Annotated in this window: 53 protein-coding genes (2 of these 53 cut by a window edge); 14 read left to right on the forward strand and 39 right to left on the reverse strand. The window is 59.2% G+C overall.

Features of this window, described 5'->3' with window-relative positions:
* Together V6S97_RS22055 and V6S97_RS22060 are read right to left on the reverse strand one after the other, a co-directional pair.
* On the reverse strand, positions 1–578 hold the 5' portion of the coding sequence (locus V6S97_RS22055) for an SDR family oxidoreductase (protein ID WP_003504903.1). It extends 205 nt beyond the left edge of the window; only the first 578 of its 783 coding nucleotides appear in the window; it begins with the start codon at positions 576–578; its stop codon lies off the left edge, out of view.
* Positions 579–662: 84 nt separating this feature from the next.
* Positions 663–1,526 (reverse strand): MurR/RpiR family transcriptional regulator, encoded by an 864-nt coding sequence (locus tag V6S97_RS22060; RefSeq protein WP_003504906.1) that lies wholly within the window; start codon positions 1,524–1,526, stop codon positions 663–665.
* Between the two features lie 243 nt (positions 1,527–1,769).
* Between V6S97_RS22060 and V6S97_RS22065 the strand changes: the two genes are divergently transcribed.
* A complete protein-coding gene (locus V6S97_RS22065) occupies positions 1,770–2,255 on the forward strand; it encodes a hypothetical protein (RefSeq protein WP_003504908.1) in 486 nt (161 codons plus the stop codon).
* A gap of 152 nt (positions 2,256–2,407) precedes the next feature.
* Here the strand turns inward: V6S97_RS22065 and V6S97_RS22070 are convergent, their stop codons facing one another.
* The 6 genes from V6S97_RS22070 to V6S97_RS22095 all read right to left on the reverse strand — a co-directional run bounded on the left by V6S97_RS22070 (position 2,408) and on the right by V6S97_RS22095 (position 8,209).
* A complete protein-coding gene (locus tag V6S97_RS22070) occupies positions 2,408–3,520 on the reverse strand; it encodes an ABC transporter ATP-binding protein (protein WP_003504910.1) in 1,113 nt (370 codons plus the stop codon).
* A gap of 186 nt (positions 3,521–3,706) precedes the next feature.
* On the reverse strand, positions 3,707–4,939 hold the full coding sequence (locus tag V6S97_RS22075; protein WP_003504912.1) for an ABC transporter substrate-binding protein: 1,233 nt from the start codon (positions 4,937–4,939) through the stop codon (positions 3,707–3,709).
* Between the two features lie 40 nt (positions 4,940–4,979).
* The gene (locus tag V6S97_RS22080; RefSeq protein ID WP_334427751.1) at positions 4,980–5,837 is read right to left on the reverse strand and encodes a carbohydrate ABC transporter permease; all 858 of its coding nucleotides are present in this window, start codon (positions 5,835–5,837) and stop codon (positions 4,980–4,982) included.
* Entirely contained in the window at positions 5,834–6,718 is an 885-nt protein-coding gene (locus V6S97_RS22085; protein ID WP_020812890.1) for a carbohydrate ABC transporter permease, read from the reverse strand. Before V6S97_RS22085 ends, V6S97_RS22080 begins: the two co-directional genes overlap by 4 nt.
* A gap of 11 nt (positions 6,719–6,729) precedes the next feature.
* Positions 6,730–7,911, reverse strand: coding sequence for a Gfo/Idh/MocA family protein (locus tag V6S97_RS22090; protein WP_080866458.1), 1,182 nt, complete (start codon positions 7,909–7,911; stop codon positions 6,730–6,732).
* Between the two features lie 115 nt (positions 7,912–8,026).
* Positions 8,027–8,209: a hypothetical protein gene (locus tag V6S97_RS22095; RefSeq protein WP_035212808.1), complete on the reverse strand. Its 183-nt coding sequence runs from the start codon at positions 8,207–8,209 to the stop codon at positions 8,027–8,029.
* A gap of 153 nt (positions 8,210–8,362) precedes the next feature.
* Between V6S97_RS22095 and V6S97_RS22100 the strand changes: the two genes are divergently transcribed.
* From V6S97_RS22100 to V6S97_RS22115, 4 genes are read left to right on the forward strand one after another with little or no spacing between them, the layout of a single operon-like run.
* Positions 8,363–9,115 carry a GntR family transcriptional regulator gene (locus V6S97_RS22100; protein WP_003504923.1) on the forward strand — a complete coding sequence of 251 codons (753 nt, stop codon included), beginning with the start codon at positions 8,363–8,365 and terminating at the stop codon, positions 9,113–9,115.
* A gap of 26 nt (positions 9,116–9,141) precedes the next feature.
* Complete coding sequence (locus V6S97_RS22105) at positions 9,142–10,164, forward strand: SIS domain-containing protein (RefSeq protein WP_080866459.1); 1,023 nt, start codon at positions 9,142–9,144, stop codon at positions 10,162–10,164.
* A complete protein-coding gene (gene nagA / locus V6S97_RS22110; protein WP_080866460.1) occupies positions 10,161–11,330 on the forward strand; it encodes an N-acetylglucosamine-6-phosphate deacetylase in 1,170 nt (389 codons plus the stop codon). Before V6S97_RS22105 ends, nagA begins: the two co-directional genes overlap by 4 nt.
* Before the next feature lie 3 nt (positions 11,331–11,333).
* On the forward strand, positions 11,334–12,260 hold the full coding sequence (locus V6S97_RS22115) for an ROK family protein (RefSeq protein ID WP_003504929.1): 927 nt from the start codon (positions 11,334–11,336) through the stop codon (positions 12,258–12,260).
* 6 nt (positions 12,261–12,266) lie between these two features.
* On the opposite strand, the gene V6S97_RS22120 is transcribed toward V6S97_RS22115, so the two are convergent.
* Together V6S97_RS22120 and V6S97_RS22125 are read right to left on the reverse strand one after the other, a co-directional pair.
* Positions 12,267–13,520 (reverse strand): FAD-dependent oxidoreductase, encoded by a 1,254-nt coding sequence (locus V6S97_RS22120; RefSeq protein WP_334427753.1) that lies wholly within the window; start codon positions 13,518–13,520, stop codon positions 12,267–12,269.
* A gap of 30 nt (positions 13,521–13,550) precedes the next feature.
* Entirely contained in the window at positions 13,551–14,252 is a 702-nt protein-coding gene (locus V6S97_RS22125; protein ID WP_112293774.1) for a phosphatase PAP2 family protein, read from the reverse strand.
* A gap of 188 nt (positions 14,253–14,440) precedes the next feature.
* Here V6S97_RS22125 and dxr point away from each other — a divergent pair, with 188 nt between their 5' ends.
* Complete coding sequence (gene dxr / locus V6S97_RS22130) at positions 14,441–15,634, forward strand: 1-deoxy-D-xylulose-5-phosphate reductoisomerase (protein WP_334427772.1); 1,194 nt, start codon at positions 14,441–14,443, stop codon at positions 15,632–15,634.
* 35 nt (positions 15,635–15,669) lie between these two features.
* Here the strand turns inward: dxr and hemA are convergent, their stop codons facing one another.
* Entirely contained in the window at positions 15,670–16,887 is a 1,218-nt protein-coding gene (gene hemA / locus V6S97_RS22135) for a 5-aminolevulinate synthase (protein WP_003504938.1), read from the reverse strand.
* A gap of 372 nt (positions 16,888–17,259) precedes the next feature.
* Here hemA and V6S97_RS22140 point away from each other — a divergent pair, with 372 nt between their 5' ends.
* The 5 genes from V6S97_RS22140 (at position 17,260) to V6S97_RS22160 (ending at position 26,665) form a co-directional block, all read left to right on the forward strand.
* Entirely contained in the window at positions 17,260–17,511 is a 252-nt protein-coding gene (locus tag V6S97_RS22140; RefSeq protein WP_003504940.1) for a YMGG-like glycine zipper-containing protein, read from the forward strand.
* Between the two features lie 175 nt (positions 17,512–17,686).
* Positions 17,687–19,612 (forward strand): autotransporter assembly complex protein TamA, encoded by a 1,926-nt coding sequence (locus tag V6S97_RS22145; RefSeq protein WP_334427754.1) that lies wholly within the window; start codon positions 17,687–17,689, stop codon positions 19,610–19,612.
* 45 nt (positions 19,613–19,657) lie between these two features.
* Positions 19,658–23,818, forward strand: a complete 4,161-nt coding sequence (locus V6S97_RS22150) for a translocation/assembly module TamB domain-containing protein (RefSeq protein ID WP_334427756.1) — start codon at positions 19,658–19,660, stop codon at positions 23,816–23,818.
* A gap of 266 nt (positions 23,819–24,084) precedes the next feature.
* Entirely contained in the window at positions 24,085–24,561 is a 477-nt protein-coding gene (locus V6S97_RS22155; RefSeq protein ID WP_003504949.1) for a chemotaxis protein CheW, read from the forward strand.
* Positions 24,562–24,889: 328 nt separating this feature from the next.
* Positions 24,890–26,665 (forward strand): methyl-accepting chemotaxis protein, encoded by a 1,776-nt coding sequence (locus V6S97_RS22160; RefSeq protein ID WP_111784992.1) that lies wholly within the window; start codon positions 24,890–24,892, stop codon positions 26,663–26,665.
* 46 nt (positions 26,666–26,711) lie between these two features.
* On the opposite strand, the gene fdhD is transcribed toward V6S97_RS22160, so the two are convergent.
* The 8 genes from fdhD to V6S97_RS22200 form a co-directional block, all read right to left on the reverse strand.
* A complete protein-coding gene (gene fdhD, locus V6S97_RS22165) occupies positions 26,712–27,527 on the reverse strand; it encodes a formate dehydrogenase accessory sulfurtransferase FdhD (RefSeq protein WP_334427759.1) in 816 nt (271 codons plus the stop codon).
* Positions 27,528–27,881: 354 nt separating this feature from the next.
* On the reverse strand, positions 27,882–28,292 hold the full coding sequence (locus V6S97_RS22170) for a F0F1 ATP synthase subunit epsilon (RefSeq protein WP_003492358.1): 411 nt from the start codon (positions 28,290–28,292) through the stop codon (positions 27,882–27,884).
* A 129-nt stretch (positions 28,293–28,421) separates the two neighbouring features.
* A complete protein-coding gene (gene atpD / locus V6S97_RS22175) occupies positions 28,422–29,876 on the reverse strand; it encodes a F0F1 ATP synthase subunit beta (protein ID WP_113076764.1) in 1,455 nt (484 codons plus the stop codon).
* A 23-nt stretch (positions 29,877–29,899) separates the two neighbouring features.
* Complete coding sequence (locus V6S97_RS22180) at positions 29,900–30,778, reverse strand: F0F1 ATP synthase subunit gamma (RefSeq protein WP_003504958.1); 879 nt, start codon at positions 30,776–30,778, stop codon at positions 29,900–29,902.
* A 30-nt stretch (positions 30,779–30,808) separates the two neighbouring features.
* A complete protein-coding gene (gene atpA, locus V6S97_RS22185) occupies positions 30,809–32,338 on the reverse strand; it encodes a F0F1 ATP synthase subunit alpha (protein ID WP_003516747.1) in 1,530 nt (509 codons plus the stop codon).
* Positions 32,338–32,904 carry a F0F1 ATP synthase subunit delta gene (locus tag V6S97_RS22190; protein ID WP_173739219.1) on the reverse strand — a complete coding sequence of 189 codons (567 nt, stop codon included), beginning with the start codon at positions 32,902–32,904 and terminating at the stop codon, positions 32,338–32,340. The genes atpA and V6S97_RS22190 overlap by 1 nt, the downstream gene beginning before the upstream one ends.
* 261 nt (positions 32,905–33,165) lie before the next feature.
* Positions 33,166–33,552 (reverse strand): AGROH133_08824 family phage infection protein, encoded by a 387-nt coding sequence (locus tag V6S97_RS22195; RefSeq protein WP_080866463.1) that lies wholly within the window; start codon positions 33,550–33,552, stop codon positions 33,166–33,168.
* A 79-nt stretch (positions 33,553–33,631) separates the two neighbouring features.
* On the reverse strand, positions 33,632–35,848 hold the full coding sequence (locus V6S97_RS22200; protein ID WP_099085838.1) for a primosomal protein N': 2,217 nt from the start codon (positions 35,846–35,848) through the stop codon (positions 33,632–33,634).
* A gap of 121 nt (positions 35,849–35,969) precedes the next feature.
* Here V6S97_RS22200 and V6S97_RS22205 point away from each other — a divergent pair, with 121 nt between their 5' ends.
* Positions 35,970–36,917, forward strand: coding sequence for a tyrosine recombinase XerC (locus V6S97_RS22205; RefSeq protein ID WP_080866465.1), 948 nt, complete (start codon positions 35,970–35,972; stop codon positions 36,915–36,917).
* Between the two features lie 80 nt (positions 36,918–36,997).
* Complete coding sequence (locus tag V6S97_RS22210; protein WP_334427760.1) at positions 36,998–38,095, forward strand: TraB/GumN family protein; 1,098 nt, start codon at positions 36,998–37,000, stop codon at positions 38,093–38,095.
* Here the strand turns inward: V6S97_RS22210 and V6S97_RS22215 are convergent.
* From V6S97_RS22215 to sdhC, 16 genes are all read right to left on the reverse strand, one after another.
* Positions 38,079–38,567: a DUF2867 domain-containing protein gene (locus tag V6S97_RS22215; RefSeq protein ID WP_334427761.1), complete on the reverse strand. Its 489-nt coding sequence runs from the start codon at positions 38,565–38,567 to the stop codon at positions 38,079–38,081. The two genes, V6S97_RS22210 and V6S97_RS22215, sit on opposite strands and share 17 nt — an antisense overlap.
* 79 nt (positions 38,568–38,646) lie before the next feature.
* Positions 38,647–39,147 (reverse strand): cytochrome b, encoded by a 501-nt coding sequence (locus V6S97_RS22220; protein ID WP_113083164.1) that lies wholly within the window; start codon positions 39,145–39,147, stop codon positions 38,647–38,649.
* 127 nt (positions 39,148–39,274) lie between these two features.
* Positions 39,275–40,681 (reverse strand): dihydrolipoyl dehydrogenase, encoded by a 1,407-nt coding sequence (gene lpdA, locus V6S97_RS22225; protein WP_003504975.1) that lies wholly within the window; start codon positions 40,679–40,681, stop codon positions 39,275–39,277.
* A 66-nt stretch (positions 40,682–40,747) separates the two neighbouring features.
* Positions 40,748–41,389, reverse strand: coding sequence for a LysE family translocator (locus V6S97_RS22230; protein ID WP_003504977.1), 642 nt, complete (start codon positions 41,387–41,389; stop codon positions 40,748–40,750).
* 10 nt (positions 41,390–41,399) lie between these two features.
* Complete coding sequence (locus V6S97_RS22235) at positions 41,400–41,810, reverse strand: MAPEG family protein (protein ID WP_334427762.1); 411 nt, start codon at positions 41,808–41,810, stop codon at positions 41,400–41,402.
* A 22-nt stretch (positions 41,811–41,832) separates the two neighbouring features.
* Positions 41,833–43,056: a 2-oxoglutarate dehydrogenase complex dihydrolipoyllysine-residue succinyltransferase gene (gene odhB / locus V6S97_RS22240; RefSeq protein WP_060725403.1), complete on the reverse strand. Its 1,224-nt coding sequence runs from the start codon at positions 43,054–43,056 to the stop codon at positions 41,833–41,835.
* A 53-nt stretch (positions 43,057–43,109) separates the two neighbouring features.
* On the reverse strand, positions 43,110–46,106 hold the full coding sequence (locus V6S97_RS22245; RefSeq protein ID WP_003504981.1) for a 2-oxoglutarate dehydrogenase E1 component: 2,997 nt from the start codon (positions 46,104–46,106) through the stop codon (positions 43,110–43,112).
* Between the two features lie 174 nt (positions 46,107–46,280).
* A complete protein-coding gene (gene sucD, locus V6S97_RS22250) occupies positions 46,281–47,183 on the reverse strand; it encodes a succinate--CoA ligase subunit alpha (protein ID WP_003504982.1) in 903 nt (300 codons plus the stop codon).
* Positions 47,184–47,201: 18 nt separating this feature from the next.
* Entirely contained in the window at positions 47,202–48,395 is a 1,194-nt protein-coding gene (gene sucC / locus V6S97_RS22255; protein ID WP_003504983.1) for an ADP-forming succinate--CoA ligase subunit beta, read from the reverse strand.
* A 31-nt stretch (positions 48,396–48,426) separates the two neighbouring features.
* On the reverse strand, positions 48,427–49,389 hold the full coding sequence (gene mdh / locus V6S97_RS22260; protein WP_003504984.1) for a malate dehydrogenase: 963 nt from the start codon (positions 49,387–49,389) through the stop codon (positions 48,427–48,429).
* Between the two features lie 178 nt (positions 49,390–49,567).
* Positions 49,568–50,731: a cell division protein ZapE gene (gene zapE, locus V6S97_RS22265; RefSeq protein ID WP_003504985.1), complete on the reverse strand. Its 1,164-nt coding sequence runs from the start codon at positions 50,729–50,731 to the stop codon at positions 49,568–49,570.
* 92 nt (positions 50,732–50,823) lie between these two features.
* Positions 50,824–51,366, reverse strand: coding sequence for a protease inhibitor Inh/omp19 family protein (locus V6S97_RS22270; protein WP_003504986.1), 543 nt, complete (start codon positions 51,364–51,366; stop codon positions 50,824–50,826).
* A gap of 205 nt (positions 51,367–51,571) precedes the next feature.
* The gene (locus V6S97_RS22275; protein ID WP_003504987.1) at positions 51,572–52,351 is read right to left on the reverse strand and encodes a succinate dehydrogenase iron-sulfur subunit; all 780 of its coding nucleotides are present in this window, start codon (positions 52,349–52,351) and stop codon (positions 51,572–51,574) included.
* Positions 52,352–52,366: 15 nt separating this feature from the next.
* A complete protein-coding gene (gene sdhA, locus V6S97_RS22280; RefSeq protein WP_334427763.1) occupies positions 52,367–54,208 on the reverse strand; it encodes a succinate dehydrogenase flavoprotein subunit in 1,842 nt (613 codons plus the stop codon).
* A 7-nt stretch (positions 54,209–54,215) separates the two neighbouring features.
* Positions 54,216–54,596 (reverse strand): succinate dehydrogenase, hydrophobic membrane anchor protein, encoded by a 381-nt coding sequence (gene sdhD / locus V6S97_RS22285; RefSeq protein WP_003504989.1) that lies wholly within the window; start codon positions 54,594–54,596, stop codon positions 54,216–54,218.
* Positions 54,597–54,607: 11 nt separating this feature from the next.
* Complete coding sequence (sdhC, locus tag V6S97_RS22290; protein WP_003504990.1) at positions 54,608–55,000, reverse strand: succinate dehydrogenase, cytochrome b556 subunit; 393 nt, start codon at positions 54,998–55,000, stop codon at positions 54,608–54,610.
* A 306-nt stretch (positions 55,001–55,306) separates the two neighbouring features.
* Between sdhC and V6S97_RS22295 the strand changes: the two genes are divergently transcribed.
* Positions 55,307–55,687, forward strand: a complete 381-nt coding sequence (locus tag V6S97_RS22295) for a hypothetical protein (protein ID WP_060725400.1) — start codon at positions 55,307–55,309, stop codon at positions 55,685–55,687.
* A 54-nt stretch (positions 55,688–55,741) separates the two neighbouring features.
* On the opposite strand, the gene V6S97_RS22300 is transcribed toward V6S97_RS22295, so the two are convergent.
* The 4 genes from V6S97_RS22300 to V6S97_RS22315 form a co-directional block, all read right to left on the reverse strand.
* Positions 55,742–56,386: a class I SAM-dependent methyltransferase gene (locus tag V6S97_RS22300; protein ID WP_112278019.1), complete on the reverse strand. Its 645-nt coding sequence runs from the start codon at positions 56,384–56,386 to the stop codon at positions 55,742–55,744.
* 7 nt (positions 56,387–56,393) lie between these two features.
* Entirely contained in the window at positions 56,394–56,837 is a 444-nt protein-coding gene (locus V6S97_RS22305) for an EVE domain-containing protein (protein WP_003504993.1), read from the reverse strand.
* Between the two features lie 6 nt (positions 56,838–56,843).
* Complete coding sequence (locus tag V6S97_RS22310) at positions 56,844–57,137, reverse strand: YciI-like protein (RefSeq protein WP_334427764.1); 294 nt, start codon at positions 57,135–57,137, stop codon at positions 56,844–56,846.
* 90 nt (positions 57,138–57,227) lie between these two features.
* Positions 57,228–57,671, reverse strand: partial view of an NAD(P)H-dependent glycerol-3-phosphate dehydrogenase gene (locus V6S97_RS22315; RefSeq protein ID WP_003504996.1) — the 3' portion only. It continues 540 nt past the right edge of the window; only the last 444 of its 984 coding nucleotides appear in the window; the start codon falls outside the window, past its right edge; the stop codon is at positions 57,228–57,230.

The following is a 57,671-nucleotide window of genomic DNA, read 5'->3' on the forward strand; positions in this document are numbered from 1 at the left end:
GCGGCCCGCGCCTCCCATGCCTGCGTGCGCACGGTGCCCGGCGCAACGGCGTTGGAGCGGATGCCGAATTTTCCGTATTCGACGGCGATCAGCTTGGTCAGATGGATCAGCCCGGCCTTTGCCGCGCTATAGGCAGGGTGGCCGAATACCGCCATGCCGTTGACGGAGGTGATGTTGACCACCGACCCCTGGGTACGCTTCAACGCCTCCTCGAAAGCCCTGAAGCAGAGAAACGGGGCTTCCAGATTGAGGATATTGTCCTTGCGCCATATGTCGGCGGTCGTGTCATGCAGGCTGACCGCCCTTGCGGCACCCGCATTGTTGACGAGGGTCGCGACATCACCCAGTTCCGCAACCTCGGCGGCCAGCCTCTCAAGGTCCTGCGGATCGGTGACATCGCAGGTTTTCGCAACGAAGCGGGGACCGGAAAGCAGGGATAGCGCGCCCGAAAGAGCGTCGGGATCGATATCGACCAACACTACCTTTGCATGGCTTTCAGCGAGCGCCGCAGCAATTGCCCGACCAATATCACCTGCCGCGCCGGTAACGACGGCGAGCTGGTCTTTCCTGTCCTTCATCTCCTACAACTCCCTTGAAGCTTTACGACCCGCCACAAAGCGAGGTCTCCGGCAAAGCAGCCTGTGTTTTTCGGCATACCGCCCTCAATCACCGAGCAATTGCTTGTCATCCGGGTCACGATGTTCCACGAGCTGCTGCTTGATATGACGCAACGTCACCATCGACCGCTGCCGTTGGTGATAGGCAGCAAGCGTCGCCAGAACATCGACGGCGGCCAGATAGGCGTAGCGCGATGAGGTGGGGCGGAAGATATTGTTTCCCTCGGGTACATTAACGGCCACCACCATATCCGCAGCCGCGGCAACAGGCGTGTCGCTCTGGGTGAGCGCAATGGTGGTGACCCCCATTTCCCGCGCCAGCCTGAAACATTTCACCAGTTCCATGTTTCGGCCGGAAAAGGACGAACCGATGATGACGTCTTCCTTGCGCGCAGCGGCGGTCATCATCAGCTGCATGCTGTGATCGGCGCTGGTCGAAACGCGCAGACCCAGGCGGAACAGCCGGTTCTGGATTTCCGAAGCTATCATCGAGGAATTGCCGCCCGCGCCGAAGGCGTAGATCATGCCGCTATTGGCGATCCTGATCGCGGCCTCATCGGCCAGAGCGGGATCGAGCGTCCTGTGCAGCAGGAAAAGCGCTTCCTGCGCCTTGGCAAGCACCTCCTCCGCGACATCGGAAGGGCCGGTGCTGGAGGGCTCGGAGGTAAGATATCGGATACCCACATAGGCCGTCTTGGCGAGGCTGACCTTGAAATCCGAAAAGCTCTGGCAGCCGAGACGCCGGCAGAACCGCGTCACCGTCGGCGGAGATACTTCGGCGCGGGCCGCAAGCTCGATGATCGAGGCATTGACGGCGAATTCGAAGTCCGAAACCAGAATATCGGCGATCCGCCGTTCCGATTGCGAGAACTGCCCCCTGTCTTCCTGTATCCTTGCGAAAATATCCATGTTCACCGGTCTCCGTTCCGCCAAAACTTAAGCCTTGGCTCCGTTACCGATGCACCCTAATAAAGCGCGCCCGTCAACCGCATAGCCCCCTGAATCGATCCTGTTTCGTCCCATTGACGACACGACGGACACCTCTGATTTGAAAATTATTTTCTCTGTTGATTGATAGATGAGCATATGCCAACAATCTTCACCAGAGAAAACTCCAAATCTTGAAAATAATTTCAAAAACGGACCCAAACCATGCGTGACCCCTTCAAAAACCCCTTTCCCGCAACGGACGTCGCCCGCCATTCTATCTGGGAGATGCTGGTAACGCGGGACATCGACGCATTCCTCGCTGCCGACTGGTCGAAGGTCGCGGATGATTTCGTTGAGGACGGCTTTCTCGGCATCAACGCCAACCGCGATGCGAACCCGGACAACTGGCGCCTGTCCTTCCCCTCGCTTACCGCCTATCGCGACGAATGGCTGCGGCAGGCGCAGGATTTTCAAACCCAGCAATTCGCAGAGAATCCGCGCGATGCGATCTTCACGACCACCACGCTGGAAGAAATCGAAGTGGAAGGCGAGACCGCGCTGGTCCGCAAGAAGTTCGACGGCGGGCTTCGCAAGGCCGATGGCAGCTTCGACGTCATGAAATGGCAGACGCTCTATTATTGCCGGCTGCATCAAGGCCGCTGGAAGATCAGCGGTTTCACCGGCTACATGCCCAATCCTATGCCCTGATCCAACGGACTTGGCAGACAGTTTCGAACGCCGGGCCGAAAGCCCGGCGTTATTTTTTCGTCTGGAAGACGAAGAAGAAAACCGACGAAAATGGATCTCGTCAGAGAAAACCGGGCATGGGGAGACAGATTTCATGGCCCGGTTCCTGCCCTTTATTGTATCAGCTTGAGGACGGAGAGATCGACGCGCCGTTCCAGCGCTGTGCCGCTTTCATCGAACAGATGGCAGTCCGACGCCTTAATGCCGGTGACGATGAGTTCGTCGACAACAACCGGCGCGGAACCGGAAAGAAGCGCGCAATAATTTTCACCCGTGGGCGCGACGCCATAAGCGATCGTATTTACACCCAGCCGCTCGATAACGCTGGGCGCGACCTTGATATTCAGGTCGGCCGTTTCGAGACCGGTATGTTCCGGGCGAATGCCGAGCGTCAGCTGCGTGCCTTCAAGACCGGCGCGCGGCTCCACCGGCACGGTGATCGTCTGGCCCTCATATTCCACCGTCACACCTTCGGCGCTGACGGATTTGCAGGTGACCTTGAGGAAGTTCATTTTCGGATTGCCGATGAAACCTGCGACAAACACGTTCGCCGGCTTGTGGTAAAGCTCGAGCGGCGCGCCAACCTGGGCGATTTCACCACCATTCAGCACCACGATGCGGTCAGCCATGGTCATGGCTTCCACCTGGTCGTGCGTCACATAGATCATCGTCGCCTGCAGCGTCCGGTGAAGATTGGTGAGTTCGATGCGCATGTCGGCGCGAAGTGCCGCATCAAGGTTGGAAAGCGGCTCGTCGAACAGGAATATCTTCGGCTCGCGAACGATGGCGCGGCCGATCGCCACGCGCTGACGCTGGCCGCCGGACAACATGCCGGGACGCTGCTGCAGGCGCTGGTCAAGTTGCAGGATCTTGGCGACGCCCTCAACCTTTTCCTTGATCTTGGCCTCTTCCATTTTTTCGACGCGGAGGGGAAAAGCGATGTTTTCGAAAACCGTCATATGCGGGTAGAGCGCATAGGACTGGAAGACCATGGCGATGCCGCGTTTCACCGGCGGCAAGTCATTGACCTTCACGCCGTTGATGACGATATCGCCAGCGGAAATATCCTCAAGGCCGGCGATCATGCGCAGCAATGTGGACTTGCCACATCCCGAGGGGCCGACAAAAACGACGAACTCGCCATCCCTGATGTCGAGCTGAACGCCCTTGATGACTTCGAAATGTCCATAGTTCTTGCGGACGTTGTTGAGATAAAGCTGACCCAAAACTTGCCTCTCCCGTCACCAGCCGACATCAGGCTGCGTTCAGAGACGTTCCGCAACACGGGGAAAATCGCGTCGAACCGGAACCGTTGAAAAACACGAGACGACCCTTCCGTCATAACGGCAGGCATTCTCGCGGCGGATTATGGGGTTGCGGGCGACCTGCGCCCGCAACCGTATCAATGTGGATTACTTGTACTGCTCGAGAGCTGCAGAGGCCTTCTTTGCGGCATCTTCCGGTGTTGCCTTGCCGGTAACGACAGACTGCACCATCTCGATCATCGTGTCCTGGAAGCCCTTGTAGTCAGTGAAAAGCGGCTCGGGACCGCCATAGGCGATACCGTCGATGAGCGGCTTCCAGAAGGGGTCCTTGGCGATGAATTCATCAACCTTCGGCGACGGACGAAGCGGGGTGAGGCCAGCGCCGCCCTGCAGTTCGTATTCACCCTGCGGGCCGGGCGAGGTGATGAATTTGGCGAATTCGGTCGCCTTTTCTTCGACACCGGTTCCCTTGAAGATCGCGAGGCTGTCGGTGATGAGCAGCGTGCCGGGGCCCTTGGCTTCAGGGCCGAGCGGCAGGGTTGCGATACCCCAGTTGATCTTGGTTTCCTGCAGACGGGTTGCGGCACCCGATCCTGCCTGGATCATGCCGACCTTGCCATCGAGGAAGATGGCGCGGATTTCGTTCTGCTCATAGGCCGTCGGACCTTCGACGGAATAAGGCGTGATATCCTTGTAGGCCTTAAGCGCTGCGAGAACCTGCGGGCTGTCGACGGTGATCTTGTCGCCATCGATGACCTTGCCGTTGTTGGTGTAAACCCAGTGCATGAACTGGTGCATGGTATTGTCGAAGGTCTTGGCGGGCAGGCCGTAACCGGCAACGCCGGTCTTTTCCTTGATCTGCTTCGCAAAGGCGATCTCTTCAGCCCAGGTCTTCGGCGGCACTTCCGGATCGAGACCGGCCTGCTTGAACAGGTCCTTGTTCCAGTAGAGCGCCTTGGTCGAGAAAGCGACCGGCACGCCCCACTGTGTATCCTCGAAGGTGACCGTGTCGACGATATTAGGGTAATAGGTCTTCTTTTCGTCTTCCGTCATCGGCACCGGAACGATGAGGTCGTTCTGAGCGAACTGCTTCAGCGTGCGCGAACCGACATAGGCCATGGCGACCGGGGTACCGGCGGCAGCGAGCGTGGTTGCCTTGTCCTGGCACTGAGCCCAGCCAACGACTTCCGGAACGACCTTGTATCCGGCATTCTTGCCTTCCCATTCCTTGATGTATTTTTCATGGATGGGGTCCATCTTGTCGCCGCAATAGATCCAGCTGATCTCCTTGTCGGCGGCGTGTGCCGCCACCGTGCCAAGGGCAGTGGAACCGGCAAATGCGAAAGCGCAAAGCGCCAATCCGTAATGTTTCAGTGCCATAATTAGTCTCCCGTTTTCTGGTGGTCGTTCCTATTGTTGATTATTTCACCGCGCCGGCGGTAAGCCCGCTGACGAGATAGCGTTGCATGAAGAAGATGACGACCATGGCCGGCGCAATGCCGACGAAACTGGCCGCCATCAACTCATTCCAGACGACTTCCTGACGACCGAAATAGGCGAACAGGCCGATGGGCAGCGGCATATATTCGGTCTTGGAATTGAAGGTGAGAGCGAAGATGAACTGCTGGGCATAAGCGCCGATGAAGGTGGTGATGGACACAACCGCGATACCAGGCATCGCAAGCGGCAGGATCACCCGGCGGAAGGTATAGAAATAGCTCGCGCCATCCACATAGGCCGCCTCCTCCAGTTCACGCGGGATACGCAGCATGTAGGTCCGCAAAAGCCAGATGGCGGTGGGGATCAAAAAGGCGGCACCGGGAATGATCATCGCCAGATAGGTGTTCAGCACGCCCATATTGCGCATCAGCCGGTAAAGCGGGATCAAAAGCACCGCACCGGAGAACATGTTGATCGCCAGAAACGCGCCGAGCAATTGCCCGCGACCGCGAAACTGGAACCGCGCGAAAGCATGGGACGCCGGCACCACCAGAAGCAGAACGATGATCGTCGATATCGTCGAGATGAAGAAGGAGTTGAAGACGTAGCGGGCAAAGCCGGGAACGCTGACCCACATGGTCCGATAAGCTTCGAAGGAGCCGTTTTCCGGCCAAAACTTATACGGTGACGAAAAAAGCAGGCTGAGCGGTTTCAGCGAAACCAGAAACCCTTCGACAAAAGGCGCCAGCACGAAGGTCAGGAATACGGCGATGCCGCAATAAATCCCGACAATCTCATACCATCTGTAACGGTTGATCATCGCATTTTTGTCGGTCATCGGCTGGTCTCCTGCGAGATACGGCTGGTGATGCGGAAGTAGAAGTAGGTGAATATGGACAGGAAGATGCAGATCAGCACTGCACGCGCTGCGCCCTCACCGTATTTGTAGGAACCGATTGCCGTCTTGTAGGTGTCGATGATCATGGTCGTCGTCTGGCCCGTCGGTCCGCCCTGTGTCAGGATCCAGATGATGTCGAAGGAATTGAAGGTCGAAATCAGCGAGATCATCGACATGGTAATCATGGCCGGCAGCATCAGCGGCAACGTGATGCGGCGGAAGCGGTAGGTGCGGCTGGCGCCGTCGGTCCAGGCTGCCTCGTAAAGATCCTGCGGAATGGCCTGAATTGCCGCCAGCAGATAAAGCGTCACCATCGGCACGCCGATCCATACGTCGGTGATGATGGTCGCCCAGAAAGCCGTGCTGCCATAGGCGAGGAAGGCGACTGGACCGTCCACCAGGCCAAGATTCTGGAGAACACCGGAAATCATGCCGAACTGGCCGTTATACATCCAGCCCCACATGAAGATGCCGATAGCCATAGGCACGATCCATGGCGGCATGGTCAAAAGGCGAAACAGCGCCCGACCAGGAACGGCCGAATTCAGAAGGACTGCACCAAATGTGCCGATGATCATCTTTATCGAGACGGAAAAGAACGTCCAGATAAAGGTCCGCGTGATGACCTCGGCAAAAGTCGCGTTGAAAATCTTCTCGTAGTTGATGAATCCCACCCAGTTCGTCGTTTTTCTAAGCGACGCATCGGTGAAGGACAGGATGAAGGTATCGACGAGCGGATAAGCAACGATAACCGTGATGTATAAAAGCGCCGGCAGAAGAAGAAGCCAGGCGAAGACGACCGCGCTGCGTTTCGCATCCATCGCCGCGCCCCTCAAGCCGATTTCACGGCGGGGGATTTAGGCTGGCCGTGTAGCGCCAGATCATACTCCTCCCACACCGGCTTGAGATCGATCACTTTACGGCCATGGCGCGCTTCATCCATGGCAAGCGCCAGAATTCCGGCCTCTATCGCATCGAGTGCGGAAACCGGCAGCGGCGTACCCTTGACAATATGGGCGATGACGTCCTCCGCCATTTGCTCATCCGCACCATAATGCTGCGAGAGCGTGGTCGCCGCCGAATAGGTCTTGGCAACGGTCTTTTCATTGGTCCGGGCATTGTGCACGCTCAGGAAGCCGCGAACAAAATCACCCTCGGCCATGCCCTTGGCGCCGATCACGCAGAAGCGGCGGAAATCGTCGGGAACGTTGAGATTGGTATGGAAGGCAAGTGATGCGCCGTTCTCGTATTCGACGATCGCCGTCTGGTAGTCGATGATATCACCGTCGCTGTCGAAGACCTTGTCGGAACCCATCCATCCGCTCGGCTTGCGATGGTAAACCTCCATGTCGTTGATGCCGTCATTCTGCGGCGCGTTCGCCGGCGTGAAGCTCTTGCGCCCGCCGAAACTCGATACGAAACGCGGCCGCGCGCCGACCACGCCATTATAGAGATCGAGGTCGTGGCAGCATTTTTCCAGCATGAAGGAACCGGAATAATTCTCGTAACGCCGCCAGTCGCGCATGAAGAATGCGCCGTGATAGGGCGGGATATGCTCCGAGGCCTCGATGGAAACGACATCACCCAGCCTGCCTTCGGCCTGCGCGGCGCGCAGATCGCGGTAAAGCGGGGAGTAACGCAGGACCAGACCAACGAGCAGCCGCTCGTGGCCGTGCTTGTTGAGCAGCCGGGCGAGTTCGAGGCTTTCCTCGATGCTGACGACGATGGGTTTTTCGGAGAAGATGGTGCAACCGGCCTCAAGCCCGATGCGGATATGCTCAAGATGCATATGGTTCGGCGAGCCGATCATCAGCAGATCGAATTTTTCGTTCGCGATCAGCGCCTCGGGGCTATCGTAAGCCTTGCCGGCCGAAATGCCCTTCTCCTGCAGGCCCGGCAGGCCCGCCGGCGCGGGATCGACATAACCGACGATCTCGAAATCCCTGTCGATCTCATGAAAAACGTAGCCCAGATAACCGAGACGGAATCCGAGTCCGATAATTCCCACCTTCATGAACTTTGTTCCCTGTTCATTCGTAATTCATTTTCGCAGAAGCGACCATTTCTGTGCTGGCCATCCAGTTATCTGCGATAATTTTCCGTCACGATGAAATTAATTTTCACGACGGTCAAGTTAAATTCGATTTCACTAACGCTGCCGCCAGCTGGAAACCGATTTTTTCGTCGAGACAGGTGCGAAACAGATCGCCGCCGGCCACCAACGCACAAAACAATACCAAAAAAATGCCAATCGTCCAGAGCATTTCCGTTATCGGGAAATTTTTTTTGGTTAATGCGAAAATATCAAGCACATAGCCTTATTATCAGGCAAAACATCGAAAAAATAACCGATTAATCGTACAAATCCGACAATGGTTTTATTTTGGTATTGCTGATTACGCGGCATATGATATAGCCAGAGCCGGCCATATCGCCGACCACATGGATCGTGACAGAGGTTATGGATGAACGGGGCAGCGCTTAATCTGGATGACCTGCAATCAGGCGGCGGCCCGCTTTACCTGAAACTGCGCCAGACGATTGAAGACGCCATCAATGGCGGCCGCCTGAAGCATGGCGACGCCTTGCCGCCGGAGCGCGATATTGCCGAAAGCGCCTGCGTCAGTCGCGTCACAGTGCGCAAGGCGGTGGATGATCTCGTCCGCGATGGTCTTCTGGTCCGCCGGCACGGTTCGGGCACTTTTGTCGTCAAGCCCATCACCCGCATGCAGCAGCCCCTGACCAAGCTCACCTCGTTTACCGAGGACATGCGCCGGCGCGGGATGACGGCGAGCACACGCTGGCTGGACAGAGGCCTGTTCCACCCGACTGGCGACGAGATGATGGCGCTCGGCCTTTCCCAATCCGCCATGGTGGCGCGGCTCACACGTCTGCGTCTCGCCAACGACCAGCCGATCGCACTCGAAGTCACGAGCCTGCCGGGCGATATTCTGCCCGACCCGCAACTGGTTGAAAACTCGCTTTATCTGGAGCTCGAGAAAAGCGGTATCCGCCCCGTGCGCGCCATTCAGCGCATCTCCGCCCGCAATCTCACGGATGAGGAAACATTGCTGCTTGGGGTTCCGCCAGGCTCGGCAGCCCTTTCCGTTCAGCGAATGGCCTATCTGGAAAGCGGACGCCTCATGGAAATATCCCGCGCACTGTACCGCAGTGACGCCTATGACCTCGTCGCCGAACTGACGATGGGTCCCGAGTGACAAACCTTGATCAAGGACATGAAACGATGACAACCCTGATGCGCCAGGAAATCGATGAGATTCCCGATGCAGTCGCCCGCCTGCTGGACAATGCCAACGCCGACTTCCGGGAAGCCGGCGCTCACCTGAGGGCCCGTGACCCGGCCGTTATCGTCACCATTGCACGCGGTTCCTCCGACCACGCCGCGCATTTCCTGAAATATGCGATCGAATTGCAGACCGGGCTGCCGGTCGCTTCGCTCGGCCCCTCGCTCGCCTCGATCTACCAGACGAAACTGCGGCTGGACCGGGCGGCGGCCTTCGCCGTCTCGCAATCCGGTAAAAGCCCAGATATCGTCGCTCTGGCGGAAAGCGCCCGTAGGGGTGGCGCGCTTACCTTCTCGCTCGTCAACACCCTGCCCTCCGCGCTCGGCGAAGCGGCAAATCACGCCATCAACATCCAGGCCGGTCCTGAAAAAGCGGTGGCGGCAACCAAATCTTTCGTCAACTCCATCGTCGCCGGCCTCGCGATCCTTGCCGAATGGACGGAAGACAGCCTGCTTGCCAAGGCCGTCAGCGCCCTGCCGCAGAATTTCGCCAAGGCCATCGCGCTCGACTGGAGCCAGATCGGCGAAGCAGTCAAGGGCGAGGAATCGCTTTATATGCTAGGCCGCGGTCCGGCTCTCGCCATTGCCGCGGAAGCCGCCCTGAAATGCAAGGAAACCTGCGAACTCCACGCGGAGGCCTATTCTTCGGCGGAAGTCATGCACGGCCCCGTTTCGCTGGTCGCGCCGAAATTTCCCATCATCGCCTTTGCCGCGCGTGACCGCGCGGAAACCTCCGTGACGGACATAGCGGCCGGTCTCGCCGGCAAGGGCGCAAGCGTTTTCGTCACCTCCGCAAAAGGCAGCCCGGCCAAGCCCTTGCCCTTCGTGGAAACCAATCACCCGCTGACCGACGCCCTGTTGCTGATCGCACCGTTTTACGGCTTCATCGAGCAATTGTCGCGCGCACGCGGCTTCAATCCGGATGCGCCCGTGGCGTTGAAGAAGGTGACGGAAACCCAATGAGCAGCAAGGCATTTGTCGGCGCCCGCATTTTCGATGGCGCCGGGTGGCACGATGGCAAGGTGCTGATGACCGGTGACGGCCGTGTTGGCGACATAGCCGACCGCATGTCCGTACCCCCAGACGCCGACATTATCGATGCGGAAGGACTGCTCATTGCGCCGGGCTTCATCGACCTCCAGGTCAATGGCGGCGGCGGCGTGATGTTCAACAATGAGCCGGATGTGGAAGGCATTGCCCGCATCTGCTCGGCCCATGCGCAATTCGGCACCACGGCGCTGATGGTCACTCTCATCACCGACCGGCCGGACATTACCTCCAGAGCCGCCGAAGCCGGCATCGTCGCCCACAAGGCTGGGGTGCCCGGCTTTCTCGGCCTGCATTTCGAAGGGCCGCATCTTTCCGTCGCACGCAAGGGCACCCATGATCCGGCGCTGATCCGAAAGATGGAAACGGCCGATCTTGCGATTCTGACCGGCTGCAAGGCGAAGCTTCCATTCGTGCTGACAACCATCGCCCCGGAAAACGTAACCGAGGAGCAGGTTACGGCGCTGCGCAAGGCCGGCATCGTCGTCAGTCTCGGCCATACCGATGCGGGCCTCAGCGTGGCGACGGCCTATGCCGAGGCCGGTGCATCCATGGTGACACATCTCTTCAACGCCATGAGCCCGCTCGGCCACCGCGAGCCGGGGCTGGTGGGAGCGGCACTTTCTAACGGGAAGCTGGATTGCGGGCTGATCGCCGACGGTTTCCATGTCGATCCCGCCGCGATCGGCATAGCGCTTCGCGCCAAGAATAGTCCTGGCCGCATTTTCCTCGTTACCGACGCCATGTCCACCATCGGCACGGACGATGACGGTTTTGAACTGAATGGCAGGCGCGTCTATCGCAACGGCGGCCGGCTGACGCTTGAAGACGGCACGCTGGCGGGGGCGGATATCGATATGCTCTCCTGCGTCCGCTTCATGCATGAAAAGCTGGACACACCGCTGGAAGAGGCCTTGAGAATGGCCTCGGCCTATCCCGCCGAGGCGGTGGGCGCTTCCCGCAAAGGTAAACTCCTGCCCGGTTTCGATGCGGATTTCGTCATGCTGACACCCGACCTTCAGATGCATTCGACATGGATATCAGGAGAAAAAATCCACGATGCCGCACGTTCCGGAGCCTGAATCATGATCGTTTGTTTCGATATAGGCGGAACGACCATCAAGGGCGCGATTGCCTACGCTCCCGACGATATTCGCCCCGTGCCGCGCATCCCGACGCCCAAGACCAGTTTTGAAGACTTCGCCGCCGGCCTGAAATCCATCATCGATAATAGCGGCGGCACACCCGCCTGCGTGTCGCTGTCGATTGCCGGCGTCATCGACGCCGACACCGGCAAGGCCACTGTCGCCAATATTCAGAGCATCCACGGCAGGGTATTGAAGGACGAGCTGGAAAAGGCGCTGCACCTTCCCGTCATCGTGTCGAACGATGCGGATTGTTTCGTGATCGCCGAATCGGAAATCGGTTCCGGGCGAGGCCATCGCGTGGTCTTCGGCGTCATCCTCGGAACGGGTGTCGGCGGCGGCCTTGTCATCGACGGCAAGCTCATCAACAGCGACGGCGGTTTCGCCGGCGAATGGGGACACGGGCCGGTGGCCGCGACATTGGCCGGAAACCCGCCGGTTTCACTGCCGCGTTTCGAATGCGGTTGCGGCCTTTCCGGCTGCGTCGACGCAATCGGCAGTGCCCGTGGCATGGAAAAACTGCATTCGCATCTTCACCGGCAGGAGATGACCAGCGAGGACATTATTGCGGCCTGGCAGGCGGGCGATGCGAAGGCCGCGAGAACCATCGATGTCCTCATCGATATTCTCGCCTCGCCTCTGGCGATGGTGATCAACGTTACCGGCGCAACCATCGTGCCGGTCGGCGGTGGACTTTCCAATTCGAAGGCGCTTCTCGCGGCTCTGGACGAGGTGGTCAGGAGCCGCATTCTTAGACGCTTCGATCGCCCTCTGGTCGTGCCCGCCATCTGCCGCATTGAGCCGGGGCTGATCGGTTCCGCCGTTATCGGGCTGAAATATGAGAAAGAAGCCGCCGGCACTGCCTGAGCGGCGTCACACCGTCTCGATCTTTTCCCGGCGGAAACCCAGCCCCACCAGCCGGCCGGGGAGATGGGAAAGAAGCGGAAACCGCATGATGGCCAGCACAAAGGCTGGCGGTCCTTTCGGTTTTTCCGCATCGGCCCGGCCCTTCTTGCCGCCGATACGCATCATCCGCTGCAGAAATTGCGTGGCCTTGGTCGGGAAGGATCGCCGCTTTTCAATTGCGGCAAGATCGTCGTCGGTAACGGCGCGACCGGATACGAGCACCGGCACCAATATATTCGCCGCCGCAACCGCATCCTGAATGGCCAGATTAATGCCAACGCCACCGACAGGCGACATGGCATGAGCCGCGTCACCAATGCAGATCAGGCCCGGTTTCCACCAGCGCTTCAGCCGGTCGATACGGACGGTCAGGAGATGCACGTCGTCCCAGTTCTTGAGCTCATCCAGCCTTTCGCGTGGGAAAGGGCAGATTTCCGCAACCCTGTCCCTGAAGGCTTCAATTCCCTGCAGCTTTATGTCCGCGAAAAATCCCTTTCGCACCACGTAACCGCATTGCCAGTAATCGCCCCGGTTGATCATGACGAAACCCTGCCGCGAGCCGGCATGCCCCATGGTTTCCGTTGGATCACCAGGCTGTTTCGAAAGACGCAACCACAGTACTTCGGTCGGAATGCCGAAACGCTGCACCTCCAGCCCCGCCGCCTCGCGAACGGTGGAGTTACGGCCATCCGCTCCCACCACCAGATCGGCTTCGATCTCGATGATGCCTTCCGGTGTGCTGACCGTGAGACCACCAACATGCCCGCCGCGCTCAATCAGGCCGGTCACCGGCGCATTCATCAGCAATCGGAAATTTTCGTATTGCCCCGCCTTGCCGACAATGAAATTGAGAAAATCCCATTGCGGCATAAAGGCGATGAAGCGGTGACGGACCGGCAGGCGGGAAAAATCCGCTATCGTGACACGCTCGCCGCCGATGACCGCATTCAGCCTTGGCGCACGCGTATGCGGCAGGCTCAGGAACTCATCGACAAAACCGAGTTGCTCCATCAATTCAAGCGTTGAGGGATGGATGGTGTCGCCACGAAAATCGCGGAGAAAATCCCCGTGTTTTTCGACGACGACGACATCGATACCGCTGCGCGCAAGCAGCAGGCCAAGCATCATGCCCGCCGGCCCGCCGCCGGCCACGGCGACGGATGTACGGATATGCTGAACGGACTTGCCGTCATTTTCCGGAGCGTTTGTCGCTTCCTCCATCACCTTCCCCCTATGGCCCGCTGAAAGTCTCTATCGTGTATCCGCCGCCGGAAGATTTGCATTTTTCGGTTGCGGCCAGCCCTGCGCATCGAACCGGAACAGCATTTCGGACCGGGCAAAGATAAAGGCGAAGGCCATGGCCGTCCACATGCCGAGCAACAGTCCGGCGGCGACATCGCTTGGATAATGTGCGCCGACGATGACACGCGAAACACCGATGACGAGGGCAAACAGGAGAAACACCCAGCGGAAGCGCGGCATCAACATGGCGAAAACACCGAAAAACGCCCCGGCAGCTGTCGAATGGCCGGAGGGAAAACTTTCATAGAGATTGTCGCCGGTGAAAGGAGTGAGGCTGTAGGCGCCCATTTCAAGGAGAAGCTCCGGCCTTGCCCGACCGATCAGGAATTTCAGCGTATGGACGAGAATGCTCGCCGTTCCGATCGTCAGGAAGAAATAAGCCAGAAGCCGCCATGCCGTTCTTAGGCGTCCGTTATAGGTCTGTGCCTTTAAAACCCGTGCGGCGACATAGGCTAATATCGCCAGAAGGCCGGTGGAATAGAGCATCCAGCTGAAGGTTCCGAAATCGGTAATCGCGCGGTTAAAAGAAACCACCCCACCCGGCAGGGCCTGCGCGCTTTCGGAAAGACGCGGATCAAAAGGAATGAAGACCAGGACCAGCACAAGGCTTGCCGCAAAAATCCACCCGCTGGAAACCAGGAAACGTCGCATCAATATCCTCTCATTGTTTTTCTTGCATATGGCTTTGCCCTCCGCAAAAACAATAGCCCGGGCTTTGTCCTTGTTATGGCTGGTTTTCGCGAGTAGAGGCTAATGCATGTTGCCCGAAAGTGCGTAGCGATTTCGGGAGAATGACAGGCACCAAGAGGTGCGAACCGGAAACGACCGACGGACTGAAAATGACGGATGCCAGTGAAATGCCACGCAAGCTGACAATATTGGGTTCGACGGGTTCGATCGGCACCAGCACGCTGGATGTGGTCCGTCAGCTGGGTGGCCGCGACGCGTTCGAGATCACGGCGTTGACCGGCGCAGGCAACATTGCTCTCCTTGCGGAACAAGCGCGGGAATTCGGCGCGCGGCTGGCAGTCACGGCTGAAGATGACAAATACGAAGCGCTGAAATCGGCCCTTGCCGGCACCGGCATTGAGGTTGCGGCAGGCAAATCCGGCCTAAAAGAAGCGGCATCGATGGATGCCGGCTGGGTGATGGCAGCGATTGCCGGAACCCCCGGTCTAGCGCCGACGCTGATAGCCGCGCAGCGTGGCGCAGATATAGCCCTCGCCAACAAGGAATGCCTGGTTTCGGCTGGTGATGTTTTTCTGCGTACGGTCAAGCAGGGCGGCGGCAGGCTGATCCCCGTCGACAGCGAGCACAGCGCAATCTTCCAGTGCCTGACGGGCGAACATAAACAGGCCGTGGAGCGCATCGTGCTGACGGCCTCCGGCGGGCCGTTCCGTACCTGGTCGCGCGACGAGATGGCCAATGTCACGGCGGATATCGCCCGCGCCCACCCCAACTGGTCGATGGGGCTGAAGGTCTCGATCGGCAGCGCCTCGATGTTCAACAAGGGACTGGAAATGATCGAGGCGAAATATCTCTTCGATCTCAGGCCCGATCAGGTGGAGGTGATCGTCCACCCGCAGTCGATCATCCATTCGATGGTGGGTTACACCGACGGCTCCTATATCGCCCAGCTCGGCTCTCCCGACATGCGCACCGCTATTTCTTATGCCCTCACCTATCCGCAACGCGGCAATCTGAATGTCGAGCGGCTGGATTTCGCAAAACTGGCGCGGCTCGATTTCGAAGCGCCGGATGAAGCCCGTTTCCCGGCGATCCGTCTGGCCCGCACGGCGCTGGAGCGCGGCGGCTTGCAGGGCGCAGCCCTAAATGCCGCCGAAGAGACCGCCTTTCACGCCTTCGTCGAGGGCGGCATCGGTTTTCTCGATATGGCCGAGATCGTCGAAACGGTCATGGACCGCATGCATGACGGCCGATCTGCCGCCACGATGGAAGATGTGTTCGCAGCGGATGAGGAAGCCCGTCGTCACGCCCGTGAATTGATCGCCACAAAAGAAAAGGCCGCGTAAACGCGGCCCGGTCTTCTTTTATCTTAACTGCGGCCTCACGCCACCGCACGCGCCAGTGCACAATGTGACCAGAGCTGGTGCAGCGCGCCGACGAGATGCTCGATGTCGGCATCGCTATGCAGCGGCGTCGGGGTAATGCGCAGGCGCTCGGTCTTGCGCGGCACGGTCGGATAGTTGATCGGCTGCACATAGACGCCGTGACTGTCGAGCAGGATATCCGAAATCCATTTGCACTTGGCGGCATCACCCACCATGACAGGCACGATGTGGCTGGGATTGTCCATATGCGGAATGCCACGTGCATCGAGAAGGCCGCGCAGCTTGCGCACCCGGTCCTGATGGCGGGCACGCTCGAAGGGGCTTGCCTTCAAATGCTGGATCGAGGCGATCGCGCCGGCGGCGAGCGACGGCGGCAGGGCCGTCGTGAAGATGAAACCGGAGGCGAAAGAACGGATGAAGTCGCAGACCGCCGTGGACCCGGTAATATAGCCGCCCATAACGCCGAAGGCCTTGCCGAGCGTACCTTCGATGATCGTCAGGCGATCCATGAGACCTTCGCGCTCGGCAATGCCGCCGCCGCGCGGGCCATACATGCCTACGGCATGAACTTCATCGAGATAGGTCATGGCGCCATAACGGTCGGCCAGATCGCAGATTTCCTTGATCGGCGCGATATCGCCATCCATGGAATAAACGGATTCGAAAGCGATCAGCTTCGGCGCGTTCGGATCGGCAGCCTTGAGCTTGGCTTCGAGATCTTCGAGATCGTTGTGTTTCCAGATCACCCGTTCGCAACGGCCATAACGGATGCCTTCGATCATCGATGCGTGGTTGAGCGCATCCGAGAAAATGATCAGGCCCGGAATTTTCTGGCCGAGCGTGCCGAGTGTTGCCCAGTTGGACACATAACCCGAGGTGAAGATCAGCGCCGATTCCTTGCCATGGAGGTCGGCAAGTTCCTGTTCAAGCAGGACGTGATAATGGTTGGTGCCAGAAATATTCCGGGTGCCTCCCGCACCCGCGCCACAGTGATCGATGGCGGCTTTCATGGCTTCGATGACTTTCGGGTTCTGGCCCATGCCGAGATAGTCGTTGGAACACCAGACGGTTACGTCCTTGCGTTCGCCATTGGCGTTGTACCGTGTCGCGCGGGGAAAATTGCCCTGCTGGCGTTCGATATCCGCAAAAACGCGATAGCGTCCCTCAGAATGCAGGCTTTGCAGTTCCGTTGTGAAAAATGCCTCGAAGTCCATGCCATGCTCCAGAATTGACCAGATCGTTTTTCTGCCTCGACACCGGGACCGTCAACCCTTGCGAGCTGCTTTAACCACGTCTGCGTCAATTCGCCGTTGTTTTGAACCATTCCAATAAACCGTTTATAGACGCTGATGAAAAGTACAAAATTGATTCACATCAAAAAACCGCGAGATTTGGAACCTTTTTCGCACCGCGCCGTTGTCTGGCACACAATCGATTTACGCTCGCAGGAATGCCTGGAAGATGAGGCTTCCCTAAACGACATCGAATTGTTAGTTATCTGTGGCGGTCGGAGGTAGCAGTCGCCGCAGATAAATATGGGACGCCTACCGAGCCGAAGAGCTCATTGTAACGTTGGAGAGAGTTTCATGAAAAAGGCAATCATATTTGCGCTCGTCGGCCTGTCGCTTGCAAGCTGCACGCAGACGGAAAAGGGCGCTTCGATCGGTGCCGTTTCCGGCGCTGTTATTGGTGGAGCCATCACGGGTAATGTTCGCGGCGCGGCAGTTGGCGCAGCGATCGGCGGTGTCGGCGGTGCTTTGATCGGCAATGCTTCCGAGCCGGGCTATTGCTATTATCGCGACCAGTACGGTCAGCGTTACACGGCACGTTGCCGCTAATCGCTTCGCGAAATACCGTTGCACAGAAGCCCCGGTCATCCGGGGCTTTTTGCGTTATGGCGGGCAAAAGACGGGGCGGAGGGTCCTCAAAGCCGTTTATTTATGATTAAATTGCAATGTTAACGGACAGGAAACGGGTTAGGGCGACAATAAAGGCTCAACCATAAAGCAGCTTATGCGAAGAACACGAACTAACCCGAAGACAGGTATTGCGTATCGGAAAGCCGGCACCGCTCTCGCGGTTGCTGTGACGTTCGCCCTGTATCCGGCGTTTACCCGTGACGCGTTCGCCTTCAAACTGTTCGGCATGCGCCTCTGGGGTTCGGAAGAACCGGAGGTCGAGGTTATCAATCCGGTCAAATACGCCGTCACGCTTGATGCCCAGGACGCCGACAAATCCCTGAAAGACAGCCTGGAAAACAGCTCGCTTCTCCTGGCGGACAAGGAAAAACCGGCCTCAGGCGATCTTGGCCTTCTGATAAAGGCAAGAGACGACAGGGACAGGCTGATTGCGGAGCTTTATGAAAACGCCCGTTATGGCGGCATCGTCAAGGTCACCGTCGCCGGCAAGGATGTGGATAGCCTGCCGCCAAATCCGGTGTTCGATCATTCCGCTCCGGTGCCCGTGGTGATCACGGTAACGCCCGGCCCGGTCTTCAAACTCGGCAATGTCCGGCTGGAAGGCGATGTGACTGGCCGTAACCTTGAGGAATACGGCCTGATAACCGGGGGTGACGCCGGTTCTCTCGCCATCATCCGCGCCGGCAACAAGCTGATCGATGATCTGAAGGCCGAAGGCCGTCCGCTTGCGAAACTGACGAAACGCGAGGCGGTTGCCAACCACGCAACGAACACCGTCGACATCACCATGGCAGCCGAAGGCGGTCCCGTGGCGCCCCTCGGCACGGTGACCGTGACAGGTGAAAAAACCGTCGATGGCGATTTCATCCGCCGTTACTCGCGCCTCAATGGCGGCGAGCCCTATTCCCCGGAGAAACTGCGCAAGGCCGCCGACCGGCTGCGGCAGCTGGGCGTCTTTTCCAGCCTGACGATCAAGGAAGCGGGAACGCTGGCGCGCGACGGCACCATTCCGCTCACCATCGAGGTTTCAGAAGGCAAACACCGCTATTTCGGCGTCGGCGCACAATACTCCACCACGGAAGGCATCGGCCTTCAGGGTTATTGGGGCCACCGGAACCTGTTCGGACAGGCAGAATCGCTGCGTATCGAAGGTTCTGTCTCGCGCATCGCCGAAGCATCGAGCGTCGAAGGCATGGATTATTCGGCGGGCATCACCTTCACCAAGCCCGGCATGTTCAATCCGCGCACCACATTCAAGACCAGCCTGATTGCCAAGACCGAACACCCCGATACATACGACGCCAAGACAGTGACGGGCACAGCCGGTTTCGCCTACGAGCTGAACGACACTGACACTGCGGCAGCCGGTCTCGAGGTGCAATGGGCCGATACCGAAGACGCATTCGGCAAGAACGAATACCTCACCACCTCCATACCGCTGGAATTCGTTCGTGATACACGCGACGACAAGCTCAACCCCACCGAAGGCTTCCGCGCATCGCTGGCCGCCAAGCCTAGCTATGAAGCACTGAACGGCACCTTCTTTTCCTCTTTTGAAGGCTCCATCTCGGGCTACAAGGGGATTGGCGCCGAAGACCGGCTGATCATGGCCGGAAAGCTTACCGGCGGCGTGCTCGTCGGCGGCAGCGATCTACAGGACATTCCCACCACAAGGCGCTTTTATGCGGGTGGCGGCGGATCGGTGCGTGGCTATAGCTATCAGGAAATATCGCCGTATAATGCCGCTGGCGACGCAACGGGCGGCCGTTCTTATGTGGTCGGCTCCATCGAAGCCCGCATCAAGGTCACCGATACAATCGGCATCGTGCCCTTCATCGATGCGGGTGTTGTTTCGGATGAAGTGACACCCGATTTTTCCGATATCCGGGCTGGCGCCGGTATCGGCCTGCGTTACGCGACGCCCTTCGGGCCTCTGCGTCTCGATGTCGCCATGCCGCTTGAAAAATACGATGGTGGCAACAGTTTCGGCATTTATGCTGGCATCGGCCAGTCTTTTTAAACGCCGCAGTCGAACACCCTTGCAACAGAGTGTAGATTACCCTTTATGAAAATGTTGATTCGATTGCTGAAATGGCTGGGCTACGCTGCTTTGTTCGGCGTGGTGTTGGTGCTGCTCGCGGTTCTGTTCGTCGGTCTTACGCCGATGGGCGCAAGGATCGCCGCAACGCAGATTTCATCACTCGTTTCCACGCCCGATCAGGTGATCGAGATTTCTCCCCCGAGCGGCCTTTTGACCGGTCGCCTTCGGCTCGACAATGTCACCCTTTCAGACCGGCAGGGCCCCTATGCCCGCGTGAACCAGATCGCCGTCGACTGGTCGCCGCTTTCGCTGCTTGCCGGCACCTTCCATGCCGACCGCGTCTCGGCCGGATCGATCGATGTCGAGCGTAAACCGCTTGCGTCAGAGCAGACGCCGACCAAGAGCTCCAGCAATTCCTCGCTGCCGATCGAAGTCGCCGTCGACAATTTCAGCTTTCCCGATATCAGCCTTGGACAATCACTTCTCGGCCGCCCTTTCGACCTGACCGCTGAAGGCAGCCTCAAGGCCGCCCGGGACGACGTGAGGCTGTCGCTCACGGCCCACCGGCTGAATGCACCGGATGCGGAGGTTAACGCCGACGTTGCTTTCCTTCCGAATGAGAACGTCCTGAAGCTGAAAGCGGAGATGAAGGAGCCCGAGGGCGGGCTTCTCGCCACATTGCTTTCGCTTCCCGGCACACCTGCGGTGGCGATAGACCTCAACGGTGAAGGCCCGCTTTCCGACTGGACGGGCACCCTGCGCGGCAATGTCGCCGGTAACCCCGTCGTCAATGTGACCGGCCGCCACCTTCTTGGTGATGATGGCACACGCCGTATCGAAGTTGCGGGCGGTGGCCAGCCGGACCTGCTTCTGCCCCCGGCCTTCCGCCAGCTTTTTGCCGGCGAGACGAAGCTTGATGCAAATGCGACCCTTTCGCCGCAGGGCCGCATCGAAATAGGCAGCAGCACACTGGAAACCGGCACGTTGCTGCTGACGGCATCAGGCTCCGTCGATCCGAACGGTGAAAATGATCTTGCCGCCAATCTCATCGGCACCGCTGGCCCCGTGGATTTTCGCTGGCCGCTGGAGAATGGCGAGGTTCAGGCTCTCATCAACGGCCTCGATCTTTCCCTCAAGGGTGGAGCGGAGGCCGCGCATCTCAACACGACCGTATCGCTGCGCAGCCTTTCCCTGCCGCAAGGCCGGCTTGACGATGTCAAGCTGACGGCCGAAAGCGCCGATCTCAACGTCGCCAACCGCAGTGGCACGATCGCGACGGTCCTGTCCGTGGCGCAATCGTCCTTCGTCAGCCCGGATATCGACCGGCTGGTGCGTGCGCCGCTCACCATCAAGGCCCCGCTCCGCCTCACCTCTTCCGCCATCGGCTTCGACGGCGCGACGCTGGAAAGCGCCAGTGTCGGCGGCACGCTGAACGGCAGTTTCGATCTCGCCGGCAATCGCCTCACCTCCGGCATTCAGCTCTTCGCACTGCCCGCTACCCTTCCACCGGCGCTGGCGGAAAAATTCGATACGACCATCGCCCTCCAGGGCGATATCGACCTGACGATCGGTGGACGCACCAGCGTTGAAAACCTTGTCGTCAAATCGGGAACGATCGAAGCCACGGGCAATGTCAGCCTCGAAAACGAGGCATTAAGCGCCAGCTTGACGGGTAAATTTCCGGCGCTCGAGAAACTGACGCCGCAGGCAAAGGGCGTCGCCGATTTTGCAATCGAGGCCAGCGGCGCGCTTGCCGCACCGGATTTCAACGTCACCCTGAGTTCCGAAAGCGCCATCCTTGCCGGACGCACGCTGGAAGCGCTGAAGGTCGATGCAACAGGCAAGGCCGACCCGGCTGCGCCTCAGGCAAAAATCACCGCCAGCGGCAGTCTCGACCGGCAGAAGATCGACGCCAATGCCAATGTAGTGCAGACCGAAAACGGCACGGCGATGCCCGAGCTGCACGTGGCGGTGGGCCGGAATATCCTGAATGGGCAGCTGCAATTCTCGCAGCAGTTCCTGCCATCGGGCAATCTTTCCTTCAATTTCCCCGACCTTGCGCTGCTCGCCGCACTCGCCGCGCAGCAGGCGGATGGCGATATCGCCGGCGACATCGCCCTGAGCAACGCCAATGGCCGGATCGCCGCGACGATAAAGGCCAATGGCGGCAGCATCCGCCAGGGCACAACAACGATCTCCAAGCTCGCCGCCGATATTTCCATCGATGACCTTCAGGCTCTCGCCATCAATGGCAAGGTCAGCGCCGATAGCGTCAATGCCGGCGCCGCCGCGATATCAGGCCTGAATGCCACCATCGGACATTCCGGCACAACGACGCAGTTTGACGTCAACGGCCGTTACGACAACGCGCCGCTGGTGGTAAAGGGCAGCGCTGAGACCGGCGGATCGCCGATGACGGTGCGCGTCGATGCTTTTTCCGCCGCCCCCAAGGGCATTGCAGTACGACTTGAAAAACCAAGCACCATCGCCATCCAGAACGGCACGGCCCGCATCTCAGATCTGACCATCATCACGGGTGAAGGGCGCGTTGAGGTCAACGGCAGCGCCGGGTCGACGCTCGACATCAATGCCGATATCCGTTCGCTGCCCGCCAGTCTCGCAAATGCCTTCGCCACCGGGCTGGATGCGGCAGGCAGTATCTCCGGCACGGTGAGCGCCAAGGGTGCTGCGTCGAATCCGGCAGTCGATTACAATCTGAACTGGACAAATGCCGAGATTGCGCAGACACGCGTGGCGGGGCTCGCCGCCCTCGGCATCAAGGCGAATGGCCGTTTTGCCGGCGGCACCTTGCAGATCGACACCAATGTGTCCGGCCAGGGCGGCATGTCGCTTTCCGGCGGCGGCTCGCTCGGCATCGCCGGCAATCGTCCGCTTTCCATGGCATTTTCCGGCAGGCTGCCCTTCTCCGCCGTCGCGGCGCAAACCGCAGCGCAGGGCCTCGATGTGGATGGCACCGCCGCCATCGATGTGAAGATTTCCGGCAGCGCTTCCGCGCCCGTCGTGACCGGCAGCATCACCACCGATGGTACGCGCCTGACCGACGTGCGCAGGAACCTGACCATCAACGATCTGGGCGCCACCATCACCTTCGACCGCGACCGCGCCGTCATTTCCCGATTGACGGGCAAGCTGGCCGGCGGTGGAACGATCTCGGGAACCGGCAGCGTCGGCATATCAGGCGGTTCGGGTTTCCCCGCCGATATATCGATCACGCTTAATCGCGCCGGTTATAATGACGGCACGCTGGTGACGACGGTGGTAAGCGGCACGCTGACGCTGAAAGGCCCGCTGCTGAATTCCCCCGTGCTGGGTGGCAATCTGACGCTGGACAGAAGCGCCATCACCATTCCGGAAAAGCTTCCGGCCTCGCTGACGGAGATCGATGTCAAGCACAAGAACGCCCCACCAAAGGTGCGCGCGCAGGCCAAAGCGCTCGGGGCTGACCAAGGCGGAAGCGGCAGCTCGTCCACCATCAATCTCGATCTGCAGGTGAATGCACCAAGCGGTATCTTCGTGCGCGGCCGCGGCATCGATGCGGAACTCACGGGTAATCTGACGATCCGTGGCACGGCAGCCGTTCCCGTCATTTCCGGTGGCTTTGAAATGCGCCGTGGCCGGCTCGAAATCCTCACTCGCCGCCTCGATTTCACGACAGGCAATATCAGTTTTGGTGGCGGCCTCGTTCCGGTCCTCGATATGAAGGCGGACTCGACGGTCGGCTCAACGACTATCACCGTGTCCGTTTCCGGCACTGCCAACGATCCGACCTTTGCTTTCTCCTCGGCGCCCGCCCTGCCGCAGGACGAGGTGATGGCACAGTTGATCTTCGGCCAGTCCATGTCGAAACTCTCGGCTCTGCAGATCGCGAGGCTCGCCGATGCCGCCGCCCAGCTGGCAGGCGGGCGCTCCACCTCGCTGTTCGACAAGCTCAGAAGCAATCTCGGCGTCGACGATCTCGATATTTCGACCGACTCCGAGGGGCAGGCCCGCGTTTCCGCCGGTAAATATCTGAACGAAAGAACCTATCTCGAACTGCAGCAAAGCGGCGAGTCCGGCGCAAAAGCCATCATCAACCTCGATGTCGGGCGGGGCGTGAAATTGCGCGGGGAAGCGGGCGGCGATGGCGAAGGCGCAGCCGGCATATTTTACGAGAAGGAATATTAGTATTTCCAGTAAAAGTGCGTAGCGGTTTTACGTCCGGACAATGCGTAAAATCAAAGAGAGTATTTTCGCAATTCGAAGAAAAGCGAAAACACTCCAGAGCCGCTTCGCATTTAGGTTTGCGAAACCATCTCATGCTACGAATCTTCCATTGAAGACGGAAATATTGTTTTCCGGCTGTTCAGGCACCAGGCAGAACGCCAAATCCGCATATGCAAGTGTCGGTGCACTTGCGCCGGCCTCCACAGCGAGCATTGGGAAGAATTCTGATGGCAATGATTAACTCTACCAATTTTGGCGGTGAGACGCTCGAAATCATCGCGTTCCGCCTGCATGATCAGGAATTCTGCGTGAAGACGACGACCATCCGCGAAATTCGCGGCTGGGCGCCTTCGACGCCTATTCCCCACGCGCCGAAAGACGTTATCGGCGTCATGAACCTGCGCGGCTCTGTCATCCCGATCATCGATCTGGCCCACAAGCTCGGCATGAAAAGCACCGTCGCCAATGAGAGAAGCGCCATCGTGGTGGCGGAAGTGCACAACATGGTCATCGGCATGCTGGTCGATCGCGTTTCTGACATTCTGACGATCCCGGCAAACCAGGTTCAGCCGGTTCCGGAGATCTCGGCCTCCTTCGACAAGTCGTACTCGGAAGGCATCATTGCCAACGAACACGGCATGATCTGCTTCCTGAACCTCGCAAAAATGTTCAAGGGAACCGAAGCGGAAGACCTCGCCGCCTAATCAGGCCTTTTCCGCTGGCCTTGCCAGACGAAAACTATCAATCAATCCAGACCGCCGGAGCACCCGCCCGGCGGTTTTGTTTTTCCTTTACGCTGTTTTATTAAATAAGAACATTTTAATATTATAGATATCTAATATTAAAAGCCGTAGATCATTATCGCGCCGGCACGACTATCACGCGGGCCGATACCTGACCAAGGCGAAGAGACAAAAGTGCCTGCATTGCTGCCTTCGGCGGCAAAACCTGTTCGTTATTCAACATGATACGACGTGGACCGCATGTCCTGTGCGGCTCGCCGCGCCGTGGGCTGATTTTGGGGGACGTGGAATGCTGGGGTTAGGAAAAAGAGCAGATAATAAAAATATGCTCGATGCCATATCGAGATCACAGGCGGTCATAGAATTCGATCTCAAAGGTAACATTCTCACTGCAAATAAGAATTTCTGCGCGGCGCTGGGTTATGATCTCGCCGAGATCGTCGGCAAGCATCATCGCATCTTCTGCGACGGCCAACTCGCCGCATCGCGGGCCTATCAGGAATTCTGGGCCTCTCTCGCCCGTGGCGAGTTCCAGGCCAAGGAATATCGCCGTATCCGCAAGGACGGCTCCGTTATCTGGATCGAGGCCTCTTACAACCCGGTTTTCCGTTCGGGCAAACCCTATAAGGTCGTGAAGATCGCCACCGACATCACCGCCAAGAAGATCAAGGCCGTGGACGATGCCGGCAAGCTGGAGGCACTCTCCCGTTCCCAGGCGACCATCGAGTTTTTGCCCGATGGCACCATCATCACCGCCAATCCGAATTTCTGCGCCACGGTAAATTACGACGTCAAGGAAATCGAGGGCAGGCACCACCGGATGTTCTGCGATCCGGCCTATGCCGCCTCGCCTGCCTATGGCAATTTCTGGCCGCGACTGGCGGCGGGGGAATTCATCTCGGATGAATTTGTCCGCTACGGAAAGAACGGCAAGGAAATATGGATCCAGGCCGCCTATAATCCGGTGCTGGACGAAGCCGGCAAGGTGGTGAAAGTGGTGAAATTCGCCACGGACGTCACGCCGCGCATGAGCGCCATCAGCGTGCTTGCCGATGCCCTGCGGGCACTGGCCGAGGGTGATCTTGTGCAGCGCCTCGACAACAGCTTCGTGCCCAGCATGGAAAAGCTGCGTGCGGACTTCAACGAGGTCGTCGCCAAGCTGCAGACCACCATGCAAACCATTGCCCACAATGCCTCGACAATCGCCTCCGGCTCAGGCGAAATCCGCATAGCCGCCGATCAACTCTCGCAACGCACCGAACAGCAGGCGGCCTCGCTGGAAGAAACCGCAGCCGCACTGGAGGAAATCACCACCACCGTGTCCGATGCCAGCCAGCGCGCCGGCGAGGCCGGCAAACTGGTGCTGCGAACGAGAGAACATGCCGAACATTCCGGCGACATCGTCCAGCAGGCAATTTCCGCCATGGACGCGATTTCTCGGTCCTCGGGTGAAATCACCAACATCATCGGCGTCATTGACGACATTGCTTTCCAGACCAATCTTCTGGCCCTGAATGCGGGCGTCGAAGCTGCCCGGGCCGGGGAAGCGGGCAAGGGTTTCGCCGTTGTGGCACAGGAGGTCCGGGAACTCGCCCAACGGTCCGCCGTTGCGGCCAAGGAAATCAAATCCCTCATCAACACCTCTCGCGAGCAGGTCGCCAATGGCGTGGATCTGGTTGGCAGAACCGGCGGCGCCCTGCGGGATATCCAGTCACAGATGAGCGAGATCGACACCAATGTCTCGGCCATCGTTGAAGCTTCGCGCGAACAGGCGAATGGTCTGCGGGAAATCAATCAGGCCGTCAACGTCATGGATCAGGCCACCCAGAAAAACGCCGCCATGGTGGAGGAAACCACTGCCGCCAGCCACGGCCTCGCCACCGAGGCGGAAAATCTGCACGAGTTGCTGCGGCAGTTCAGAATATCACACGAAGCATCAGCATCACCCGCCCGCCCGGCGGACAAAAAGCCTGCCGTCGTCACCAGACTTCCCGCGCCGCAGCCTCGATATGCCGCCGCGCCAAGGTCTCACGGAAACGCAGCAGCGGAATGGGCGGAATTCTAGGGCCGTTCAGAAGCCGGAAGGTCGCCGGGAAACGGCGGCCTCAACGTTATAGAATGATACGATCCGCCCGGGTGAAGATTTCAAAATCCTCACCCCGCACCAGCGCCACAAGCGTGATACCCGAGCTCTCAGCCGTTTCAATGGCGAGCGCGGTGGGCGCGGAGATCGCTGCCAGAATGGGGCAGCCAAGGATGGCCGTCTTCTGGACCATTTCCACCGACAGGCGGCTCGTGACCACCACAATGCCCGCATCGGGAGATAGGTTCGCGTTGATAACCGCACCTGCGAGCTTGTCGAGTGCATTATGGCGGCCGACATCTTCTCGGGCGGCAAGCAGCCCTCCTTGAGGATTGTAAAAACCCGCGCCGTGCACTGCCCTCGTTTCGCGGTTGAGGCTTTGCGCCCCGTTCAGCGCTTTCACCGCCGCAACGATGTCATTGCCATCAACGGAGACTTCCGCGCCGCTCAGATCCGGTACCACGCGGACTGCCTGTTCAATGGATTCGATGCCACAAAGACCGCATCCGACCGGGCCCGCCATATGCCGTCGTCTTGCCTTCAGCGCATCGGCGTTGGCATCCTGCAAATCCACCTGAACATCAAAACCCTGCCCGGCCTCGATCACTTCAATGGAACGGATTTCCGCCCTGGAGGATATGATGCCCTCCGTGAGACTGAAACCGATTGCGAAATCGACAAGATCGGCGGGGCTGGCCATCATCACGGCATGGGTGCTGCCGCCATAAGAAAAGGCAACCGGCACCTCCTCGGGCACCGCCCGCTCGCCCTCGACTATGGCCCCTTCCCGCAGAGCGGTTCTTGCGACCCTTCGGTAACTTGCCTTTGCCGACACGCTGATCACTCCTCCATGACGAAAATCTGCCTCATCTCGCTAAGGATCCCAAAGCAGCACTTCTTCCCGCCACCACATCTAACCTATAGCCATGAAAATCGGAATCGGTTTCCGAGTGCATCTATTGAAGGCGCTTTACTATCCCTGCTTTACCCATTGTCTGCCCGTGAATCGCCGGCGTAATTCGCTAGCAACATTCCGAAGCCCGAGCCGAGTCGACGGACGGCTCATGCGCGGAAACGGGCATTTCTCGCTTGGATAAGGTGGCAGACACTCGCCCGAAAACAAAAAAGCGACCGAAACGGCCGCTTTCTGTTTTGAATTTTTTGTGGGCAGTCATTCTTTCGAACCCGCCCGGTGCTTTCAAGCAGCGACGAGAACCTCATGCAGGTTCGTCAGTTCGTAAAGGTGCTTTTCAAGCTTGGTCAGATGCTCGTGGTGATGATTGCCCTCTTCGATTTCGGCCTTGGCCGCATCGATACGCTTCTGCAGCGTGTCGGGAGACATGTCATCGGCCGAAACTGCGGATTCGGCGAGAAGCGTGCAGCCGGTCGGCAGAATATCGGCAAAACCACCGAAAACCACGTATTTATGGGTCTCACCGGAAGCGAACTTCACCGTTACCAGACCCGGCTTGATCGTGGTCATCGTCGGCGCGTGATTGGCCAGAACGGTCATTTCACCCAGCGTAGCCGGGATGACGACTTCCGTAACCGTTTCGGAAACGAGCAGACGCTCCGGGGAAACGAGATCGAATTTGAAACTGTCAGCCATGGCTATTCACTTCTTTTCAATTACGCGGGCGTCAGAGACTTGTCTTTTACAACGTAGGCAAAGCCGTTCCGCTTTCGCCACCATTGTCGGCAAGGCGCGCGGTAGAACCACGCGCCCGCCAATTCATGATCATGCAGCCTCGGCAGCCAGCTTCTTCGCCTTTTCGATGGCTTCTTCCATCGAACCGACCATGTAGAAAGCAGCTTCCGGCAGGTTGTCGTATTCGCCGTTGACCAAGCCCTTGAAGCCCTTGATCGTGTCTTCGAGCGCGACGAGCTTGCCCGGCGAGCCGGTGAAGACTTCAGCAACGAAGAACGGCTGCGACAGGAAGCGCTCGATCTTGCGGGCGCGGGCAACCGTCAGCTTGTCTTCTTCCGACAGTTCGTCCATGCCGAGGATGGCGATGATATCCTGAAGAGACTTGTAGCGCTGCAGGGTCGACTGAACCTTACGGGCAACCTCGTAGTGCTCTTCGCCGACGATCATCGGGTCGAGCATGCGCGAGGTGGAGTCGAGCGGGTCAACAGCCGGGTAAATACCCTTTTCAGCGATCGAACGCGACAGAACCGTCGTTGCGTCAAGGTGCGCGAACGAGGTGGCCGGCGCCGGGTCGGTCAAGTCGTCGGCGGGAACATAAATCGCCTGAACCGAGGTGATCGAACCCTTGTTCGTGGTGGTGATGCGTTCCTGCATCTGACCCATGTCCGTGGCGAGCGTCGGCTGATAGCCCACGGCCGACGGAATACGGCCGAGCAGAGCCGACACTTCCGAACCAGCCTGCGTGAAGCGGAAGATGTTGTCCACGAAGAACAGAACGTCCTGGCCTTCATCACGGAAGTTTTCAGCGATCGTCAGACCGGTCAGAGCGACGCGGGCGCGGGCGCCCGGCGGTTCGTTCATCTGGCCGTAAACCAGAGCTGCCTTAGAACCTTCACCGCCGCCAAGCTTGTTGACGTTGGACTCGATCATTTCGTGGTAGAGGTCGTTACCTTCGCGGGTACGCTCACCCACGCCGGCGAATACCGAGTAACCGCCGTGCGCCTTGGCGACGTTGTTGATCAGTTCCATGATGAGAACCGTCTTGCCAACGCCGGCGCCGCCGAACAGGCCGATCTTGCCGCCCTTGGCGTAAGGAGCCAGAAGGTCGACGACCTTGATGCCGGTGACGAGGATCTGTGCTTCGGTCGACTGCTCGACGTAAGACGGCGCATCCTGGTGGATGGCGCGCTTCTTGGCCGTAACGATCGGGCCTGCTTCGTCAACCGGCTCGCCGATGACGTTCATGATGCGGCCGAGCGTTTCCGGACCGACCGGAACCTCGATCGGAGCGCCCGTGTTGCTGACCGGCTGACCACGGACGAGGCCTTCGGTCGAGTCCATGGCGATCGTGCGGACGACGTTTTCGCCGAGATGCTGCGCGACTTCCAGAACGAGGCGGTTGCCGTTGTTCTCGGTTTCGAGCGCGTTCAGGATCGGAGGCAGTTCGCCTTCGAACACCACGTCGACAACAGCGCCGATAACCTGGGTAACCTTGCCCGCGCCGTTCACCGCTGCGGTTTTCTTGGGGGTAGCTGCCTTAGCCATTATCCTTACCCTCTTTCCTTACCTCAGAGCGCTTCCGCGCCCGAAATGATTTCAATGAGTTCCTTGGTGATCTGAGCCTGACGCTGACGGTTGTAGGAAAGCGTCAGCTTGTTGATCATCTCACCGGCATTGCGCGTTGCATTGTCCATCGCGCTCATCTTGGCGCCCATTTCACCGGCAACGTTTTCGAGCAGAGCCCGGAAAACCTGAACCGAAATGTTGCGCGGAATAAGGTCTTCCAGAATAGAAGCCGCATCCGGCTCATATTCGTAGACGGCGCTCTGCGTCGCGGCATCCTCTTCCACAACAGGCGTTGCGGCGGGAATAAGCTGCAGGCCGGTCGGGATCTGGCTGATGACGGACTTGAATTCCGAATAGATCAGCGTGCAGACATCGAACTCACCCGCGTTGAAGAGCGAGATCACCTTCTTGGCGATCTGGTCGGCGTTTTCAAAACCGACCTTCTTCACTTCGCGCAGTTCGATGCGCTCGATGATGTTGGCTGCAAATTCGCGGCGAAGGCTGTCGTAACCTTTCTTGCCGACCGTGATGATCTTGACCGTCTTGCCTTCCGAAATCAGCTTGCGGGCGTGATCGCGGGCAAAACGGGCGATTTGCGAGTTGAAACCCCCGCAAAGACCACGTTCAGCCGTGCAGACGACGAGCAGGTGCACGTCGTCCTTGCCGGTGCCGGTCATCAGCGCCGGAGCAACGTCCGCCTCGACCGCCTTGGCGATGTTGGCAAGAACGGCGCTCATGCGCTGAGAATAAGGCCGGGCGGCCTCCGCAGCTTCCTGGGCGCGCCGAAGCTTCGCCGCGGCGACCATTTTCATCGCCTTGGTAATCTTCTGCGTCGCCTTTACGGAGGCAATGCGGTTTTTCAGATCCTTTAGTGAAGGCATCCGTTATCCGTCCGAGTAAAAGAGCCCTAATTACGAGAAAGACTTCGCGAAGCTATCAAGAGCGCCCTTGAGCTTGCTCTTGGTATCGTCGCTGATTGCCTTTTCCGTGCGGATGGTGTCGAGGATCGCCTTGCCTTCCGAGCGGAGGTAGGAGAGCAGACCCTGCTCGAACTTGCCGACCTGCGCGACCGGGATCTTGTCGAGATAACCGTTGACACCGGCGAAGATCACCGCGACCTGCTCTTCCGTCTTGAGCGGGGAGAACTGCGGCTGCTTCAGAAGCTCGGTCAGGCGGGCACCGCGGTTAAGCAGGCGCTGCGTGGAAGCGTCAAGATCCGAGCCGAACTGGGCGAAAGCGGCCATTTCGCGATACTGGGCAAGTTCACCCTTGATCGAACCGGCGACCTGCTTCATCGCCTTGATCTGGGCGGCAGAGCCAACGCGCGAAACCGACAGACCGACGTTAACGGCCGGACGGATACCCTGGTAGAACAGGTCGGTTTCAAGGAAGATCTGGCCGTCGGTGATCGAGATCACGTTGGTCGGAATGAAGGCCGAAACGTCGTTGCCCTGGGTTTCGATGACAGGCAGAGCCGTCAGAGAGCCAGCACCCATTTCGTCGGAGAGCTTTGCAGCGCGCTCCAGAAGACGGGAGTGAAGGTAGAATACGTCGCCCGGATAAGCTTCGCGGCCCGGAGGACGGCGCAGCAGAAGCGACATCTGACGGTAAGCAACGGCCTGCTTGGAAAGGTCGTCATAACCGATGAGGGCGTGCTTGCCGTTATCACGGAAGTATTCGCCCATGGCGCAACCGGCAAACGGTGCCAGATACTGCATCGGAGCCGGGTCGGAAGCCGTGGCAGCAATGATGATCGAATACTGCAGGGCGCCGCGCTCTTCCAGAACCTTTACGAACTGGGCAACGGTCGAACGCTTCTGGCCGATAGCAACGTAGACGCAATAAAGCTTGTCGCCTTCCGGACCATTGTCGTGAATGGCCTTCTGGTTCAGGATCGCGTCGAGAATGATCGCGGTCTTGCCGGTCTGGCGGTCGCCGATGACGAGCTCGCGCTGGCCGCGGCCAACCGGGATGAGGGCGTCGATAGCCTTGAGGCCGGTCGACATCGGCTCATGAACCGACTTACGCGGAATGATGCCGGGAGCCTTGACGTCAACGCGCGAACGCTTGGCGGCGTTGATCGGGCCTTTGCCGTCGATCGGGTTGCCGAGGGCGTCAACGACGCGGCCGAGCAGTTCCGGGCCAACCGGAACGTCAACGATAGCGCCAGTCCGCTTTACGGTGTCGCCTTCCTTGATGGCACGGTCGGAACCGAAGATAACCACACCGACGTTGTCGGCTTCGAGGTTGAGCGCCATGCCGCGAACGCCGCCAGGAAACTCGACCATTTCGCCGGCCTGAACATTGTCGAGACCATAGACGCGGGCGATACCGTCACCGACGGAAAGCACCTGACCGACTTCCGAGACTTCCGCCTCGTTGCCGAAATTTTTGATTTGATCTTTCAGAATTGCGGAAATTTCCGCGGCGCGGATATCCATCAGCCAACCTCTTTCAGTGCAAGCTTAAGGGTGGAAAGTTTGGTGCGAAGAGACGTATCGATCTGGCGAGAACCAACCTTGACGATCAGGCCACCGAGGATCGAAGGATCAACGGTAACGGAAACCGTCACATCCTTGCCGGTAACGCTCTTCAGCGCCGCCTTCAGTTCAGTTTCTTGCGCTTCGTCGAGCGCATGTGCCGAGGTGACCTCGGCGGTAATTTCGCCGCGATGGGCAGCAGCAATGGAGCGATAGGCGCGGATCATGCCGGGAACGGCAAACAGACGGCGGTTATTCGCAACGACCTTGAGGAAATTGACAGCAAGACCGGCAAGACCGGCCTTCTCGCAGATTGCGGTGATTGCCTTGAACTGATCCTCGGCGGAAAACACCGGGCTCGCAACCAGACGCTTCAAATCGTCACTTCCATCGAGAAGTGCGCCGAACCTGTCCAGATCGGCTCCAACTGCCTCGACCGCACCCGCTTCCAAAGCAAGCTCGAAAAGCGACGATGCATACCTTTCGGCTACACCGGATGTTCCATGGGAGGTATCTGCCACGGGCACTTTTTCCCTGCTAATCGTCCAAGAACATCAGCGAGGGGGATCCTCCGCATCAAATTCTTGAAATCGTTTCAATTTCCCCGAAAAAGACCGGAATTCCCCCCTGCCTTTTCCCAATTTCGCGGTCCGTCTAGCATAGGACGCCGGGACTCGCAACACGCGTAATAGCGGAAAGCGCCGTTTGGGCAAGGGGGAATGCGTTTAAATTTTCCGATTCCGCCCAGGATGCGGCTCTGGTGCGGCACAAAAGCCAAAAAGCCCGCCTCAGACCAGCCCCAAGACGTAGCTCAACGCGAGTGCGGACAGCAGAAAGTGTACAACCAGAAGTAAGAAATTCCGCATGGTTGCGCCACCATCTGACAGTATTGAGAGAATGCCGCCGAACACGCTGAGGCCGAATGCCGCACCAAAGGCGAGATAGACCATTGGCTGCGCCAGAAGCAGGGCGGCGGCGCCCAGACCGAGATAGAACCCCGCAAGCGACGAACGCACGAGCGCATAGCCGTCCCTGCGCTCACCAGCCGGCTGCAGACCGAAGGCGCGCAGCGTAATGCCCGGCGCAAACATGAAAAAAAGGCCCATCACGGCCGATACTACCGCCGCGCCAAAGGCCAGCTGCTCGCCAAACTCGGCGGGAAAATAAAACTCCATCTCGTTCCCCAAATCATTTTGATTGCCTGCTGCGTTATGACACGGTCATGACAGCGGGAAAACGCCTCGCCGGCGAAGTTCAAAGGAAACTTTGCGGATCGATATCGAGCTGCACATGCACGCTGCCCCGCTCCTTCGGACCATTGGCCAGCAATGTACGAAGAAAAGACTGCATGTCGGAATTGCGCCGCCCGTGCACCAGGAGGCGGAAACGGTGGCGGCCGCGGATGAGCGCGAGCGGCGCTTCTGCCGGGCCGAGCAGCATGATGCCGGTAACCTGGGGGGCCGCGGCCCTCAAGCCACGTGCATGGGTTTCCGCTTCCCCGCGCGTATCGGCGGAAACGATGATCGAGGCAAGGCGCCCGAACGGCGGCAGAACAGCCTTTTCCCGCTCCACGATCTCCCGTTCGTAGAAGGCCGAGGCATCGCCAGAAACGATGGCCTGCATGACGGGATGCTGCGGCTGATAGGTCTGCAACAGGCCGTGACTTTTCAAACCCGTACGTCCGGCGCGGCCGGTGACCTGCGAAAGCAGCTGGAAGGTTCGCTCCGCCGCACGCGGATCGCCATTGGCAAGGCCAAGATCGGCGTCGACAATGCCGACGAGCGTCATAAGGGGAAAGTTGTGCCCCTTGGCAACCAGCTGCGTGCCGATGACAATATCCGCCTCGCCCTTGACGATGGCCTCCAGCTCCAGACGCAACCTCTTGACGCCCATGAGATCGGACGAGAGCACGATTGTGCGAGCCTCGGGGAAATGTTTCTCCACCTCCTCGGCAATGCGCTCCACGCCGGGACCGCAGGCCACCAGATGATCGAAGGTGCCGCATTCCGGGCAATGATCGGGCGTCGGCTCGCTGTGGCCGCACTGGTGGCACTGCAATTGATTGCGGAAGCGGTGCTCCACCAGCCAGCTGGAACATTGCGGGCACTGGAAACGGTGGCCGCAGACACGGCAGAGCGTCAGCGGCGCATAACCACGGCGATTGAGGAACAGCAACGCCTGCTCGCCCTTTTCGATCGTCTTGCCGATACCACGCAGCAGGACGGGTGAGAGAAACCCTCCCCTTTCCGGCGGATGGCGGCGCATATCGACAAGATGCAGGTCCGGCATCGCCGCATCGCCGAAACGCGTATGCAGGTGAATGGTGTTATAACGTCCCGAACTGCCGTTGACCTGACTTTCCACCGACGGCGTGGCCGAGACCAGCACGACCGGGAACTCGGCGATCCGCGCCCTGACGACGGCCATATCGCGTGCATTATAAAAGACGCGGTCTTCCTGCTTGTAGGCCGGGTCGTGCTCTTCATCGACAATGATGAGACCGAGATTGTCGAAAGGCAGGAAAAGCGCCGAACGCGCACCGGCCACCACCTTCACTTCACCAGTGACGGCCTGCCGCCAGACCTTTTCACGCATGCGCGGTGACAGGTCCGAATGCCATTCCGCCGGTTTTGCGCCGAAGCGGTCCTGAAAACGCTCGAGAAAGGCTGCCGTCAGAGCAATTTCCGGCAACAGGATAAGAACCTGCTTGCCTTGCTTCAGCGTCTCGGCCACCGCCTCGAAATAGACCTCGGTCTTGCCTGAACCGGTCACGCCATCGATGAGCGAGACGTGAAAACCACCCTTGCGCACATCTTCAAGTATCTCCGAAGCGGCCTGTTTCTGCGGGCCTTCCAGGCGCGGCTCCACATAATCAGGGTCGGGCTCGGCGACGACAGGCGGCGCCGGCAGAAAAACCGTCTCGAACACGCCCTGTTTCACAAGACCATCGATGACACTGGTCGAGACGCCGGCGGCATGGGCAAGCCCGCTCTTCGTCCATCCGTGCCCTTCGGCTGCCAGCTCCATCACCCGCTCGCGGGCGGGGGTCAGGCGCTCCGGCCTGCCTTCGGTCAGCCGCAGCCCCTCGATCATCGGTTCGGGATCGAAGGCGGCAGGCGCACGCAGCGCCATACGTGCCACAAGACCGGGCGGAGAAAGCGTGTAGGCGGCAACCCAATCGATGAAACGGCGCATCTCCGCCTTCAGCGGCGGGCATTCAAAACTCTTGGTGATGGGCCGCAGCTTCTTCGGATCGACACCCTTTTCGCCGGCATCGTCCCACACCACACCGAAGACTTGCCGGGGACCAAGCGGCACCTGAACGACGGAACCGGTTTCTACCACCATATCTTCAGGCACGGCGTAGCTGTAGGGCCCGGGCGCCGGCATGGGCACAAGAACGGGCACCGTGCGCGTGAGCGACGGCGGGTCAAACAGAGCCCCAAACAGATCGGACGAATCTTTTGCCATGATGTGGCGACCATGCCCCGACGACAGGAAAAAGGAAACCGCCCGGATGTAGTGGGCGCGCCTTCCAAAGTCCACCTCTTAACCAAATGCTGATCATAAGCGCATAGTTTCGAGACATGGAATGGAGCGCCGTGTGACCGAAATCCTGACATTTGCTGAACCCGATCTCCTGAACGAGCGCCAGTCCTGGCTCGCCGCCCTTGCCGGCGAACGCCGACTTGCGGACAATACCGTCGAAGCTTATGAGCGCGACACCCGCCAGTTCCTGACTTTCCTCACCGGTTACATCGGCAAGCCCGCGGCTATAAGCGACATAGCCGATCTGCGTCCGGTGGACCTTCGCGCCTTTCTGGCCAACAGGCGCAAGGAGGGTGCGGGCGCGCGATCGCTCGGCCGGCATCTGGCCGGCTTGCGCTCCCTGCTGCACCACCTGCAGAAAAATGGCCTCGTCAACGCGGCTGGCGCGGCTGCCATGCGCGCGCCAAAACAGCCGAAATCCCTGCCGAAACCGCTGACCGACCGGCAGGCGCTGAAAATCACCACTGCCGAGGCGCAATTGAACGAAGAGCCCTGGATCGCCGCCCGCAACGCGGCAGTCCTCTCACTGCTTTATGGCTGCGGCCTGCGCATTTCCGAGGCGCTGGGTCTTACGCCATCTGATTTCCCACCCGGTGCCCGCAGCCTGCGCATTACCGGCAAGGGCAACAAGACGCGGATCGTGCCCCTGCTGGCGGTGGTGACGGAAGCGGTCGACGCCTACAAGAAGCTCTGCCCCTATGCCCTGTCAGCGGATGAGCCCATGTTCCTCGGCGCACGCGGCGGCAAGCTGCAGCCCGCCATCATCCAGCGGGAAATGCAGAAGCTGCGCGGCGCGTTCGGCCTGCCGGAAAACGCCACGCCACATGCGTTGCGCCATTCCTTCGCCACCCATCTTCTGGCCGGCGGTGGGGATTTGCGCACCATTCAGGAACTGCTCGGCCACGCCAGCCTTTCCACCACACAGGTCTATACCGGTGTCGATACCGCAAGATTGCTGGAAATCTACGACAATGCCCACCCACGCGCATGAAGCAGGAAATGGTTAACCATAATCATTAACCAGACATCCAAGCCGCCGTTCTATAAGCGAAGGACAACCGGATTGGACCGATGCACAGCCTGATAAGACCACAAAATCTCACCGCCACCCTGATGGGCAAGACCGGCGATGCCCTGCTCTGGCTGCTGGCGGCCCTGCATGTCACCGCCGTTGCAATCCTGCTCATGACCCTGCTTTCGCTGGGGCAAGCGGAAGCAGCAGAGCAGCAGATCACGTGCACGGGCAATGACATTCTCGTGGAAATGCGCAAGACCGATCCTGAAGGCTTCGCAAAGATCGAACAGGAAGCGGCCGCGATCCCGAACGGCAAGGGTAATTTCTGGCGTATCGAAAAGGCAGGCACGGCGCCGTCCTATCTTCTCGGTACCATGCATGTCACCGATCCGCGTGTTCTGGAAATGCCGGCCGCCGCCAGCCCCGCCTTTGAAAAAGCCGCGACTGTCATCGTGGAGTCGGACGAAATCGTTGACGACAAGAAGGTCGCGACTTCGTTGCTGAGCAAGCCTGAGCTCACCATGTTTCTGGATGGCAAATCGATCACCGACATTCTGTTGCCCGATAATATCGCCCGCCTCAAAAAAGGCCTCAAGGAACGCGGCATCCCGCTGAATGCCGTTTCGCGGATGAAGCCGTGGATGCTTTCGAGCTTCGTCGCCCTTCCCGCCTGCGAATTCGCCCGCAAGGCGACCGGCCTTTCCTTTCTGGACAAGAAGCTGGCCGAGGATGCGATTGCGGACGGCAAACGCCTTGTCGGGCTGGAGACCATGGTTGAGCAGCTGACGGCCATGTCCGAACTGCCGATGGAATTTCATCTTCAGGCGCTGATCGAGACGCTGGAACTCGGTGAGCGCATGGATGACGTGATGACGACCATGACCGATCTTTACGTCGCCGGCGATATCGGCATGACCATGCCCATGCTGAAAAGCCTCGACCCCAAGAAGCCCGCGGCTGAAAACGAACAGGGCTATGCCGCCTTCGAACAGCGCATCATTACCGACCGCAACCACGTCATGGCGGAACGGGCAGCCCCAGAGCTTGCGAAGGGCAATGTCTTCATGGCCGTCGGCGCGCTGCATCTGCCCGGTGAGGAAGGCGTCGTCGAACTTCTGCGCGCCCAGGGTTTCACCCTCACGCGGGTTGACTGACCCGCTCACGCCCGATGCTGACGGGCCGGACATTGGCGCAGAAGGGCCGCATCGTCGCGGGTACGATGCGGCGGTGAAACGGCCCGACGACAAGAAGATAGAGCCGCCCAAACAGGTTCTTGCGCCTGACGATGGTGGTGACAATCACCATCTGGCCGTTCCCCTTTTCTTCAAGATCGACAACGATCCGGAAATCGAGATGGCGGTCGTCGAAGCCAAGCGCTGTCCGCTCCTGGGTGGAAGAAAGAACGGGAAAACCGCCCGCCGACGTGCCAGCCGCCAGTTCGACCGTTCTTAAACCGAAAAGCGATACGACACGGTTTCGAAGCGCCATAAGGCTGCTGATCCACGCTGGAGGATGATCGAGAAGGAGCCTGCTTACATCGAGAGAGGACGGCTCCGGCGTCACCATCTCTCCCTGATAGCGATCCCGCCAGTCTGCGCCCGGCAATATGTCTTCGATATCCTGCATTCCTGAACCCCGGCCGCACCATGCGACAAGGGCCACCTTCCTCTTTTTCCAAGGAACCGGGAACGCGACAAACCGCCGCTTAGCCGTGCGTCATGCGCTTCAGGACATTGGTGCGCCAGTAGAACTGATGAACCAGAACGGCGCCGACGTGACCGGCGATCAACACCCACATCAGCGCCTTGAAGGGACCGGAATGCAATTGCCCGGCCGACTGCGCACCGAAATAATAAGCGGCGATACCTGACAGGGGCAGAACGAGAAACAGGGCATAGAAGGTGAAATGCGCCACCTTCGCGGCGATCTGAAACGGTCGCGGTTCTTCGGCGGGATGCGGCGGCACGCCTTGGAAGAAGCGCAGACAGAGGCGCAAAACCGCAAGAAACAGCACGGCAAAACCGACATAGGCGTGGATATTGGCTGAAGAAATCTGCTCCGGCGTCAGTGTCTCGCCCCGCCGCATCAGCCGATAGGCATGTTCCATACCATCGGGAAACACCAGATTGAAGAAGATCAGAAGCGCCATCGCCCAGTGAATGATGCGCTGTGGAACCGAAAAGGAAACTTGACTTGGAAACGCCATTTTATTGCCTTTTATCAAAAGGTTAGACAGGCTATGGCGCGAGTATGGAAAACCCCGGCCTGCATGGCAAGCCGGGGTTTGGCAGATGACTGAAATTTAATGTTGGAGCAGCGGGCTCCAAAACCGATCACATGTGGATCGGCTTGAAGAAGGTCGCCAGCGCTGCTTCCTTCACCGCTTCCGACATGGTCGGATGCGCATGGCAAGTGCGGCCGAGATCTTCCGAAGAACCACCGAATTCCATCAGCACGGTGATTTCGTGGATCATTTCGCCAGCGCCAAAGCCGACGATATGACCGCCGAGAACCCGATCGGTTTCCTTGTCGGCAAGAATCTTCACGAAACCATCCGTCACCTGCATGGCGCGGGCGCGGCCATTGGCGGTGAAGGGGAACTTGCCGACCTTGTAAGCGATGCCGGCGGCCTTCAGTTCTTCTTCTGTCTTGCCGACGGAAGCGATTTCAGGCTGCGTATAGACCACGGCCGGAATGACGTCGTAGTTCACGTGGCCGCGCTGACCGGCGAGGATTTCCGCGAGAGCAACGCCCTCGTCTTCCGCCTTGTGCGCCAGCATCGGGCCCTTCACCACGTCGCCGATCGCGTAGATGCCGTCGACATTGGTCTTGTAGTGGCCGTCGATTTCAACGCGACCGCGGCTGTCCAGCACGACACCGGCTTCGGCAAGGCCGAGACCTTCAGTGTAGGGCTTGCGGCCGGTCGAGATCAGCACGACGTTTGCTTCCAGCGTTTCAGCCGCACCGCCCTTGACTGGCTCGAACACCACCTTCGCACCGGCGCCCGTCTTTTCAACGGCCGTCACCTTGGCGCCGAGCTTGAAATCGAGACCCTGCTTGGCGAGCAGACGCTGCGCCTGCTTGGAGACTTCGCCGTCCATGCCGCCGAGAATATTGTCGAGGTATTCAACAACGGTGACCTTCGCGCCGAGGCGCGACCAGACCGAACCGAGCTCGAGGCCGATCACGCCGCCGCCGACAACGATCAGCTTTTCCGGAACCTTGGAAAGGGCGATCGCGCCGGTGGAGGAAACGATGACGTTTTCATCGATATCGACCTGAACGCCCGGAATGCCGGCAACATCAGAACCCGTGGCGATGACGATGTTCTTGGCTTCGATTTCCTGTGTCTCACCCTTGTCATTGGTGACGGCGACCTTGCCGGCGGAAACCACCTTGCCGGTGCCTTGGAAGGCATCGATCTTGTTCTTCTTGAACAGGAAGGAAACGCCATCGACATTGGCCTTCACCACGCCGTCCTTGTGGCCCATCATCTTTTCAAGGTTCAGCTTCGGAGCAGCAACTTCGATACCGAGCGTATCGACGCCATGGGCAACATGCGCAAAGGTTTCGGACGCGTGCAGCAGCGCCTTCGACGGGATGCAGCCGACATTGAGGCAGGTGCCGCCATAGGTCGCGCGCTTTTCGATGACGGCGACCTTGAGGCCGAGCTGTGCCGCCTTGACCGCGCAAACATAACCGCCGGGGCCCGTGCCGATTACAACTACATCATATGCCATGTTCGTTTTCCTGATTGATGTCGGGCAAGATGCGGATCATTGCCCTGCTTGCGTTTGACCTGAAACTCAGGCCGCTTTTTCCGTTGCGAGTTTTATACCGAGAGCGATGAACACCACACCACTGGTGCGGTCGATCCATTGGCTGGCGCGCTGAAATGCCGCGCGCATGCGTGGCGTCGTCATGAACAGGCTGACGCCGACGAACCACAGGATGAGGCAGCTTGCCATGACGAGCCCGTATCCGAATTTGATGGCGACCGGCGTATGCGCGTGAACCACCGTCGAAAAGATCGACAGGAAGAAAAACACCGGTTTGGGATTGAGCGCATTGGCGGCGAAGCCGAGCGTGAAGGCCTTGAGCCCTGTCTGGCCGCTTTTGGCCCGAACCTCGCCTTCAGCAGCGGTCGGCAGTTCGGTCTTGCCAGCGCGCAGCGCCTTGATGCCGATATAGATCAGATAGGCGACGCCGAGCCATTTGACGATGTTGAAGAGATAGATCGACTGGGAAATGATGAGGCCAAGTCCGAGGATCGTATAGGTGACATGGAACATCAGCGACGTTCCCACACCGAAACTGGTGATGATGGCCTGCTTGCGCCCGTGCACCATGGCCTGACGCATGACCATCGCCAGATCGGCCCCGGGAGAAACGATCGCGAAAAAGAAGATCGCCATCAGGGATGCAAGTTCGATGAGATATTGATGCATGAGCTCGACCTCAGATCAGCGCGACAAGCATGAGGACCAGACCGACGAGGGAAACGACCCACGCGATCGACCGCATATAGGGAACGCCTGCAAGATAAAGCGGGATGTAGACGACGCGCGCCACGGTCCATATCCAGCCGCCCGTCAGCCCCCAGCCGGAGGCCTCGCCGACGATCGCAAGAGCGAGAACCAGACCGACGAAAGCCGGATAGGTTTCCCGAAAATTATCCGAGGCGCGCTGCGCGCGTCCCGCAAAGACCCCTTTGAGGTCCGGACGCGCATCACGCGTACCCGCATTCCAGGCAAGACCAACTTCCCGCGTGACGGACATGGCCTGAATGCAGATATGCAGGAGAAGAAGAATGACGCTGAGCGCCAGCAGGAACACAAAAGGTCCATTCCCGCCGGCCAGGTTTTCCATCCCTCTTCTCCCCTATCTAGTCTTAGAGATCGAGAACCAGACGTTCCGGATCTTCCAGGCTTTCCTTGACGCGAACGAGGAAGGTCACTGCTTCCTTGCCGTCAACGATACGGTGATCGTAAGAGAGCGCAAGATACATCATCGGACGGATGACGACCTGACCGCCGATGGCGACCGGACGCTCCTGGATCTTGTGCATGCCGAGGATACCCGACTGCGGTGCATTGAGGATCGGCGAGGACATCAGCGAACCGTAAACACCGCCATTGGTGATGGTGAAGGTGCCGCCCTGCATGTCGGCCATGCCGAGCGAACCGTCACGCGCTGCCTTGGCGAGGCGGCCGAGTTCCTTTTCAACGCCTGCGATGGAGAGCTGGTCGGCATCGCGAATGACAGGAACGACGAGGCCCTTGTCGGTGCCGACAGCCATGCCGACGTGACAATAGTTCTTGTAGATGATGTCCGTGCCGTCGATTTCAGCGTTGACGGCGGGCAGTTCCTTCAGCGCGTGGGTCACGGCCTTGGTGAAGAAGCCCATGAAGCCGAGCTTGACGCCGTGCTTCTTCTCGAACACGTCCTTGTAGCGGTTACGCAGGTCCATGACGGCGCTCATGTCCACCTCGTTATAGGTGGTCAGCATGGCGGCCGTGTTCTGCGCATCCTTCAGGCGACGGGCAATCGTCTGGCGCAGGCGGGTCATCTTCACGCGCTCTTCGCGAACCTGATCCTGTTCGGCCGAAACCGGACGGGGGGCAGCAGCGGCAACCGGAGCAGCGGCGGGTGCAGAAACACCCTTGGCGACGGCAGCGAGAACGTCGCCCTTCAGAACCTGGCCACGCTTGCCCGAACCGTCAACCTGATCGGCAGACAGGTTGTTTTCAGCAAGCAGCTTGCCGGCGGCAGGTGCCGGCGGCATGGAGCCGGTTGCCGGAGCGGCAACGGCGGCAGGTGCCGGTGTGGCAGCCGCAGCAGGCTTTGCGGCAGGTGCAGCGGTTGCAGCGCCGGCGGCACCTTCGGCGATCTGGCCGAGAAGCGCGTCGAGACCGACGGTCTCGCCGTTCTGCGCAACGATTTCGGTGAGAACGCCGGACGCAGGCGCCGGGACTTCAACGGTAACCTTGTCGGTTTCCAGTTCAACGAGAGGTTCGTCGGCCTTGACGGTATCGCCGACCTTCTTGAACCAGGTGCCTACGGTCGCTTCGCTGACGGATTCGCCGAGGGTTGGTACGCGGATTTCAGTGGCCATGATCTAGTTCCGTTATTCAGGTGTCTTTTTTGCGGGGCGATGCGGGAGAGTTCTCACTCTCCCAGCGCGTCTTCCAGGAACGCAGCAAGCTGCGCCAGGTGCTTGGACATCAGGCCGGTCGCCGGAGAGGCGGCAGCCGGACGGCCCGTGTAACGGACCTTCTGGTACTTGGCGTCGATATGCGCCAGAACCCATTCCAGGTAAGGATCGATGAACGACCACGCACCCATGTTCTTCGGTTCTTCCTGGCACCAGACCATCTCCGCATTGCGGAAACGGGAAAGCTCGTTGATGAGCGCCTTCGCCGGGAACGGATAGAGCTGTTCGACACGCAGCAGGTAGATGTCGTCGATACCACGCTTTTCGCGTTCCTCGAGCAGATCATAATAGACCTTGCCCGTGCACATGACGACGCGGCGGATCTTCGAATCCTTCTGCAGCTTGATCGGGCCGTCCTTGATGACTTCAGCATCGTCCCACAGGAGACGGTGGAAGGAGGACTCGCCTGCAAGCTCGGCCAGCGAAGAGGTGGCGCGCTTGTGACGCAGCAGCGACTTCGGCGTCATCAGGATCAGCGGCTTGCGGAAGTCGCGCTTCACCTGACGGCGCAGGATGTGGAAGTAGTTGGCCGGCGTCGTGCAGTTGGCTACCTGCATGTTATCTTCGGCGCACATCTGCAGCCAGCGCTCCAGACGGGCGGAAGAGTGCTCCGGACCCTGACCTTCGTAACCATGCGGCAGAAGGCAGACGAGACCGGACATGCGCAGCCACTTGCGTTCACCCGAAGAGATGAACTGGTCGAACACTACCTGCGCGCCGTTGGCGAAGTCGCCGAACTGGGCTTCCCAGAGCGTCAGCGCATTCGGGCGGGCAAGCGAATAGCCATATTCGAAACCGAGGACGGCTTCTTCCGAGAGCATCGAGTTGATGACTTCGTAACGGGCCTGCGTCGGCGAAAGGTTGGCGAGCGGAATATAACGCTCTTCGGTCTCCTGATCGTAGAGAACCGAGTGACGCTGCGAGAAGGTGCCGCGTTCGCAATCCTGACCGGAAAGGCGAATCTTGTGGCCATCGGCAACAAGCGAACCGAAAGCAAGTGCTTCCGCCATTGCCCAGTCGATGCCTTCGCCCGTCTCGACCATCTGCGAGCGGTTTTCCATGAAGCGCTGGATCGTGCGGTGGGCGCTGAAGCCTTCCGGAATGGTCGACAACTTCTTGCCGATTTCCTTCAGCTGCTTCATCGGCACGCCGGTCTTGCCGCGACGCTGCTCATCGGCATTGTCGGCGGCGCGCAGGCCGGACCACTGGCCATCCAGCCAGTCGGCCTTGTTGGGCTTGTAGGACTGGCCTGCCTCGAATTCCTGTTCCAGATGAGCGCGCCAGTCGGCCTTCATCTTCTCGAATTCGCCTTCGTTCATCAGGCCTTCCGCGATCAGGCGGTCGGCATAGATGCGCGCGACCGTCTTGTGGCCACGGATGACCTTGTACATCTTCGGCTGCGTGAACGCCGGCTCATCGCCTTCGTTATGGCCGAAGCGGCGGTAGCAGAACATGTCGATGACGACAGGCTTGTGGAACTTCATCCGGTATTCGGTCGCGACCTTGGCCGCATAGGTAACCGCTTCCGGATCATCACCGTTGACGTGGAAGATCGGCGCTTCGATCATCTTGGCGACGTCGGACGGATAGGGCGACGAACGCGAGAAGGCCGGGTTGGTCGTAAAGCCGATCTGGTTGTTGATGATGAAGTGCATGGTGCCGGCAACGCGGTGGCCGCGCAGACCGGAAAGGCCGAGAATTTCGGCAACCACGCCCTGACCCGCAAAGGCGGCATCGCCGTGCAGCAGCAGCGGCAGCACCTTGGCGCGTTCGGAAAGCGGAATGATGTCGCCGTCCCATGTCTTGGCCAGCTGGTCCTGCTTGGCGCGGGCCTTGCCCATGACAACGGGGTTGACGATTTCAAGGTGCGACGGGTTGGCCGTCAGCGACAGGTGAACCTTGTTGCCGTCGAATTCGCGGTCGGAGGAGGCACCGAGATGGTACTTCACGTCACCGGAACCTTCGACGTCGTCAGGCTTGAACGAACCGCCCTTGAACTCGTGGAACACGGCGCGGTGCGGCTTGCCCATGACGTTGGTGAGAACGTTCAGACGGCCACGATGGGCCATGCCGAGCACGACTTCTTCCAGACCGTCCTGGCCACCGCGCTTGATGATCTGCTCCAGCGCCGGGATCAGCGATTCGCCGCCATCGAGGCCGAAACGCTTGGTGCCCTTGAAGCGCACGTCGAGGAATTGCTCGTAACCTTCGGCTTCAACCAGCTTGGACAGAATGGCCTTCTTGCCTTCGGCCGTGAAAGCAACGCCCTTGTCCGGACCTTCGATGCGTTCCTGAATCCAGCCTTTTTCTTCCGGGCTGGACATGTGCATGAATTCAACGCCGATGGTGGAGCAGTAGGTGCGCTCCAGAATATCGATCATCTCGCGCACGGTCGCATATTCGAGGCCGAGAACGTTATCGATGAAAATCTTGCGGTCGTAGTCGCTTTCCTCGAAGCCGTAGGACTTCGGTGACAGCTCGTTGTAATCTTCAACCGCAACGGCGATACCGAGCGGATCGAGCTTGGCGTGCAGGTGGCCGCGCATGCGATAGGCGCGGATCATCATGATGGCGCGAACGCTGTCACGGGTCGCCTGCAGCACTTCGGCTTCGCTGACCGGCTTGCCGGTATCGGCGCTCTTGGCTTCAGCCTTCGCCTGAACCTTTTTCTCGATGGCCTTTTCGACCGTGGCCCAGTTACCGTCCAGTGCGGATACCAGTTCGCCATTGGCCGGGATCGGCCAGTTGGCGCGCTTCCAGGAGGCGCCCTTGGCCGCCTTCTTCACGTCTTCCGGATTATCGGACAACGCCTTGAAGAAGCTCTGCCACTCCGGCGACACGGAAGAGGGATCCTCTTCGTACCGGGCATAGAGCTGCTCGATATAGGCTGCATTCGCGCCGTCCAGAAACGACGTGATCTGAAACTGCTCGTTCGCTTCTTGCCTTGCCATTGTGTTCTTGCGGACTTATCCGTCCGCCTCCTCGATGCCGTTAGGGCCGTTCGCCGGCCTGCCGCTTTGATTACTGCTGTCTGCCGCCGGGGCGGTATGCCGTCTGTCTGTCTTCTTGCGGCATCGGGCAGCGAGGCATTAAAGCCGCGCCGCCCGTACCGATGTCATGTGGTCTCAGCCCTTGAGGACTTCAACCAGCGTCTTGCCGAGGCGCGCCGGGGAAGGCGAAACCTTGATGCCAGCCGCTTCCATGGCTGCGATCTTGGATTCTGCGTCACCCTTGCCGCCGGAAACGACAGCGCCGGCGTGGCCCATGGTGCGACCCTTCGGAGCCGTACGGCCTGCGATGAAGCCGGCCATCGGCTTCTTGCGGCCCTTCTTGGCTTCGTCGATCAGGAACTGTGCTGCATCTTCTTCAGCCGAGCCGCCGATTTCGCCGATCATGATGATCGACTGCGTGGCTTCGTCAGCGAGGAACATTTCCAGCACGTCGATGAACTCGGTGCCCTTGACCGGGTCGCCGCCGATGCCGACAGCCGTGGTCTGGCCGAGGCCTTCGTTGGAGGTCTGGAACACGGCTTCATAGGTCAGCGTGCCGGAGCGCGAAACGATACCAACCGAACCCTTGCGGAAGATGGAGCCCGGCATGATGCCGATCTTGCATTCTTCCGGCGTCAGGATACCCGGGCAGTTCGGGCCGAGCAGGCGCGACTTGGAGCGGTCGAGGCGAGCCTTGACGCGAACCATGTCCATGACCGGGATACCTTCGGTGATGCAGGTGATGAAGGGGATCTCAGCTTCGATCGCTTCGATGATGGCGTCCGCAGCACCTGCCGGCGGAACGTAGATCACGGATGCGTCTGCACCGGTCTTTTCCTTGGCTTCAGCAACCGTCGCGAAGATCGGCAGGCTTTCGCCCTTCGATCCGGTCCAGGTTTCGCCACCCTTCTTCGGGTGAATACCGCCGACCATCTGCGTGCCGTAATAGGCAAGCGCCTGTTCGGTGTGGAAGGTGCCGGTCTTGCCGGTCAGGCCCTGTACGAGGACCTTGGTGTCTTTATTGACGAGAATCGACATTATATCCGGTCCTTCAAATTAGCCGTTCACCGCTGCGACGATTTTCTTCGCCGCATCGTCGAGATCGTCAGCCGCGGTGATCGCAAGGCCGGACTCGTTGAGGATCTTCTTGCCAAGCTCGACATTCGTGCCTTCGAGGCGCACGACGAGCGGAACCTTGAGACCGACTTCCTTGACGGCTGCGATCACGCCTTCGGCGATGACGTCGCACTTCATGATGCCGCCGAAGATGTTGACGAGGATGCCCTCGACCTTCGGGTCAGCCGTGATGATCTTGAAGGCTGCAGCAACCTTCTCCTTGCCGGCGCCGCCGCCGACGTCGCAGAAGTTAGCCGGCTCTTTGCCGTAAAGCTTGATGATGTCCATCGTCGCCATGGCGAGACCGGCACCGTTGACCATGCAGCCGATGTTGCCGTCGAGAGCCACGTAAGCGAGGTCCCACTTGGAGGCTTCGATTTCCTTGGCGTCTTCTTCGGTCTCGTCGCGCAGCGCCTTGACGTCGTCATGGCGGAACAGCGCATTGCCATCGAAAGACATCTTGGCGTCGAGAACGCGCAGATGGCCATTTTCCATGACGATCAGCGGGTTAACCTCGAGGAGAGCCATGTCCTTCTCATTGAAGGCCTTGTAGAGGATCGGGAACAGCGCCTTGGCGTCTTCCGCAGCAACACCATCAAGCTCGAGAGCCTTGGAGATCGCGGCAACGTCGGCGTCGCTCACACCCTTTTCCGGGTTGATGGCGATGGTGTGAATCTTCTCGGGCGTGTCGTGGGCGACAGCTTCGATATCCATACCGCCTTCGGTGGAAACCACGAAAGCAACCTGGCCGACGGAACGGTCAACCAGCAGCGAGCAGTAGAGTTCGCGGGCAATGTCTGCGCCGTCTTCGATGTAGAGACGGTTGACCTGCTTGCCGGCGTCGCCCGTCTGCGCCGTTACCAGCGTGTTGCCGAGCATGTCCTTGGCGTGGGAAACGACTTCGTCGATCGACTTTGCCAGACGAACGCCGCCCTTGGCGTCGGGGCCGAGTTCCTTGAACTTGCCCTTGCCGCGGCCGCCAGCGTGGATCTGGCTCTTGACGACGTAGAGCGGGCCGGGAAGCTGCTTTGCGGCAGCTTCGGCTTCTTCGACCTTGAGAATGGCGACGCCTTCAGCAACCGGCGCGCCGTAGCCCTTCAGAAGAGCCTTGGCCTGATATTCGTGAATATTCATGGAATAATCCCTGTTTGGAGCCGCTAGGCTATTACTTCAGCGACGGAGCGATGTTGACGCAGGCTTCGCAAAGACCAGCGACGGCACCGACGGATTTCTGGAAGGCGGCTTCTTCTTCCTTGTTGAGTTCTATCTCGATGATGCGCTCGATACCGCCGGCACCGATGATGGTGGGAACGCCGACATACATATCATCAACGCCGTACTGACCCGAGAGGTGGGCAGCGGCGGGCAGAACGCGCTTCTTGTCCTTGAGGTAGGATTCAGCCATTTCGATCGCCGAAGCGGCCGGGGCGTAGTAGGCCGAACCGGTCTTGAGCAGGCCGACGATTTCCGCACCGCCATCACGCGTGCGCTGGATGATCTGCTCGAGGCGCTCGGCGGTCAGCCAGCCCATCTTGACGAGATCCGTCAGCGGAATGCCGCCAACCGTGGAATAACGGGCGAGCGGCACCATCGTATCGCCATGACCGCCGAGAACGAAGGCGGTGACGTCCTGGACCGAAACATTGAATTCTTCAGCGAGGAACAGGCGGAAACGGGCGCTGTCGAGAACGCCGGCCATGCCGACGACCTTGTTCTTCGGCAGGCCGGAGAACTTCTGCAGCGCCCAGACCATGGCGTCGAGCGGGTTGGTGATGCAGATGACGAAAGCGTTCGGGGCATATTTCTTGATGCCGGCGCCGACCTGTTCCATCACCTTGAGGTTGATGCCGAGAAGATCGTCGCGGCTCATGCCTGGCTTGCGGGCAACGCCAGCGGTGACGATGCAGACGTCAGCACCTTCGATGGCTGCGTAATCGGAAGCGCCGGTGAGCTTTGCATTGAAGCCTTCGACCGGGCCGGACTGGGCAATATCCAGACCCTTGCCCTGCGGGATGCCGTCAGCAATATCGAAGAGGACGATATCGCCCAGTTCCTTCAGGCTGGCGAGATGCGCCAGCGTGCCGCCGATCATGCCAGAACCAATAAGTGCAATCTTTTTGCGAGCCATCGAATGCTTCCTCTTGAGCTTCAATTCAATTTCACCGCGCCAAACCGGCAGCCAAATTGTCGCACTCCGATTAGCCCCATTGGCTAAAATAGGCAACAGATTCTTTTGTGGTGAATATTTTCAATCGTTTAGATCATTATTTTCTTACGTAAACGTAAGAAAATGCGTCACGAAAGTGTCAAACTTTCTGCCGCTTTTCGTGATGAAGCGCCAGGTAATCTGCGCTGCGCATCTCGAACAGGCGCGAGGCGGTACGATCGAACTCGAAACCTTCGGTTCCCTTGCGTTTGCCGAGCAGGTCTTCCGGCATGGCTGCGGCTGATGCGAAAAGCCTGACGCTATGGTCGTAAAGCGCGTCAATGAGGATAATGAAACGCTTGGTCTCGTTCCGCTTGTCCGCGTTGAGCAGCGGGATATGGTCGATGAAGACCGTATCGAAACGATTGGCGATGGCCAGGAAGTCGGAAGCCCCGAGCGGCTTCTCGCAGAGATCTGAAAACGAAAAGCGCGCCACCCGGCCGCTGGCGCGTGGCACCAGAATGGAGCGGCCCTTCATGGGTATTTCCGTTGGGGCAACGAGATGACCGCCGGTCATGTGCCGCCAGGCCATGTCCATCGCCTGATCCGCCGAACCGTCGAGCGGCGTGACGTAGACCGGAAGGCTTTCCAGCTTCTCCATCCGGTAGTCGGTGGGGCTGTCCAGCGTCACCACGTCAACATATTTCTTCAGCAGATCGACGAAGGGCAGGAAAAGGCCGCGATTGAGACCATCCTTGTAGAGATTGTCGGGCACGACATTGGAGGTCGTCACCAATGTGCACCCATTGGCGAAGAGTTCGCTGAACAGCCGGGCGAGGATCATCGCATCGGCAATATCCGTGACCGTAAATTCGTCGAAGCATAAAAGCTCCGCTTCCGCCAGAAGCTCCGCCGCAACTGGCGGAATGGGATCGGCCTGTTTGGTTTCACCATTCTTCAGCTTCTGCCGATGCGCGTGCACACGATTATGCACATCCGCCATGAATTCATGAAAATGGCAGCGACGTTTGGAAGAGACGGGCGCCATTTCGTAGAACATATCCATCAGCATCGTCTTGCCGCGGCCAACACTGCCATACACATAGAGCCCCTTGACGGAGGCGGCAGGCCCGGACTTGCGCGCAAACATCCAGCCCAGCGCGCTCTTCTTCTTGGCCGGCTTGCGTGCCTTCAGATCCGCAAGGATACGATCAAGATGCGCCGCCACACCAAGCTGGGCGGCATCGGCCTGCAAGGTGCCAGCTGCCGTCAATGCGTTGAGCTGTTCAACGACACTATGATTGTAATCAGGCAAAGGCTTCATGGATAAACGCCTCGGGCGCGGGCGCACAAAGGCACCCGCGACGAATGAACAGGCTTAGAGCGAAAAGAGCGTTCCGGCTGCACCGGAAAGACTCATCGGCTGAGGCTGAGCGGCTGGCCGCTATTGGTCGTGCCGTCAAAGCGCGCATCGGCGCTCTTGTAGACGCGGCCGATCGTGTCACCCGAGCGGTTCTTGAAGAGAACCATCTTGCCGGACACTTCCCAGGACCCCATTGCCGTCAACTCGCCCGCGCAACCGCGCGTGCCGCCACGCGAGCCGCTGCCGAGATTGGTGAGCGTCAGGAACATGTCGCAATTGGCGCCGCCATTGGAAACGCGCCAGTTGCCGACCATGGATTCCTTGGTAACGTCAAGTGCGGCTGCCGGCGGAGCGGCGGAAGCAACATTGGTTCCGCCAGGGGCCGCCGAGGCAGGTGCCGACGGGAACTGGCTGCCGGTGGCGCCACCGGGCGGCGGCAGAGCGCCGGACTGGACGGAAGGCACCGGCTGCGCCTGCAAAGGCGGCGTATAACCGGGATTGTTGCTGGTGTTGTTGTTGTAATCGTAGGAGGTACGTTGGCAACCGGCGAGAGTCATCACAACCGCAAGGCCCGTCACCACATATCTGAATTGCATATCAAGCTCCCGATTCTCTCGCTTCCGGAAAGATCATGATCAAACAAGAAGGCTGAATTATTACCAAAGCCTTATCTTGCGCAAGCGATGGCCGGGATAATTACCATTTCGGTCGATTTTTACCGAATTTTCCCACGCCGGGTTGTAAAAAGGGCCACGGTCGAGACCGCGGCCCGATAGATTTTTCGTTGTCAGCGAATCGCCTTTAAACGCGACGCTCGACCATCATCTTCTTGATTTCCGCGATCGCCTTGGCCGGGTTCAAGCCCTTCGGGCAAGCCTGCGCGCAGTTCATGATGGTGTGGCAGCGATAAAGGCGGAACGGATCCTCGAGATTGTCGAGACGCTCGCCGGTTGCCTCATCACGGCTGTCGATGAGCCAGCGATAGGCCTGCAGCAGAACAGCGGGACCAAGGTAACGGTCGCCATTCCACCAGTAGCTGGGACAGGAGGTGGAGCAGCAGGCGCAGAGAATGCACTCGTAGAGACCGTCCAGCTTCAGGCGGTCCTCGTGGCTCTGTTTCCATTCCTTGGCGGGCGTCGGCGAAACCGTCTTCAACCAGGGTTCGATGGAGCGATGCTGGGCGTAGAAGTTCGACAGATCGGGAACGAGGTCCTTCACCACAGGCATGTGCGGCAGCGGATAGACCTTAACCGTACCCTTGATCTCTTCCATACCCTTGGTGCAGGCGAGCGTATTGGTGCCGTCGATGTTCATCGCGCAGGAACCGCAGATGCCTTCACGGCAGGAGCGGCGCAGAGTCAGCGTCGGGTCGATATTGTTCTTGATGTAGAGAAGCGCATCAAGAACCATCGGTCCGCAATCGTCGACATCGATATAATAGGTATCGATGCGCGGGTTCTGGCCATCATCCGGGTTCCAGCGATAGATCCGGTACTCGCGAACGTTCCTGGCGCCGTCTGGCTTCGGCCAGACTTTGCCTTCGCTGATCTGGGAATTCTTGGGGAGAGCTAGTTCAACCATATCCAGTTCCTCAAATCAGTAGACGCGAGCCTTCGGCTCGATCTTTTTCGGATCGATGCCGTCGGCGATCAGGTCGGTGTGAACAGGGCGGTAGTCGAGCTTGACATCACCTTCGGGGCTGACCCAGGCAAGCGTGTGCTTGCGCCAGTTCACATCATCGCGACCGGCGAACGGACCGTCGACGAAATCCTCACGGGCGTGCGAACCGCGGCTTTCCTTGCGCGCTTCCGCGCCGTAGACCGTGGTGATCGCATTGGCCATCAGGTTGTGCAGCTCGAGCGTTTCGACCAGATCGGAGTTCCAGACCATCGAACGGTCCGTGACCTTGACGTCAGGCAGTTCCTTCCAGATGGCGGAAAGACGCTTGCAGCCGCTCTCGAGCGATTCCTGCGTACGGAACACCGCCGCATCGTCCTGCATGGCGCGCTGCATCTTGTCGCGCAGCACCGCCGTCGGCGTGGAGCCGTTGGCATAACGCAGGCTGTCGAGGCGTTCCATGATCTTGTCGCAGGCAGCAATGTCGAGCGCCGGAACCGGCGCATCGCGGTCGATGACCTGGGCAGCGCGGATTGCGGCGGCACGGCCGAAGACCACGAGGTCGATCAGCGAGTTGGAACCGAGGCGGTTCGCACCATGAACCGAGGCGCAACCGGCTTCGCCAACAGCCATCAGGCCGGGCGCGATGCGTTCCGGATTGTTGGCATCGGCGTTCAGCACTTCACCCCAATAGTTGGTCGGAATGCCGCCCATATTGTAGTGAACCGTCGGCAGGACCGGGATCGGCTCGCGCGTTACGTCGACGCCGGCGAAAATCTTCGCGCTTTCGGAAATGCCCGGAAGACGCTCATGCAGGATCGCCGGATCAAGGTGGTCGAGATGCAGGAAGATGTGATCCTTGTTCTTGCCGACGCCGCGGCCTTCACGGATTTCCATCGTCATGCAGCGCGACACCACGTCACGCGAGGCAAGGTCTTTCGCCGAAGGCGCATAACGCTCCATGAAGCGCTCGCCTTCGGAGTTGACGAGATAACCGCCTTCGCCGCGCGCGCCTTCGGTAATGAGGCAGCCTGCGCCATAAATGCCGGTCGGGTGGAACTGCACGAATTCCATGTCCTGAAGCGGCAGGCCGGCGCGGGCAATCATGCCGCCGCCGTCACCGGTGCAGGTGTGGGCAGAGGTCGCCGAGAAATAGGCGCGGCCGTAACCGCCGGTCGCGAGAACCACCATCTTGGCGGAGAAGCGATGGATCGTGCCGTCATCGAGGTTCCACGCCACGACGCCCGTGCAACGGCCGTCTGCCGACATGATGAGGTCGAGCGCGAAATATTCGATAAAGAATTCCGCATTGTTGCGCAGCGACTGGCCATAAAGCGTGTGCAGGATGGCGTGGCCGGTACGGTCAGCAGCGGCGCAGGTGCGCTGCACCGGCGGGCCTTCACCGTAATTCTGCATATGGCCACCGAAGGGGCGCTGGTAGATCTTGCCTTCTTCGTTACGCGAGAAAGGCACGCCGTAATGCTCAAGCTCATAGACCGCCTTCGGCGCTTCCATGGCGAGATATTGCATCGCATCAACGTCACCCAGCCAGTCGGAGCCCTTTACGGTGTCGTAAAGGTGCCACTGCCAACAGTCGGGCGTCATGTTGGTGAGCGAGGCCGCGATGCCGCCCTGCGCCGCAACCGTGTGGGAGCGCGTCGGGAAAACCTTGGTGATGCAGGCCGTGCGGAAACCCTGTTCCGCCATGCCGAGCGTTGCGCGCAGACCCGCGCCACCGGCGCCCACCACGATCACGTCATAGGAGTGATCGACATAGGTGTAGGCCTTGCCATTCTGGGAAGGTGAACTGATCGATGCCATGGCGGACTTATCCTGCGAATGCGATTTTCAGAATGGCGAAGATCGAAAGGCCGCCAATCAGAATCGCGAAAAACGTATTGAGCATCAGAAGAACGAGCTTCGAAACCTCGGCGTGGACGTAATCTTCGATGATGACCTGCATGCCGAGCTTCATGTGAATGAGGCCGGACACCAGCACCAGAGCCATGATGACCGCAACAAGCGGGTTCGACAGCGCGGCGACGACTTCCGGATAGGGCGCGCCGGCATATTTGATGAGGAAGATCACGAAGAAGATCAGCAGCGGAACGTTGGCAACCGCGGTGACGCGCTGGCGCAAGAAATGGTCGGTGCCTTCCTTGGCGGAGCCGAGACCGCGAACCTTTCCGAGAGGTGTACGCATATCCATGAAAAATCTCCTCAGCGCACGATCAGGGCGATGACCCAGATCAGCGCGGTCAGACAGATCGACACCACCCACGAGGCCTTTGCCAGCTTGGTGGTAAAGTGCTTTTCGAAGCCGTAGCCCAGATCCCACATGAAGTGGCGAAGCCCGCCCAGCATGTGGTGCACGAGAGCCCAGGTATATCCGATCAGGATGAGTCTGCCGATGATCGTACCCATCGCCCAGTTGACCCAGTCGTAATAGGCAGGACCTGAGGCGATTGCGATCAGCCACCAGGCAACCAGAAGCGTTCCGAAATAAAGCGCGCCGCCTGTGATGCGGTGCACGATGGAAGCAACCATCGTCGGAATCGGCTTGTAAATTTGAAGATGCGGCGACAGAGGCCGGTTATTAGTCGCATTCGCCATCAGAACCTCGCGGCGTTTTCCCGTGCGCCCATCAGACAGGACGCCCCCAAGCAACAGCACATGACGAAAGAATGTGCATTGCACCAACCGCGACGTTTAATCACATGGGAGCATCACCACAAGCACATTTCATGGCCGATTCCAATTTAATCGATTGGTTCACGAATTTTTTTTGGAATTTTTTTGCGTCAAAATAAAAAATCGAGCGTTTCCAAGATTTACGCCCTCAAAATATTTACCTTTACGTAATTCATGAATCGTGTAATTTACCTTTTGTTAATGAGGAAAATCCGGAGAATGAGGCTCATGTTACAGCGCCGAATCGCTGCTTTAACCATGATGGTGGCAGGCGTCATTTTCACAGTAATGCCTCCGGCGGCGGCAGATGATTATTATGGTCGCCGTGATTATCAGCATCATTATCAACATCGTCAATCGCAGGTGAGCTTCTCAACGGACGGGCTGCCATCCACCCTCTCCGGTGGCACTTATGTGGGCGCGATATCGGCGCTGCGCGTTCGTGGCAATGGCAATTATTTCGCAATTGGCGGCGGGCTTTCACGGAAAGGCGCAACGCTCACAAGAGGCTCGCAGCTTGCGCCAAAGGCGAAGATCATCAATGTCCGTGCCGAAACCGCTGACGACGCCTGCGCCTATGAACATGGCGTCTGCATTATCCGGCCCTAAAGTATTTCCGGCGAAAGCATGACGCGGTTTTACTGCAAATGTGCGATGCACTGATCAGATAAAACGCCAGACGGTGGTCTTCTTCACTTCGCTGTCTTCCAGCGCCCGCGTCACCGGCACCTGATAGGTCGCCTCCGCCCGGAGCCGCTCTTTGGGCAAATAGGCCCGCCCCGGATCGCCGACGAGCACGCTCACGCCCTTTTCCGTCAGTTCCCGAAACCACGGCACGAGAAGATCGGCAAAGGCGCGATCGTAAAACACGTCGCCGGCCAGCAGAACATCCGTAGCGACCGGCTTCCCGACCAGATCAAGTCCGGTGAAGGCAATGTCCACCTCATTGAGAGCCGCATTCAGCCGAATGGCCGTCTCTGTCCACGGATCGATATCGGCCGCCAGAACCGCGCTGGCGCCCGCCTTTGCCGCAGCAATAGCGACCAGGCCGGAGCCGCTGGCGAAATCCAGCACGCGCCTGCCGCAAACGCGATCGGGATGATCGAGAACATAGCGGGCAAGCCCCTGCCCGCCGGCCCAGGCGAAGGCCCAGAAGGGCGGCGGCAGGCCGATCGCTTCCAGCTCCTCCTCCGTCTTCAGCCACAGCTCATGAGCCTCCGTGGCAAGATGAAGACGCAATTCCGGCACATGCGGCGGGCGCATGATGCCGGTGTTGTCGAGAATGAAGCGTTCGGGATCGGTCCTCACCGAAGCATTAGTCCGGTGATTTCGGTGGATTGGCGAGGTTGCCCATGCGGCAAACCTCAAGATATTCCTCCTCCGTCACCGGCTGCACGGAAAGCCGCATGGAGGTGACGAGAGACATCTTTTCCAACTTGGGATTGGCCTTCACATCCTTCAGCGAAACCGGCTGCGGCATATCGCAAACCGCGCGGATATCGACGCAATCCCACTTCAGATCGCCTTCAGCGGTCGAGTCCGGATGCGACAGCGCACAGACTTCGACGATGCCGACGACATCCAGCCCTTCATTGGAGTGGTAGAAGAAACCCTTGTCGCCGATCTTCATGGCCCGCATGTTGTTGCGGGCCTGATAGTTGCGCACGCCGGTCCATTCTTCGCCGGCCTCGCCCTTGGCCTTCTGCATTTCCCAGGACCATTTGAACGGCTCGGACTTATAAAGCCAGTAATTTGCCATGTCCGGTCACGCTCCCGGATTGTTGAAGACCCAATTATAGGGCTTCACATCGACGCTTTCGAACAGGCCGGCTTTTGCATAGGGATCGGCATCGGCAAGGGCCTTGGCCGCATCGATATCGGCAGCTTCCACGATGACGAGGCTGCCATTCGGCTTGCCTTCGGCATCGAGAAACGGACCGGCGATCTTCAACGTGCCCTCGGCATTCAGCCTGTTCAGATGTTCCAGATGCGCCGTGCGCGTTTCCATGCGCACGTTCAGATGGCCGGGCTTGTCCTTGCAGATAAAGGCAAACAGCATTTTCGTCTCCTCGCTGGAGCATGTCTCCCAAAAAGTGTCAGCGGTTTTGGGACCAAGACATGCGTAAAATATTGTTCGACCGCACCACCCTCATTCGGTGGTGATCGGCCGTGTCATCAATTGTTGCATGGCGCTCGCCACATCCAGATTGCCATCGATGATGGCGGCCACCGCTTCGGTAACCGGCATGTCGACAGCGTGACTTTCTCCGAGTCGGGCGGCGACGGCAGCCGCAAAAGCGCCCTCCACCAGCCCGCCGGACATGTCCTTGCCCTCACCCCGGCCAAGCGCGATGCCGAAACGCAGGTTTCGCGACTGATGGCTTGTGGCGGTCAGCACCAGATCGCCGAGGCCCGAGAGGCCGCGCACCGTATCCGCCTTGCCGCCCATGGCGACGATGAGACGCGACATTTCAGCAAGCCCGCGCGAGATCAGCGCCGCCCGGGCGGAATCGCCAAGGCCCGCGCCTTCGACGATGCCGGCGGCAATGGCGAGAACATTCTTCAGCGCGCCACCAAGCTGCACACCGATGCG

This window comes from Agrobacterium sp. CCNWLW155 (assembly GCF_036888815.1).
GTDB classification, from domain to species: Bacteria; Pseudomonadota; Alphaproteobacteria; order Rhizobiales; family Rhizobiaceae; genus Agrobacterium; species Agrobacterium radiobacter.

Excerpts from the sequence above, each read along its gene's own strand:
- V6S97_RS22205 (WP_080866465.1), top strand. The coding sequence starts at position 35,970 with ATGGAGCGCCGTGTGACCGAAATCCTGACATTTGCTGAACCCGATCTC.
- V6S97_RS22295 (WP_060725400.1), top strand. The coding sequence starts at position 55,307 with ATGTTACAGCGCCGAATCGCTGCTTTAACCATGATGGTGGCAGGCGTC.
- V6S97_RS22275 (WP_003504987.1), bottom strand. The coding sequence starts at position 52,351 with ATGGTTGAACTAGCTCTCCCCAAGAATTCCCAGATCAGCGAAGGCAAA.
- atpD (WP_113076764.1), bottom strand. The coding sequence starts at position 29,876 with ATGGCTAAGGCAGCTACCCCCAAGAAAACCGCAGCGGTGAACGGCGCG.
- sucD (WP_003504982.1), bottom strand. The coding sequence starts at position 47,183 with ATGTCGATTCTCGTCAATAAAGACACCAAGGTCCTCGTACAGGGCCTG.
- sdhD (WP_003504989.1), bottom strand. The coding sequence starts at position 54,596 with ATGGATATGCGTACACCTCTCGGAAAGGTTCGCGGTCTCGGCTCCGCC.
- V6S97_RS22215 (WP_334427761.1), bottom strand. The coding sequence starts at position 38,567 with ATGCAGGATATCGAAGACATATTGCCGGGCGCAGACTGGCGGGATCGC.
- dxr (WP_334427772.1), top strand. The coding sequence starts at position 14,441 with ATGACGGATGCCAGTGAAATGCCACGCAAGCTGACAATATTGGGTTCG.
- V6S97_RS22220 (WP_113083164.1), bottom strand. The coding sequence starts at position 39,147 with ATGGCGTTTCCAAGTCAAGTTTCCTTTTCGGTTCCACAGCGCATCATT.
- lpdA (WP_003504975.1), bottom strand. The coding sequence starts at position 40,681 with ATGGCATATGATGTAGTTGTAATCGGCACGGGCCCCGGCGGTTATGTT.
- V6S97_RS22230 (WP_003504977.1), bottom strand. The coding sequence starts at position 41,389 with ATGCATCAATATCTCATCGAACTTGCATCCCTGATGGCGATCTTCTTT.
- atpA (WP_003516747.1), bottom strand. The coding sequence starts at position 32,338 with ATGGATATCCGCGCCGCGGAAATTTCCGCAATTCTGAAAGATCAAATC.
- zapE (WP_003504985.1), bottom strand. The coding sequence starts at position 50,731 with ATGAAGCCTTTGCCTGATTACAATCATAGTGTCGTTGAACAGCTCAAC.
- V6S97_RS22270 (WP_003504986.1), bottom strand. The coding sequence starts at position 51,366 with ATGCAATTCAGATATGTGGTGACGGGCCTTGCGGTTGTGATGACTCTC.
- V6S97_RS22200 (WP_099085838.1), bottom strand. The coding sequence starts at position 35,848 with ATGGCAAAAGATTCGTCCGATCTGTTTGGGGCTCTGTTTGACCCGCCG.
- V6S97_RS22140 (WP_003504940.1), top strand. The coding sequence starts at position 17,260 with ATGAAAAAGGCAATCATATTTGCGCTCGTCGGCCTGTCGCTTGCAAGC.
- V6S97_RS22310 (WP_334427764.1), bottom strand. The coding sequence starts at position 57,137 with ATGCTGTTTGCCTTTATCTGCAAGGACAAGCCCGGCCATCTGAACGTG.
- V6S97_RS22060 (WP_003504906.1), bottom strand. The coding sequence starts at position 1,526 with ATGGATATTTTCGCAAGGATACAGGAAGACAGGGGGCAGTTCTCGCAA.
- hemA (WP_003504938.1), bottom strand. The coding sequence starts at position 16,887 with ATGGACTTCGAGGCATTTTTCACAACGGAACTGCAAAGCCTGCATTCT.
- V6S97_RS22090 (WP_080866458.1), bottom strand. The coding sequence starts at position 7,911 with ATGAAGGTGGGAATTATCGGACTCGGATTCCGTCTCGGTTATCTGGGC.
- V6S97_RS22125 (WP_112293774.1), bottom strand. The coding sequence starts at position 14,252 with ATGCGACGTTTCCTGGTTTCCAGCGGGTGGATTTTTGCGGCAAGCCTT.
- V6S97_RS22235 (WP_334427762.1), bottom strand. The coding sequence starts at position 41,810 with ATGGAAAACCTGGCCGGCGGGAATGGACCTTTTGTGTTCCTGCTGGCG.
- V6S97_RS22155 (WP_003504949.1), top strand. The coding sequence starts at position 24,085 with ATGGCAATGATTAACTCTACCAATTTTGGCGGTGAGACGCTCGAAATC.
- sdhC (WP_003504990.1), bottom strand. The coding sequence starts at position 55,000 with ATGGCGAATGCGACTAATAACCGGCCTCTGTCGCCGCATCTTCAAATT.
- V6S97_RS22210 (WP_334427760.1), top strand. The coding sequence starts at position 36,998 with ATGCACAGCCTGATAAGACCACAAAATCTCACCGCCACCCTGATGGGC.
- nagA (WP_080866460.1), top strand. The coding sequence starts at position 10,161 with ATGAGCAGCAAGGCATTTGTCGGCGCCCGCATTTTCGATGGCGCCGGG.
- V6S97_RS22075 (WP_003504912.1), bottom strand. The coding sequence starts at position 4,939 with ATGGCACTGAAACATTACGGATTGGCGCTTTGCGCTTTCGCATTTGCC.
- V6S97_RS22065 (WP_003504908.1), top strand. The coding sequence starts at position 1,770 with ATGCGTGACCCCTTCAAAAACCCCTTTCCCGCAACGGACGTCGCCCGC.
- V6S97_RS22145 (WP_334427754.1), top strand. The coding sequence starts at position 17,687 with ATGCGAAGAACACGAACTAACCCGAAGACAGGTATTGCGTATCGGAAA.
- V6S97_RS22305 (WP_003504993.1), bottom strand. The coding sequence starts at position 56,837 with ATGGCAAATTACTGGCTTTATAAGTCCGAGCCGTTCAAATGGTCCTGG.
- V6S97_RS22080 (WP_334427751.1), bottom strand. The coding sequence starts at position 5,837 with ATGACCGACAAAAATGCGATGATCAACCGTTACAGATGGTATGAGATT.
- V6S97_RS22180 (WP_003504958.1), bottom strand. The coding sequence starts at position 30,778 with ATGCCTTCACTAAAGGATCTGAAAAACCGCATTGCCTCCGTAAAGGCG.
- V6S97_RS22160 (WP_111784992.1), top strand. The coding sequence starts at position 24,890 with ATGCTGGGGTTAGGAAAAAGAGCAGATAATAAAAATATGCTCGATGCC.
- V6S97_RS22100 (WP_003504923.1), top strand. The coding sequence starts at position 8,363 with ATGAACGGGGCAGCGCTTAATCTGGATGACCTGCAATCAGGCGGCGGC.
- odhB (WP_060725403.1), bottom strand. The coding sequence starts at position 43,056 with ATGGCCACTGAAATCCGCGTACCAACCCTCGGCGAATCCGTCAGCGAA.
- V6S97_RS22245 (WP_003504981.1), bottom strand. The coding sequence starts at position 46,106 with ATGGCAAGGCAAGAAGCGAACGAGCAGTTTCAGATCACGTCGTTTCTG.
- sucC (WP_003504983.1), bottom strand. The coding sequence starts at position 48,395 with ATGAATATTCACGAATATCAGGCCAAGGCTCTTCTGAAGGGCTACGGC.
- sdhA (WP_334427763.1), bottom strand. The coding sequence starts at position 54,208 with ATGGCATCGATCAGTTCACCTTCCCAGAATGGCAAGGCCTACACCTAT.
- V6S97_RS22195 (WP_080866463.1), bottom strand. The coding sequence starts at position 33,552 with ATGGAGTTTTATTTTCCCGCCGAGTTTGGCGAGCAGCTGGCCTTTGGC.
- V6S97_RS22085 (WP_020812890.1), bottom strand. The coding sequence starts at position 6,718 with ATGGATGCGAAACGCAGCGCGGTCGTCTTCGCCTGGCTTCTTCTTCTG.
- V6S97_RS22150 (WP_334427756.1), top strand. The coding sequence starts at position 19,658 with ATGAAAATGTTGATTCGATTGCTGAAATGGCTGGGCTACGCTGCTTTG.
- mdh (WP_003504984.1), bottom strand. The coding sequence starts at position 49,389 with ATGGCTCGCAAAAAGATTGCACTTATTGGTTCTGGCATGATCGGCGGC.
- V6S97_RS22170 (WP_003492358.1), bottom strand. The coding sequence starts at position 28,292 with ATGGCTGACAGTTTCAAATTCGATCTCGTTTCCCCGGAGCGTCTGCTC.
- V6S97_RS22115 (WP_003504929.1), top strand. The coding sequence starts at position 11,334 with ATGATCGTTTGTTTCGATATAGGCGGAACGACCATCAAGGGCGCGATT.
- V6S97_RS22105 (WP_080866459.1), top strand. The coding sequence starts at position 9,142 with ATGACAACCCTGATGCGCCAGGAAATCGATGAGATTCCCGATGCAGTC.
- V6S97_RS22120 (WP_334427753.1), bottom strand. The coding sequence starts at position 13,520 with ATGGAGGAAGCGACAAACGCTCCGGAAAATGACGGCAAGTCCGTTCAG.